Annotated in this window: 44 protein-coding genes, 4 pseudogenes and 2 riboswitches; of the genes and pseudogenes, 27 read left to right on the top strand and 21 right to left on the bottom strand. The window is 43.6% G+C overall.

What is annotated here, in order from left to right; genetic code table 11:
- Positions 1–437 precede the first annotated feature (437 nt).
- From P9J64_17075 to P9J64_17055, 5 genes are all read left to right on the top strand, one after another.
- The gene (locus P9J64_17075; GenBank protein MDG5470030.1) at positions 438–2,066 is read left to right on the top strand and encodes a P-loop NTPase fold protein; all 1,629 of its coding nucleotides are present in this window, start codon (positions 438–440) and stop codon (positions 2,064–2,066) included.
- A 51-nt stretch (positions 2,067–2,117) separates the two neighbouring features.
- Positions 2,118–2,405 (top strand): hypothetical protein, encoded by a 288-nt coding sequence (locus P9J64_17070; GenBank protein ID MDG5470029.1) that lies wholly within the window; start codon positions 2,118–2,120, stop codon positions 2,403–2,405.
- Between the two features lie 222 nt (positions 2,406–2,627).
- Positions 2,628–3,095, top strand: coding sequence for a hypothetical protein (locus P9J64_17065; GenBank protein ID MDG5470028.1), 468 nt, complete (start codon positions 2,628–2,630; stop codon positions 3,093–3,095).
- Positions 3,096–3,228: 133 nt separating this feature from the next.
- Positions 3,229–3,585: a hypothetical protein gene (locus P9J64_17060; GenBank protein ID MDG5470027.1), complete on the top strand. Its 357-nt coding sequence runs from the start codon at positions 3,229–3,231 to the stop codon at positions 3,583–3,585.
- A 688-nt stretch (positions 3,586–4,273) separates the two neighbouring features.
- Positions 4,274–5,356: a MopE-related protein gene (locus tag P9J64_17055; protein MDG5470026.1), complete on the top strand. Its 1,083-nt coding sequence runs from the start codon at positions 4,274–4,276 to the stop codon at positions 5,354–5,356.
- A gap of 123 nt (positions 5,357–5,479) precedes the next feature.
- Here P9J64_17055 and P9J64_17050 read toward each other — a convergent pair.
- Positions 5,480–6,051: pseudogene (locus P9J64_17050) on the bottom strand (recombinase family protein).
- A gap of 305 nt (positions 6,052–6,356) precedes the next feature.
- Here P9J64_17050 and P9J64_17045 point away from each other — a divergent pair.
- Positions 6,357–6,608: a hypothetical protein gene (locus P9J64_17045; GenBank protein ID MDG5470025.1), complete on the top strand. Its 252-nt coding sequence runs from the start codon at positions 6,357–6,359 to the stop codon at positions 6,606–6,608.
- A 360-nt stretch (positions 6,609–6,968) separates the two neighbouring features.
- Here P9J64_17045 and P9J64_17040 read toward each other — a convergent pair whose 3' ends face one another.
- From P9J64_17040 to P9J64_17025, 4 genes and pseudogenes are all read right to left on the bottom strand, one after another.
- A complete protein-coding gene (locus P9J64_17040; GenBank protein MDG5470024.1) occupies positions 6,969–7,886 on the bottom strand; it encodes a fibronectin type III domain-containing protein in 918 nt (305 codons plus the stop codon).
- Positions 7,887–8,568: 682 nt separating this feature from the next.
- A complete protein-coding gene (locus P9J64_17035; GenBank protein ID MDG5470023.1) occupies positions 8,569–8,982 on the bottom strand; it encodes a hypothetical protein in 414 nt (137 codons plus the stop codon).
- A 759-nt stretch (positions 8,983–9,741) separates the two neighbouring features.
- Positions 9,742–10,843, bottom strand: a pseudogene (locus P9J64_17030) (transposase).
- 219 nt (positions 10,844–11,062) lie between these two features.
- Positions 11,063–12,109, bottom strand: a complete 1,047-nt coding sequence (locus tag P9J64_17025; protein ID MDG5470022.1) for a TIGR00341 family protein — start codon at positions 12,107–12,109, stop codon at positions 11,063–11,065.
- 636 nt (positions 12,110–12,745) lie between these two features.
- Between P9J64_17025 and P9J64_17020 the strand changes: the two genes are divergently transcribed.
- Together P9J64_17020 and P9J64_17015 are read left to right on the top strand one after the other, a co-directional pair.
- Positions 12,746–13,201 (top strand): hypothetical protein, encoded by a 456-nt coding sequence (locus P9J64_17020; GenBank protein MDG5470021.1) that lies wholly within the window; start codon positions 12,746–12,748, stop codon positions 13,199–13,201.
- A 54-nt stretch (positions 13,202–13,255) separates the two neighbouring features.
- A complete protein-coding gene (locus P9J64_17015; GenBank protein MDG5470020.1) occupies positions 13,256–13,921 on the top strand; it encodes a hypothetical protein in 666 nt (221 codons plus the stop codon).
- Between the two features lie 328 nt (positions 13,922–14,249).
- Here the strand turns inward: P9J64_17015 and P9J64_17010 are convergent, their stop codons facing one another.
- Complete coding sequence (locus P9J64_17010; GenBank protein ID MDG5470019.1) at positions 14,250–14,753, bottom strand: lactoylglutathione lyase family protein; 504 nt, start codon at positions 14,751–14,753, stop codon at positions 14,250–14,252.
- Between the two features lie 128 nt (positions 14,754–14,881).
- On the opposite strand from P9J64_17010, the gene P9J64_17005 reads away from it, so the two are divergent.
- A complete protein-coding gene (locus tag P9J64_17005; protein MDG5470018.1) occupies positions 14,882–15,766 on the top strand; it encodes a LysR family transcriptional regulator in 885 nt (294 codons plus the stop codon).
- Between the two features lie 500 nt (positions 15,767–16,266).
- Here P9J64_17005 and P9J64_17000 read toward each other — a convergent pair whose 3' ends face one another.
- The 4 genes and pseudogenes from P9J64_17000 to P9J64_16985 all read right to left on the bottom strand — a co-directional run bounded on the left by P9J64_17000 (position 16,267) and on the right by P9J64_16985 (position 21,203).
- Positions 16,267–16,644, bottom strand: a complete 378-nt coding sequence (locus P9J64_17000) for a hypothetical protein (GenBank protein MDG5470017.1) — start codon at positions 16,642–16,644, stop codon at positions 16,267–16,269.
- Between the two features lie 1,262 nt (positions 16,645–17,906).
- A riboswitch (cyclic di-GMP riboswitch) is annotated at positions 17,907–17,997 on the bottom strand.
- Positions 17,998–18,874: 877 nt separating this feature from the next.
- Complete coding sequence (locus tag P9J64_16995; GenBank protein MDG5470016.1) at positions 18,875–19,081, bottom strand: hypothetical protein; 207 nt, start codon at positions 19,079–19,081, stop codon at positions 18,875–18,877.
- A 463-nt stretch (positions 19,082–19,544) separates the two neighbouring features.
- The gene (locus tag P9J64_16990) at positions 19,545–19,733 is read right to left on the bottom strand and encodes a hypothetical protein (protein ID MDG5470015.1); all 189 of its coding nucleotides are present in this window, start codon (positions 19,731–19,733) and stop codon (positions 19,545–19,547) included.
- Positions 19,734–20,101: 368 nt separating this feature from the next.
- Positions 20,102–21,203: pseudogene (locus tag P9J64_16985) on the bottom strand (transposase).
- A gap of 734 nt (positions 21,204–21,937) precedes the next feature.
- Between P9J64_16985 and P9J64_16980 the strand changes: the two are divergent.
- From P9J64_16980 to P9J64_16970, 3 genes are all read left to right on the top strand, one after another.
- Positions 21,938–22,339 (top strand): hypothetical protein, encoded by a 402-nt coding sequence (locus P9J64_16980; protein MDG5470014.1) that lies wholly within the window; start codon positions 21,938–21,940, stop codon positions 22,337–22,339.
- A 568-nt stretch (positions 22,340–22,907) separates the two neighbouring features.
- On the top strand, positions 22,908–23,237 hold the full coding sequence (locus P9J64_16975) for a hypothetical protein (GenBank protein MDG5470013.1): 330 nt from the start codon (positions 22,908–22,910) through the stop codon (positions 23,235–23,237).
- Positions 23,238–24,000: 763 nt separating this feature from the next.
- Entirely contained in the window at positions 24,001–24,435 is a 435-nt protein-coding gene (locus P9J64_16970; protein ID MDG5470012.1) for a CBS domain-containing protein, read from the top strand.
- Positions 24,436–24,664: 229 nt separating this feature from the next.
- Here the strand turns inward: P9J64_16970 and P9J64_16965 are convergent.
- A pseudogene (locus P9J64_16965) lies at positions 24,665–25,213 on the bottom strand (recombinase family protein).
- A gap of 358 nt (positions 25,214–25,571) precedes the next feature.
- Between P9J64_16965 and P9J64_16960 the strand changes: the two are divergent.
- On the top strand, positions 25,572–26,258 hold the full coding sequence (locus tag P9J64_16960) for a hypothetical protein (protein ID MDG5470011.1): 687 nt from the start codon (positions 25,572–25,574) through the stop codon (positions 26,256–26,258).
- A 390-nt stretch (positions 26,259–26,648) separates the two neighbouring features.
- The gene (locus P9J64_16955) at positions 26,649–26,831 is read left to right on the top strand and encodes a hypothetical protein (protein ID MDG5470010.1); all 183 of its coding nucleotides are present in this window, start codon (positions 26,649–26,651) and stop codon (positions 26,829–26,831) included.
- A gap of 165 nt (positions 26,832–26,996) precedes the next feature.
- Here the strand turns inward: P9J64_16955 and P9J64_16950 are convergent, their stop codons facing one another.
- Genes P9J64_16950 through P9J64_16940 form a run of 3 tightly spaced genes read right to left on the bottom strand, consistent with a single transcriptional unit; the run spans position 26,997 to position 28,563 of the window.
- Positions 26,997–27,599: an SCO family protein gene (locus tag P9J64_16950; GenBank protein MDG5470009.1), complete on the bottom strand. Its 603-nt coding sequence runs from the start codon at positions 27,597–27,599 to the stop codon at positions 26,997–26,999.
- 29 nt (positions 27,600–27,628) lie between these two features.
- Positions 27,629–28,090, bottom strand: a complete 462-nt coding sequence (locus tag P9J64_16945) for a copper chaperone PCu(A)C (protein ID MDG5470008.1) — start codon at positions 28,088–28,090, stop codon at positions 27,629–27,631.
- Between the two features lie 38 nt (positions 28,091–28,128).
- Complete coding sequence (locus P9J64_16940; protein ID MDG5470007.1) at positions 28,129–28,563, bottom strand: DsrE family protein; 435 nt, start codon at positions 28,561–28,563, stop codon at positions 28,129–28,131.
- A gap of 665 nt (positions 28,564–29,228) precedes the next feature.
- Positions 29,229–29,314, top strand: a riboswitch (cyclic di-GMP riboswitch).
- 87 nt (positions 29,315–29,401) lie between these two features.
- Here P9J64_16940 and P9J64_16935 point away from each other — a divergent pair.
- The 3 genes from P9J64_16935 to P9J64_16925 all read left to right on the top strand — a co-directional run bounded on the left by P9J64_16935 (position 29,402) and on the right by P9J64_16925 (position 32,057).
- The gene (locus P9J64_16935) at positions 29,402–30,535 is read left to right on the top strand and encodes a hypothetical protein (GenBank protein ID MDG5470006.1); all 1,134 of its coding nucleotides are present in this window, start codon (positions 29,402–29,404) and stop codon (positions 30,533–30,535) included.
- A gap of 26 nt (positions 30,536–30,561) precedes the next feature.
- Entirely contained in the window at positions 30,562–31,131 is a 570-nt protein-coding gene (locus P9J64_16930; protein MDG5470005.1) for a cytochrome c3 family protein, read from the top strand.
- A 773-nt stretch (positions 31,132–31,904) separates the two neighbouring features.
- On the top strand, positions 31,905–32,057 hold the full coding sequence (locus P9J64_16925; protein MDG5470004.1) for a hypothetical protein: 153 nt from the start codon (positions 31,905–31,907) through the stop codon (positions 32,055–32,057).
- A 679-nt stretch (positions 32,058–32,736) separates the two neighbouring features.
- Here the strand turns inward: P9J64_16925 and P9J64_16920 are convergent.
- Positions 32,737–33,168, bottom strand: coding sequence for a response regulator (locus P9J64_16920; GenBank protein MDG5470003.1), 432 nt, complete (start codon positions 33,166–33,168; stop codon positions 32,737–32,739).
- A 363-nt stretch (positions 33,169–33,531) separates the two neighbouring features.
- Here P9J64_16920 and P9J64_16915 point away from each other — a divergent pair, with 363 nt between their 5' ends.
- From P9J64_16915 to P9J64_16905, 3 genes are all read left to right on the top strand, one after another.
- Positions 33,532–33,906, top strand: a complete 375-nt coding sequence (locus tag P9J64_16915) for a VOC family protein (GenBank protein MDG5470002.1) — start codon at positions 33,532–33,534, stop codon at positions 33,904–33,906.
- Between the two features lie 234 nt (positions 33,907–34,140).
- Positions 34,141–34,647, top strand: a complete 507-nt coding sequence (locus tag P9J64_16910) for a hypothetical protein (protein MDG5470001.1) — start codon at positions 34,141–34,143, stop codon at positions 34,645–34,647.
- Between the two features lie 367 nt (positions 34,648–35,014).
- Positions 35,015–36,202 carry a PAS domain-containing sensor histidine kinase gene (locus P9J64_16905; GenBank protein ID MDG5470000.1) on the top strand — a complete coding sequence of 396 codons (1,188 nt, stop codon included), beginning with the start codon at positions 35,015–35,017 and terminating at the stop codon, positions 36,200–36,202.
- Between the two features lie 192 nt (positions 36,203–36,394).
- On the opposite strand, the gene P9J64_16900 is transcribed toward P9J64_16905, so the two are convergent.
- A complete protein-coding gene (locus tag P9J64_16900) occupies positions 36,395–36,829 on the bottom strand; it encodes a VOC family protein (protein MDG5469999.1) in 435 nt (144 codons plus the stop codon).
- Positions 36,830–36,876: 47 nt separating this feature from the next.
- Entirely contained in the window at positions 36,877–37,458 is a 582-nt protein-coding gene (locus P9J64_16895) for a YceI family protein (GenBank protein MDG5469998.1), read from the bottom strand.
- A 140-nt stretch (positions 37,459–37,598) separates the two neighbouring features.
- On the opposite strand from P9J64_16895, the gene P9J64_16890 reads away from it, so the two are divergent.
- The gene (locus P9J64_16890) at positions 37,599–38,492 is read left to right on the top strand and encodes a LysR family transcriptional regulator (GenBank protein MDG5469997.1); all 894 of its coding nucleotides are present in this window, start codon (positions 37,599–37,601) and stop codon (positions 38,490–38,492) included.
- Between the two features lie 211 nt (positions 38,493–38,703).
- Here the strand turns inward: P9J64_16890 and P9J64_16885 are convergent, their stop codons facing one another.
- Positions 38,704–38,952 (bottom strand): cytochrome c3 family protein, encoded by a 249-nt coding sequence (locus P9J64_16885; protein MDG5469996.1) that lies wholly within the window; start codon positions 38,950–38,952, stop codon positions 38,704–38,706.
- Positions 38,953–39,907: 955 nt separating this feature from the next.
- Between P9J64_16885 and zupT the strand changes: the two genes are divergently transcribed.
- On the top strand, positions 39,908–40,810 hold the full coding sequence (gene zupT / locus P9J64_16880; GenBank protein MDG5469995.1) for a zinc transporter ZupT: 903 nt from the start codon (positions 39,908–39,910) through the stop codon (positions 40,808–40,810).
- 341 nt (positions 40,811–41,151) lie between these two features.
- On the opposite strand, the gene P9J64_16875 is transcribed toward zupT, so the two are convergent.
- Positions 41,152–41,403 carry a hypothetical protein gene (locus P9J64_16875; protein MDG5469994.1) on the bottom strand — a complete coding sequence of 84 codons (252 nt, stop codon included), beginning with the start codon at positions 41,401–41,403 and terminating at the stop codon, positions 41,152–41,154.
- Positions 41,404–41,965: 562 nt separating this feature from the next.
- On the opposite strand from P9J64_16875, the gene P9J64_16870 reads away from it, so the two are divergent.
- The 3 genes from P9J64_16870 to P9J64_16860 all read left to right on the top strand — a co-directional run bounded on the left by P9J64_16870 (position 41,966) and on the right by P9J64_16860 (position 45,257).
- A complete protein-coding gene (locus P9J64_16870; GenBank protein ID MDG5469993.1) occupies positions 41,966–43,036 on the top strand; it encodes an ATP-binding protein in 1,071 nt (356 codons plus the stop codon).
- A 908-nt stretch (positions 43,037–43,944) separates the two neighbouring features.
- Positions 43,945–44,505 (top strand): hypothetical protein, encoded by a 561-nt coding sequence (locus tag P9J64_16865; GenBank protein MDG5469992.1) that lies wholly within the window; start codon positions 43,945–43,947, stop codon positions 44,503–44,505.
- Between the two features lie 338 nt (positions 44,506–44,843).
- The gene (locus tag P9J64_16860) at positions 44,844–45,257 is read left to right on the top strand and encodes a hypothetical protein (GenBank protein MDG5469991.1); all 414 of its coding nucleotides are present in this window, start codon (positions 44,844–44,846) and stop codon (positions 45,255–45,257) included.
- Positions 45,258–45,708: 451 nt separating this feature from the next.
- Here P9J64_16860 and P9J64_16855 read toward each other — a convergent pair whose 3' ends face one another.
- A complete protein-coding gene (locus P9J64_16855; GenBank protein MDG5469990.1) occupies positions 45,709–47,166 on the bottom strand; it encodes a hypothetical protein in 1,458 nt (485 codons plus the stop codon).
- 472 nt (positions 47,167–47,638) lie between these two features.
- Here P9J64_16855 and P9J64_16850 point away from each other — a divergent pair, with 472 nt between their 5' ends.
- Together P9J64_16850 and P9J64_16845 are read left to right on the top strand one after the other, a co-directional pair.
- The gene (locus P9J64_16850; protein ID MDG5469989.1) at positions 47,639–48,763 is read left to right on the top strand and encodes a hypothetical protein; all 1,125 of its coding nucleotides are present in this window, start codon (positions 47,639–47,641) and stop codon (positions 48,761–48,763) included.
- 698 nt (positions 48,764–49,461) lie between these two features.
- Positions 49,462–49,833: a response regulator gene (locus P9J64_16845; GenBank protein ID MDG5469988.1), complete on the top strand. Its 372-nt coding sequence runs from the start codon at positions 49,462–49,464 to the stop codon at positions 49,831–49,833.
- Between the two features lie 550 nt (positions 49,834–50,383).
- Here the strand turns inward: P9J64_16845 and P9J64_16840 are convergent.
- On the bottom strand, positions 50,384–50,534 hold a 151-nt coding region (locus tag P9J64_16840), incomplete at its 5' end, for an IS1595 family transposase (GenBank protein ID MDG5469987.1).

Below are 50,534 nucleotides of genomic sequence, written 5' to 3'. Positions count from 1 at the left end.
ACGGAACTGGGAGCCAATCGAAGTTGTTCGGCTCAACCCTGATCGGAAAAGGCCCCCCGAAGAGGTCCTATGCTCCAAAGCTGCATAATGAGAAAAGGCGACAACTATCTTGACACCTACCGCAGGGGCTTTAGGAATTTCTCAATTTTGTCGATTTCACACGCGCGAATCAATGCAGTAGGATTTATAAGAACTCTGCTCTCTTTATCTGTAGTCACCACCTTTACCCAAAAATCATTCTTATATGTCAGAATCGGTAAGAATTTTATCTCTCTGTCAACGTTAAATCCGTCAACAAATGAATGCGTAATTATGAGAGGATGTTGAGATGTGTCTGATATCAATCCGCAGATATTTAGTCAGTCTTATTATCTTCATGCTTTACTTCTGTGAAGGCAGTCAGGCTACTTTCTTTTCATCCCTTTTAGGAGATACTCATGCAAGTGTATTCAATTACTGACAAGCCAATTACATCTATAGCAGAGAACCTCCTGGGGATTGAAAACTATGCAACCGCTTTGTCTCGTTTTATCCTCGGGGCGGCTACGCCTTTAACTATAGGCATGCAAGGTGAGTGGGGGACAGGGAAAACAAGCCTAATGCATATTGTTCGAGAAAACCTCGAAGAGCAAAAGGTTGCAACTTCTTGGGTGAATACCTGGGAATACTCAATGTTCAAAGAAGCCCATGAAATAACACCGGCGGTCCTTAAAGGCTTACTCGAAAACTTGATATCTCACTGTAAAGAGATGAACTATTGGCCCGATGAAAAGTCATGGCAAGAAAAAAAGGCTAGGTTTACAAAGGGCCTGAAAGTCGTTGGGGCCTTCGCCACAAAAGTTGCGGTCAACAAGACTACCGGTCAGAACATTGATATCAATCTGGATAATCCTCACTCTCTTCTCTCTGAAATAGCTGAAATTAAAAATGAGATTCGTGATATTGCGAAAATCATTGTTGATTCTCCACAAAACCCTTCCAGTCGAATTGTTTTTTTTGTAGACGACCTAGACCGAATTGAACCAGGCACTGCTGTAGAAATTTTAGAAGCACTTAAAAATATATTCGACATAGACAATTGTGTTTTTGTGTTAGCCATAGACTACGATATTGTCATCAAGGGCCTTGAGAAAAAGTTTGGCAAGAAGACGAATGAGAACGAAAGAGAGTTCAGGTCTTTCTTCGATAAAATAATACAAGTCCCTTTTTCTATGCCAACTGGGGCCTATAAAATAGAAAATCTATTAAAAGGAAAGTTTGATGAACTTGGCATTACGTTAAGCGACGCTGACTATAATGATTATGTGAATATTGTGAAGCTCACTGTAGGGTATGTGCCGAGAAGTATTAAACGTTTTATTAACTCATTCTCGCTTCTTAAAAACATTCGAGTAGAGGGTGAAAACTATAAAGAAAATGAACAGGAAGACTTCTGCCTATTTACTCTTTTGGGTGTGCAGATTTCATATCCACACATTTTCAGATTAATTAATCGTCGCAACGATTTTCTTAACTGGGACAAAAGTTTTGCAAGAGAAATTGGCGTTGAAGAAATTAACGTGCCTGATGAGGAGCATGAATACCTCGATGAGGAGTGGGAGCAGATAATTTGGTGTTATTGCCAGAAAGATGAATATCTAAAAGTTCGCGTAATGTCGATTATTGAAACATTAAATTATCTTAGAGATAAGCTCGGAGATCAAGTGACTGAGATAATGGAAAACTCTATGGAGTTTGCTTCCATGACCTCTGTTGACGACTGCATTGAAAGTAAACAGGTGAAAGCTCGATTTAAAGCTCCAGAAGGTAGAAGCGTTGCGGACTTGATTCACGAAGTTGCAACAGATCTCAAGTCTAATGAAATATTGAGTTTCAGCGGTTCATATATCCACAAGATTCTTGAGCAGAAATATCCAGGAGTCAGTAAGGGGGCAGTCAATGCTGCATTAATCGCGTACAGCACCAATCACCCATCTAAGAAACACAACCGCAGATCAAAGGATAAAGCTGACTGCGATTGGTTTGAATATCTGGGACGTGGACAAGGTTTTAATTTTTTAGACTAAGCATCTAAACTTTCAGGTAAACCATAACAATGACGAATGTTGCGAGGTGGCATGAGCAATAAATTCTTTAGAATAGTGAGAACACCGTCTTCAGAAGCCTATGGAATTATGGATGAGCATGAAGATGTTATAGGGCGTTTCGATTTGCACTATAGCGATGACGGAAAGATAGATGCTGTTGTCACAGTGCAGGCTCAAATGACTCAGTATCAGGAATTGGAATTGGTCCAAAAAATTGACCTGGACCTAATTGAAAATGCTGAAATCGGCGATGGGAACTTTAGTGTCACTTTCTTTATTGCGACTTCTTCTAGAATGTATGGGAAAGAGGCAAGTTAATGGGTTGGAGGTACTACGGCAATAAAAACTATAAAAAGGGTGGAGGCTTTAATTGGTCTGCGTCCAAAAAGGGCATAAATTCTAGTTGGACATTTGATCTTGGTTTCTTTAAGTGGAACATACCTTTTTTTTCATCACGTAAGAGAAAATCAAGAGTTACTCTTAAAGGGAGCGGGATCTTTAGACTAAAAGGTTGATGTGAACTCATCCTCAGGGGATAAAATGCCAAAGCATGAAATCATAGAAGAAGCCTTGCAGAAAATATTTAACGGCATTGATCAGCTTAAAAACGCTTTGCCCAGCAAAGAGTTTACAATCGACGGCCGATTGGTTGGCGACATTGGTGAGGCATTAGTGCAGCGAGATTATGAATTAGTTTTGTATGATGGGTTGGCTAAAGACTATGACGGAGAAACACCCTGTGGGAAAAGAGTCCAAATAAAGGCGACTTTCAAAGACTCTCTAACCTTTAAAAAAGTTCCAGATTATTATTTGGGTATAAAAATCTATGAGGATGGAACCTATGAGGAAATATTCAATGGGCCAGGGGGCATCATTGAGTCAGAGTTCAAACACCGTAAGGGCTTTTCGCAACAGTTATTATCCTTTCCAAACAAAAAGCTAAAAGAACTATCCAATAAAGTAGTCCCCTCACAAAGAATTGACAAAAGATATCAGGTTGACCGTTAATCTTCTTATTTGTCACCAGTTATAAAACACGACCTCAACAGCGCGAAATAACAAAATGCAGGACAGTGGTCTAGAAGTAAAGTTCTAGGAATTGTAGTGTGTGGATATATCTATTAATTAGAAAGGTCTACCTGTGTCAAAAAAATCAAAAAGTGGTGGTCTTCTTGGAGCAGTCCTGTTTATCTGCATTCTGTTAATTCTTTTTGTGGATGCGCCAGGGATGCTCGTGATCGGATTTATCAAGACGAAATACTTACCAACATTGGATGTGTCACAGATATGGGTCTTTTCTATCATTGTTAGTTTTGCATTCTTTGGATTGGTGACCTTAATCACCCGCGATTTGCGGCTAGGCTTCACCTGGTATATGGGCATGTGTACGTTATGCGTAGCCATTTGCGCGGTGCTTTACTTTGGCTTCAAAATTGGTTTCCCTGAGGTCTATCTTGAATATTTCTTTGATGGGAGTAGCTATATTCCAGTGAAGTGATTTTTATGCGATTAAATTATATCAGCTTCCAGCCACAACAGGCTTGATTGAATAGATTCCTATAATGCACGACTTCTGAAACGAAAAACGGCCTCTTATTGATAGAGGTATTCAGTAAGGTCTTTACTACACAAAGCTATGGCCACCGTGTTCGATCCTCGGTGGCCTTTTTATATGTCAGGGGCATTAAAAATTTAGCATATCGGTGAATCTAAGGACGTCAAAACAATGCAGTAGGATAAATTAGTAAATACCCACCTCAAGTGCCAAGCCCCCTACATACTAAAATTTCGTTCTTAAAGTTGAACCCTTGTAAGAAAACGTTAATTGTGCGCTAAGCAAGAACCATAAGAGTTATTATACTTCAAACCTTTATATTAAATCTTTGGGTTTAAATTTAGAATGTGTAAAAACGTAATGAAGCCCTGTGAAAAGACTTTATAAAATATCCGTTCCTAAGTTGAATATAAAAAATTGTAAAGATTAAAATCTAATTAAGAATTTTAATAATTTTTTAAATTATATGATTACAATAGATTGCAATTCTCATTGCAGCTTTCAAGCTTTAATCTAAATATTAGTCTGTTTTTTGGGTGCCTGTTTGCAAAATAAACTATGTGTATTCGTTTAATCCCTAATTTGTAACTTTATGAAAAACAAGCTGGATAAAAATATAAGGATAACTATAATGTCAACTAAATCGTTTTCCCACCTTTATATTAAGAAAATGGTATGTTCCAAACTCAGTCAAAAGTTGTCTGTTGTATTAATCGGGTTATTCTTTCTCCTGACAAGTGCTGCCAATATTTCACAAGCTAAGGACATCACCTTGGTATGGGATGCCAATCTGGAGTCGGACGTAGCAGGGTACAAGATTCATTATGGTACTGGTTCCGGAAATTACACTGGAGCAGAAGCAAACGTGGGGCCTTCACCTATTGATATAGCCAGCGCTACTAGCGCAAATCTTGTTGGTCTTGACGATACTAAAAAACACTTTTTTGCAGTAACCGCATATAACTTTAACGGTGAGGAGAGCAAGTACTCTAACGAAGTTTACTCTCCTGAATATTCATACAATGACTTAGATGGGGACGGTTACGATCTAACCGTCGATTGCAATGACTACGATGCTGCAATCAATTCTGGTGCAATCGAAATCAACAACAACGGGTTAGATGAGAACTGCAACGGTATGGCTGACGATGTCATAGACACAACACCATCAGGAGCCATTGAAGCGGAAAGTGGTAAGCTCGCTGCACCGATGGTCGTGGTTTCAGACCCTGCTGCATCCAATGGTTCATATATCCAGACCAACAACAGTGACAGTGGTATTGCAAGCCATAGCTTCAATGTGGCCGTTCCCGGTATTTACAAAATTGTCGCTCGTGTGTTTGCTGTCAGCCACGACTCTGACTCGTTTTTTGTCTCCATTGACAATGCTGCCGAAATCATTTGGGACCTCAATCCGACCGGCTCGGTAAATGAGTTCAATTTCTGGCGCGAGGACGACGTGACCGGCCGCGGCACTGGCCGTTTCGACAAACCTCAATACGACCCATATACTGTCGAACTCCAGGCTGGGAGCCACTACATTAGCTTCCGTGGTCGTGAAGCCAGTACCAAGCTTGACTACTTCTATCTTGTTAAGGTTGGTGAAGTTACCATCACTGATGCCGACTATTTAGTTTCTGATGAGAGCACAGACAAGCCATATAAATGTAAGGACTCTCCAAGCGACCCCGATTGCGGCATTGGTAATGACTGATTGGATCACCTTTTTTGTAGACACTTTATCACTAGTTGCGGCTTCTTATTGATAGAGGTATTCAGTAAAGTTTTAATCCATAGAATCAAGGCCACCGGATCAATGTCTGGTGGCCTTTTGTTTTCATGCTGATAATGCCTGCCTGTTTTCATAGTAGAGCCTATAAACAGATGATGTGCTTATCCCGTAAAGCTCCGCTATTTCCTTTTTGCTCAGACCAGGTGATTCATAATCTTTTAGTAGCGTCTGGATCTCATCAGAGGTCAGTTTTGGCTTAGCCCCAAACTTTACGCCCCTAGCTTTTGCTTTCTGATTGCCTTCGAGGGATCGCTCCCTGATCAAGCCTCTTTCAAATTCTCCAATAGCGGCAAGTATATTGAATTGAAGTCTGCCGTAGATGGTCGTATTGCGATCCCTTGGTCCATGACAACAAGATCAACATTCTTCTCTTCAAGACGCTGTACAACAATCGATAGATCAACAACGGATCGAGCCAGGCGATCAAGCTTGGTTACTACGAAAACGTCTTCCTCCCTAACAAAGTCGAGAGCATTTTTCAGTTCAGGACGATTCTTGGTAGAACTGGCTGAGGCTTTCTCTCGAAAGATACGGTCACAATCTGCCAAGTGATCCATCTGCACATCCAGTTTCTGGCCAACGGTGCTGACTCTTGCATAGCCGACTTTCATTCCCATGACAACCTCCCTTTCATAGCTGTCTCTTGTGATCCGCTGTGGTGGGGGTGGTCATGAAAGTTTAGCTTTAGAAGGGTAATTTTTTTTGAATTGCAGGCTATTCAGGGCTGTGGCCAAATCAGTAGTTTTTATGGTAATTGATTTGATGATAGAACATTTGAGACCTTCTGATTTTGACCTTTTAAGGAGATTGCTTTATACGCAAGTTTTTTATATTGTTTGGCAGGAATATGTGGGGCAAAAATGATGGCCACAATCCACCTTCCTGCTGCTACATCTGTAGCCAACGCTGAAAGAATCATACTATGAACGTTGAAGACCTACTGCAACAAGTGGTTAATTACGGCCAGAGCAACATGAACGTAGTCATCGCTGTCGTTGCGGTTCTGTTGCTTCTAACATTTTTTAAGCCCAAGAGCATGATGAAGCTTTACGGAGCCTGCGTTCTAGTATTCATTGGGTTCTACCTGCTTACGCTACTAGGTGGTATTCTCTTCAGCGGGGATAAGCAGAAGAATCAAATGATCTATAAGACTCGCGAAGCCACCGGTGAGTAGTCACCACACAGTTGGGCTCAGTATTCTATTGAAAATATTTCGAGCTGTTTCAGATTACACTGTTTGTATAACACGAAAGCCCTCAATCTTCGGATTGGGGGCTTTCTTACATTGCAGTGTCAGTGAGAATTTCGCATTCCAGCCAATCTGAGTACGCCCAAACAATGTAGGAAAACTTGCAAGAAAACATAATTAGGCTAGCAACACCCTCCGGGCTTTGGGTTTGACATGATCTTAGCCCTGAAGGAGAAGAAGTAAACAGTTAACTTGGGGTCGTTTGCTCTTTGGGAGAAGCTTTTTATGACGAGGTCAAATCAACTCACCCAAAGCAAATTTCTATCACTTTATTGTGACAACGTATCAGTTACTCAGGGTTTTGAAAGTCTTGGTGAGACTCTCGAAAGAATTGCCCCAGTTGTCGACGGCAACAATCTTCCAGTAGTACTGTGTGTCGGGTTTCAGCTCCGTAAGCTGGTACTCAGTGTCGTTGATGTCGGTGACGACATCTACGAACAGGGTCTCAGCCGGGGCAGGTGCATCGGTACCGGGTACTGATGTGCCCGGTATGTCAGTGCCAACTAAAACCGCGGTATCAACGCCGCCACCGCCTCCGCTGCCTCCACAACTTGCCTGCAGAACAAAGATTCCTATGCAAAATCCAACGCGGACAGGATGCCAAGCGTGTTTCGTGTGACCAGCTCGGGTTGCCATTAGCATTAGCAACAGAAGCGCCATTAGCAACGCAATGCTCAATTTGAATTGTGGCCAATTTGAATTTAACGTGCCGTGTCCAGTAACACTCATAGCGTTGGTATCTAAGTTCTTGTCCGTACCGTAAAAAAGGTTAAAAGAGATATTGTAGTTTTCCGGAGGCAGGTCCCACACAAAAGTAACTGCCGTGTCGGTGGCAGTATTGTTATTCGGGGCAAGCAGATAGGGGATCCATTCACTAGCGACAATGTTCGAGACACTACTTTCAATGCCTGCATCAGTAACGGCCGTAACTGTGAAATAGTAGACGTTACCGTCATCCGGCAGATCGATCGGCAGAGAGGTATTGGCTAAGTCGTCAACTGCAATCGGCGAAGCCCCTTCTGACAGGCTTGTACCGTTAAACGGGAAAGTAGGATTGTCGGTCCGGTAATAGATATTATAGCCGACAACCTCTGGTTCAATGTTTTGGTCCCAGGTCAAGGTAACATTTTGTGCAGAGGCCTGGCTGACTGTAGCGATGAACAAAAAAATGCACAGGGAAAGCAGTTTGATTGAGTTTTTCATTTTGGGTTTGGTTGTCCGATGTCACGGTGGGGAAGATCGTTGTCGGCGCCCTTTTCCTTTTTAATATTTGTTTCTTTTGGATTGTGATTGCGAAGTTAATGCCAAGGTTTGAGCTGGATTATTCAAACCCCTGAAATGACCTGCTGAAAAATCTTTGGCGGGACTATTCTAAAACTTTAGTAGGACTATTCTTAAACTTAGGCAGCTTCTCTTTTGTGTGTTTTTGACAACTTTTGACTAGGCTTATGGCAACTATGCCACAGAGGTGATGCTTCCGAACGCTACAGCGTCATGATCTTAAGCTTGCTGTCGGTAGGTGGTGCCGGCGGTGCCCAAAATCACTTTTCCTGCTGGCTATGCATTTAAGGAATGGGCCGTTTCAAACTTCTACAGAAGTCACTAGGCTATCTCAAACCCAAAACTAGGCAGAAGAAAACTGTAAGCGTCTGGGTTCTTAAAAGTCACGACTTCCAGGAAACTTTCAGCGCTACTGGATTGCTGAATAAATAGTAACCTCGGAGTTACATCCAACAATACCATCCCTCAACCACACAAAAGTTTCAAAGCACAATCAAAAAAGCTGCTTATCCACAAAAAAAAACCAACGAGGAGAACCCTGCTTCAAAAGGGTTCTCCTCGGAAAAGTTTATAGCCAGACAACAATCATAAATTGTCGGTATGATTAATTGAGTGGGCAAGTCTGGTCGTTATTTGTCTCGAAGTCATCTTTTTGAGTTTCAATTGACATAGCTGAGTCGAGCGACGAGCAATAATCCTCAACTGCGTCTAGCGGACTGCCACCATCAAAGCACGGAAAAGCTTCGCAATTTAAAAGTGAAGCAACCGCATGTCGGCGAAGTGCATAAATACCACCCCCACCTTTCTTAAGCGCTTCAAGAAGGGTTAACTCCCCCGTATCCTCACATGTGAATACATCATCAAATGCATCTCCCGTTGAGTGGTTAATCCAAGAATCCCAATGCTGAGCTTGCTTCCAATAACCAGGGGTACAGCCCTTGTTGCAAGCTATAGAGATGCTGCTAAAAGCAATCAACAACAAAAACGAAACCGTAAAAATAGAAACTAGTTTTTTCATGTTTTCCTCCAATCATCTCCCTGTTGCATTGTAAGAATAAAATGCCCATTAAACATTAAGTGCCTACAAGATTATTCATACAGCTTCACCTCCTTGGAATTTGCTGTTTTTGCCAAATCCAGCAAAGAAAAATTACATTAATTACCAATTCTTTAAGTCTTAGAAGACAGGCTTGGCCTGCAAAACTTTATTCCCTGCAACGTAATACCAAATGCGTAAGCTTGTGGATGTAAGCACCTGCTGCTATATGCACCAGCGGGCAATCAACGCCTATCCTAAAGGATGCCATAGGCCTAAGTCCGTGGTCGTTCATTATCAACAAATATTAGTTAGACTTATATCAATGTTAATTTTTTAATCAACGCTACAATTGGTGGTTTTTTTTGTGCAATAAGTAGCAATATGTGCTGCTACAAAAGCTCAACATAATTCAATCAAAAGGATGAACTTTCATGCCCTGGGGGAAAATTATTATCTTATGTTTTAGATTGATTCCGACTAGCATTTTTGTAGTAGAATTGAATTGTCGCAGAAGAGAGTTGCCATGATTTTTGCTCTCATAACTCACGACTTGTGGGACGAAAAACGGTTTCTTGTTGAGCCTTTTGCAAAAGTCCTGGGCTGAGGTACTTCAGAACAAGTTGAAGTCTTGATTCCCCGTTTCAACTAAAAAAACACGGCTGGAAACGATCTACTTGGCCGGCTTTCGGCTTTTGGAACAGACTTATCCCTGTAAACTCATCTTTTGCTCCGTGACAATCAGAAACCTGTGACTTTGAGCAACTGGTCGGCAAACAAGGTCACGATGCCGAACATGGCGTGCATCATGACCTTGTCTGGGCCACGGACCTGAACGCTCCGGCCTCCGAACTCGTCCTTGAATCGGCCATTACAGCGCTCCACCGAGGTGCGTTCATTATAGCGTGCGGCTTCATGCTGGGCCATTGGCGCGATCTTTTTACTCCGTGGGTTGCGGTCAATAACGGGTACATGGCCAAGCGCTTTGCTCTGCTCCCAAATCTGCGTCGCATCATAAGCGGCGTCCATCAGGTCGTAACAGGACGTCACTTTGACAGCACTCAGCTTCATCAACGGGATCGCCACTTGGCTGTCATGAAGTGGCGCCGACGTCAAGACCGCACTGATCGGCAACCCGCAATCATTCACGTCCAGATGCAGCTTGTAGCCGTGCCAGGTCTCCATATAGCCTTGGGCATTCTTCTTGACGCCTCGATCACAGACCTTTGGCAATTCCGCAAGCGCTTCTTGTGCCGTCTGGAGTCGCTGAAGATCGAGCCGTTTCAGTGGGCGAACCTCACCTTTGGTCGGACGCCCTCGCTTCTTCGCGACCTTGGGCAACTTAATCTTTTTTGCAGGTTTCTCTCGCCCTGGAAGAGCCGTCGAATCCCGGCTGATGTGCCCTCAACTCCGTTCCGAGGTGCTCTTTGACCAGTGCATCGTGGACGACCGTGCCCAAACCAGCCTTGGCATACTCGGCAAAGGCACGTGAAAAGGTCGATTCCGAGGGAACTTCCTGCCGTTTGCTGAACCCACAGATGATCCGTAGATTCGGGGTGCTCAGCAAAGCGTTCCGCAAAGGCCTGGTGTGCTGATAACGAAGCAACGCCTTAGCCACAAAGGCCCGAGCGATTAATTCACGTTCCTTGATCGGTCGTCCCAACCATTGCCGACGGCGACTGACTGGGACATGCTGTTCAATCTGAACCAATTCAAGGATCTTGACCAGGCGCTTCTCCGGATCAGTGAGCGGGTCGGGCAGGCTTTCGTCAAGATAGGGAAATAGACTTTGCTGTACTGTTCCCATCAACCATGATATTTTCGCGTTGAGCTTCATGGGCATCCTCCTGAGGATTATTTGGCCTAGTAACCTAATAATATCAGACAGTTGCCCTTGAGGCTCAACTTTTATATGCTTTTACTAAGTGTATTCATAAACGTGAATGTACTTTTGCAAAAGGCTCAATAAGAAGCCGGTTTTCTTCTTAGAAGTCGTGACTTGTATGAAATCTCTCTTGAGTCAATGCAACGTGATGTCAATTAATGCTCTCGAATAAATATGTTACTTAGTTGCAACTAGGTAGTCCTTGATTTTGCCTTTTAGTCTAATCACCCTCACCGGGGTGTCTTCTCCTACGACATTACTTATAATGCCAACAAGGTCTGACGAAAGTTTTTCGGGAATATTACTTGGGCTCACCAAAAAGGCGTGGATACCCATGTTCGGCTCAACTCCAATTCTGGCAACCATCATGACCTCGACGTCCTTTTCTGTGCCAATGCGCTCTTGGACTGCACTACGAACCTTCAAAGAGGCCGGATACGTAAGAGGGCGAGTTTGCCCTTCCCTCGCCTGCTTGAGGGCACGATCGCCGAGAGGAAAAATAAGCAAACCAACGGCTAGAACCAGCGACAGGAACATCCGACGCGCCCAGATTGGAAGCTGAGCACCTGCTAAAGAGCCCTGGACACCCAAAAACCGAAAAATCAACGCCGCGCCCAAAATGATCGCGATAAGGTTAGTGATCAACAGCACAGTTGCTGCTCCAGCCAACCAGTAGACACTAGCCGCTATTGCTATCCCGACAACAGCCAATGGCGGAACCAACGCGGCGGCTATGGCAACACCGGCAACTGTGGCAAATAAGTCTGGTCGGCCCATAGAGTAAGCGGCGGCCATTCCTGATAGCACTGCGACTCCGAGGTCAAGTAAATTGACATTGCCTCTAGCCATGATCTCCAAGGTTGGTTCATACTCCGGGGTAAGAAAACCAAGGATTAGCGAGATCAATAACCCGCCAGAAACTCCAAATGACATAGCTTTCATTGAGTCCCTGAACAGGCTAATATTTCCTTGAACTAAAGCGAAGCCAGCTCCGATCAGCGGAGACATTAAAGGTGCGACTAGCATCGCGCCAATCACTACCGGAATTGAATCCTGCATCAAGCCAAGAGCAGCGAGTGCTGTGGCTAAGCCCATCATTATAATAAAGTCGATGTTCCAGCACGCACTCTTCTCGAAATGCTGGACTAACTCAATACGGCCCCCGCGGTCGAGCGTAGGAAAGAGGGGAAACCTCTCTCGATCAGTTGAATTATTGATAGACATAAGCCCTCTCTCTTTAAATTATTGCTCGGATTAAAAAATTCCAAACGACAAGGGAGACCTTCTTTTATAATAAGCGACTTTCAATGCAAACCTTACATTGCTTTCAGGTAGTTACAACTTGAATGATAGGAAAAAGAGCGGCAAGCCTTAAACACGGAGGAACAACACGGCCAAAAAATAAGGCACCAGCCACGATTGCGTGCTGATACCTTTCTTTAAATAGCGCTTTCAAAAAAAGAACTCCCAAACTCTAAGCCGAAGAGGGGAGCTCGTGCCTTCTTTGTCCTCCTAAACTATTTGGAATGCTAGAATTTAGTAGAGGTGAGCGACTGATTTATAAGAATGAATTTTGAGTACAGCGGGGGTGCTAAAGTTGGAGGGGCAGAGTTTTTATAAATCCTACTGTATTGCTTGGTGCGTTTGAACTCGACAAAACTACTAAATTATTACGACCCCTGCAATCCAATAAAAAGGCCACCCGTTTCCAGGTGGCCATTTTTCATATTATAAGTCGTGATTTATAAGAAGCCAGTTATAGAGCAGGCATCCTGCAAAGGGCTGTCAGTTTGATATTATTACTTGTAGGTAGCAACCAACAGGAGACAAGAGTAACACGATTAACGCATGGAGTTTGTTATGGGCATGAACAGTTCATACAAGAAGCCCTTCACAGGTCTGCTCCCACTTTACGTTTCGGCCTTGATTGTCCTGACCCTGTCTTGGTGCATTGTCAGTCCAAGCTGGGCAGGTGAGAAGTCAAATCTTTTAGATGGCAGATCCTATGTAGGTAAGAATGGTGAAGTAGGCCAAGAACTTGCTGAGTACGAAGATGAAGAGATCATCTTCCAGGATGGTCTGTTTACTTCAGCTTCATGCGAACCCTACAATTTTGGCAGCAGTCCATATAATACAAAAATCATTGACGAAAAAATCCATTTCGACGCTGTAACGGAAAGTCCGACACATGGGAAGATCTCTTGGCAAGGTATCATCGATGGCGAACAAGTCGAGGTGAGCTTTGTTTGGACCAAGGAGCGTTGGTACTGGGACACCCGTAGAGAGTATTGGTTCCGGGGTAAATTAAAGGAATGACCTGTTCTCTTCCTAGAGTATTTGTGTAGGCATAATAATATCTGGAGTACAGGATTGGCCATTACGAGCCAGGACAACAAAATCCCTTCAAAGAAAAAACGCTTTTCCAGAATCGCCATTGTTGTGGGAATCATAATCCTGCTCAATGTTGCAGGGACTTGGATAGGACACCAGATCAACTTTCAGCTATTTCCTCGCCATGAATCTATGCTTCAAGTCGCACTACTAATTGCACTTTTGACCTACATTCTTTTGATGGCGACTCCATTCATGCCAGGGATTGAACTTGGGCTGGCATTCATGCTGCTGCTCGGCAGTAAAAGTGCCTTACTGATTTATCTCTGCACACTAATTGCTTTGTCAATCAGCTACACAATAGGGCGATTTTTTCCCCTACGTATAGTGCGCCGGTTTCTCAAATGGCTTTACTTAGAAAAAGCAAGTGAGCTAATTAGCCAACTGGAACCCCTTGATCAACAAAAAAGACTGGAATTTTTGAACAGGAAAACACCAAAGAAAATCACCCCTTTTCTACTCAAGCATCGTTTTATAACTTTAGCTGTGGTTCTGAACCTACCGGGAAATGCCTTGATTGGCGGTGGTGGAGGTATTGGTCTTGTGGTAGGAATGAGCAAGCTAGTCTCGTTCTATAAATACTTTTTCATCATGGCTTTCGCCATTTTACCCGTCCCATTATGTGTCTACATTCAAGGTCTATGATGCAACCTGAAACACGGCGAATATTATTAGTTGTCTTGATATTTAGGAATGGCATTGACGGAGACATGTTAATCGATTGATATGAAGACAGGATTACTGTAATTCCTCCTACATTGATTTCAGCCTTCTAGATTGTCCGAAATACGAAATTACTACTGACCCTGATAAAACAGTAAAGGCCACCTGGAGATGATCCAAGTGGCCATAGTTTCGTGTATTAAACAGCTTACTGAATACCTCTATCAATAAGAAGCCGTTTTTCCTCTCATATGTCGTGAATTTCAGGAAAATTAGGGGCCGCATTCAGCGACCCCTAATAATATGTTTGTTATTTATATGCACCACTCGCGTAATGTAACTCATAACTGTGACTATAGATTTCAATGATATTGCCGAACGGATCTTCCATATAAATCATCCGATAAGGCTTTTCTCCTGGATAATAATAGCGTGGTTCTTTCATACGCTTCTTCCCACCTGCCGCAACAATCTTTTCAGTCAATTCTTCCACATTGGGGTCTTGCACACAAAAGTGGAAAATACCTGTTTTCCAGTATTCAAAATTGTTTTCAGGGTTTGTTTGGTTTTTGAATTCAAACAGTTCGACCCCAATGCGATCTCCTGTTGACAAATGGGCTATACGAAAGCGCTCCCAGTTAGCCCCGAAAACATCAGTACACATTTCTCCAATAGCACTATCGTCTTCAACGACGTCAGTAGGTTCCATAATCAGATACCAACCCATTACCTCTGTATAGAACTTTACCGCTGCATCTAAGTCTGGCACCGAAATGCCAATATGTGAAAATGTACGTGGATAAGAACTGGACATGATCGACTCCTTATTTTTTGTGGTTTGTTGCTCTTTGTTGAGGCCACTATAGGACAAGGCGTTGAAAAACAAAAATTATCATATATTATCTACTTAATAATATTTCGTAATGGATGGCGGCTGCTTCTATGATTAACCAACAATGGCTACACACCTTTCTTACACTGGTCGAAGTCGGTCACTTTACGTTGACTGGTGACAAGCTACATATGACTCAACCGGGGGTTAGCCAGCACATTAAGAAGCTGGAAGAACAACTGGAAGTTCTATTGTTGAACCGGATTGGAAAGCGGTTTGAGGTGACCAGAGAGGGCGAGGCATTGTACCAGTTTGGATGCAAAAGAAGGCAAGAGGAAGAACAACTCTACAGGGAGTTACAGTTTGATGACCCCCATAAGGGTGAATGTCGCTTTGCTTGTTCGGGAGCAATGGCGAGCTTTTTGTATCCACATCTACTGAAAAGGCAGAAAAAGCATTCCGGACTTATTGTCTCCGTTGAAGGTGCACCTAACGAGCGAATCATCGAGAGCATATTAAAAAATGCAATTGACCTGGGTATTGTCACCCAGTCTTCCCCTTCGACTGAATTGGTGTATGAAGCGATCGGTTTTGAACCCTTGTGTCTTTTTCTGCCAAGCACCTATGCTTCTCAGCCTCTGAGTTTTGACAGCCTAAAAGAGTTAGGCTTCATTGACCACCCAGATGGCGCTCACTACGCCGACCGTCTTTTGAGTGCCAACTTTGGTGAACAATTCCATAGCGTCGAAAAACTTAATAAAACTGGTTATATCAATCAGATAAATCAGATCTTGATACCTGTGTCTGACGGCCTCGGCTTTACGGTGTTGCCGGAAAAGGCCGTTCGTCACTTTCCGCAGCAGTCATTGCTTTATGTCGCCCCTTTAAAAGTACCAATCCAAGACGAATTATTTCTGGCCAGAAAAAAACATCGGGTACTGCCGAAGCGTTATGATTGGTTTGAGCGAAAAATCAAAGAATTGGTCAGAATGTAACTGGTGGGCAAGACAGCTAGGAGCAAGAGTAAAATTATACGTGTCACAGTGAATTTGGGGCAGGAGGTTCTGGTTCAAATTCAGAAATCACGATTACTATTTATTCTCTCGCATTGAGTGGAGTGTCTGAAATTGTCCGAAATGCGAAATTACCACTGATCCTGACAAACAAGAAAACGCCCCAGAGTTTCCTGGGGCGTTTTATGTTCATCTATATCTTCGAGTGTTCCCTTCGTGGGAACCTTTGATGGATCACGAGACCTCAGCAATCCAAGTATTTTTGTTTTTCAACTTTATGAGATTTTCCCTAAACGGTCAGGTGGATCAGAGACTAGCATAACGTCTTCATCCTTTGCCTTCGAGAGACCTCATGACAGATTTGAGGTAACTCAAATATAACACAAACAGGAGGATTAAAACTAAGCTCAGAAATCTCTATCAACAAGAAGCCTACGCAAAACACTAAAGCATCACCCCTTCCGCTTTAGTGATTGTCTAGCTCATGAAGCTAGTAACCATTTTTCTGCTTCACCTATATCTTTAAAAATTTTCCCGAACAAACCCCGATTAACAGCCACATCTTCACCAAATAAGTTGAGATCATGGTCCCCTGCTTGTCGGTCGATAAACGCCAGTTTGATTCCTATAAAGCCTATTTCTGGGAGTTTTGCAGCGAATTGGAACATCTCGATAGTGGAAAATTGACTTCCTATGTCCTCTTCAATCACTAATTTCCAATATCCCCTGTTTCTACATTCCTTAGCAATACGTGTCCAAACGCTTAAAGCTTCATGGCGCTCCTCATGCAGAGAACGGATAAAAGCATATAGATACTCTGGTTTTTCCTTGTATGTAACTTCGTAAATTGGTTCGTCCACCTCAGGGCCCTCCTTATGTATACGTGCTAACGGACCAAGCTAAGAGAGCGGGCGTTGGTCTTTTTATCTCTATCAATAGCACGCCGGTTTTGCCTCAGAAGTCGTGATAAGCAATAAAGACCCACCATTACAAGGAACCGTTTATAATTATGCGTCTGCACCTGACACTAAAGCATTCAGAAGGCAGATCGTCTATCAGGGCCGTTAAAGAGGCAAGAGGCCTCACGTCTGTCCTTTTCTCGAATAGAGTCAAAACCAACAGTTACCCAACCACTCGATCGTTTAAACTGCATTACGTTATTCTTTTCTAGCAGTACATCGAGAACTGGAGGAGTCAGATGTTGATAAGTCCCATCTCTTGCGATGATATGAATAAGTTGTTGTCCTTGTCTTCGTAGGACTCTGCGATCTGGCATCGCTTCTCTCCTAACAAAAATGTTGTACCAGTTCATATTATAGCTTATTTGAGAAATACAAATCCTGATAAATAAAAACGGCCACCAAGGATCGTCCCCTGGTGGCCATAGTTTTGTGTATTAAACAGCTTACTGAATACCTCTATCAATAAGAAGCCGAATTTCGTCTCATAAGTCGTGACTTTTTGTAATAATTATCTTTCGTGACAATAACGGCATAATGAAAAAGTCCTATTGGATGCTGTCGCTCTATAGTCATTATGTGAGCCACTTCCGTGGCAGTTTTCACATAATATCTCTGTTTCAAAGCGAACTCTTTTTGACTTTAGACTACTACCGAGCAGTACCCCCTCATTTCGCGCTTTTTTGTCCTTAAATTTGATACTAATCATGTGGCTACTACATTTTCCTTCGTCGAATAAAAGGCAGAAGCTTGGATGCTTAGAGTTGGTTCCAACATGACAGGAAATGCAATTAGAAGAGTTTTTTTCAAGCTCTGACTCAACGTCTTGAAGGGCGAAGACTACGGAACAAAACAACAGGCATAAGAGGAGATAAAGCAGAGCCTGAGAAATAACTAGGCTGTTTATACTAAAAAGAAACATAACGTTCTCCTTAATATCTCATCACGGTAATATTCGATAAACCAGAAGGAAGACAGAAACCTCATTCAATGTTACATGCCATACATCCCATCTCCTCCTGTAGCTGCACACCTTTCACAAGTATCAATGGTATGCTTTTTGTTCGTAAAAAAAGATGCTGTATAAATATAATTATCAATAACACTCCACCAAGTTTGTCCGTTAAAACTGAAAAACCGAGCATACTTAAGGATCAGTATCCTTAGGCAGCTCGGCCATCTTCGTGTAGTTTTATCAAGTAAAGATCCGCCGCTTTCCGTCCTCACCTTACGATGAGTATGGCGTTTCTCGGGATCATTGTTTACTAATTAATTTCAACCTATCCCAGGCATGATTATTGTCAAGTCATGACAAACCAAAACGCAACTAATGGATGAACAAAATCACACGAATGACTATGCTACGAGACCACTACTTAACGTTAAAAATATTCTCGTTTGTTTTATTATAAATCCTGCTGGATTGCTCGGCGCATGCTAAATAAAAAAACTTGAGAAATTCTTACTACCCCTGACAAATAAGAAAAGGCCACCAAGGATCGTCCCCTGGTGGCCATAGTTTTGTGTATTAAACAGCTTACTGAATACCTCTATCAATAAGAAGCTCGTTTTCGTCTTATATGTCGTGATGTTTAAAAGGATTCTTGAAGCATTACGGTGTCAATATCCCTTTAAGTGTTATAACACAATCACATTTGCAACTATCACAGGCAGTAAGAACAGGCTTTCCACATTCATAATCAGTATGTATAAAATCGTCCAAAGGGGTTTCGTTCAACGAGTTACATTTGTTACAAGGCCAAGTAATAAAGCTCGATTTGATCATCCGCCCCCTCCAGATTGATATTTTTACTGGTATTTAAGAACTCACATCAACGATCACCAACCTAGCACACGACTACTCACAATCGTCTCATAAATATTACTGCATTGATTTCATGGCCTCAGATTGACCGAAATGCGAAATCCTTAAAGACCCTGACTTATAGAAAAGGCCACCAAGGAGCGAACCCTGGTGGCCATAGTTTTGTGGATTAAAGTGCTTACTGAATACCTCTATCAATAATAAGCCGTTTTTCTTCTAGGAAGTCGTGACAAACAAGAAATGCCACCAAGGATTGAACCCTGGTGGCCATGATAAAACAGTGAAGGTTAGGAATGTTTGTGCAGATCAAGGCTCCAAAGCAAAAAATACGCGTTGTCGTCGTTCTTCACCATCGTATGGTGCTCTTTGATTTCGCATTTTATCTCGGCCAAGAACAGCCCATCCATCAGAACGTTTAAAAAACATAATCTTTTCTGTCAACAGAAGAAATTGTAACTCGTCATTGTTAACCAACTCTTCATGACCATCTTTAAGTACCACAGGGATAAGCACAGAATGAGCCTCCTTTCTAGCCGGCAACTATCTCCTAAGCTATCGCGAAGAGTGGTTCTGTCAAGAACGTAGATAAATAAATTAATTTTGGGAACTTCTTGGAAACACACTAGAGGGTTGATTGTTTCATAAATCATCTCACATTGTTTCGGAATGTTCAGATTGGCATAAATGCGAGATTCTCGCTGACCCTGACATATAAAAAGGCCACCAAGGATCGGACCCTGGTGGCCATAGTTTTGTGTAGTAAACACCTTACTGAATACCTCTATCAATAAGAGGCCGTTTTTCGTTTCAGAAGTCGTGACTTATGAGACAAATTCTCTGCATTTCGAGTAGGCACCTCTACGTATCGCAGAGTGAGAGACTTGACGTTGTTTTACAAACTCTACAGCAACCATTTATTGCAACACAAAAAACTGATTACAGAAGAGTCAAAAGATTTTTGTAGATAAACTCTTAATCAGTCAATGCTGCGTTCTTCACAGTCTTCGCAAGCCCAGACTTCAGAAGTCTGGTCTACGAGAACAGTAAGGGCATTCCCCTCCACATTGATCACGCTCCCCTGTTTGTTGGACTTGAGATTTCTAACCTGGCGTAAGTTGCCGTGTGTAACTGCCTGACTGACGTTAATCAACCCTTCAGCATTCATTCAATTCAGAGCCTCCTCTGGTGGTTAGATTCCCGCACTTTATTACATGAGGCAGTTACTATTTTCTAGCTTGATAAAAAAGAATTTGTCGTGTCTAATGTTTAGCTCAGTCATAAACTCCTACCTATAAGAAAAGGCCACCAAGGATCGAACCCTGGTGGCCATAATTTTGTGTGTTAAAGAGCTTCCTGATTACCGCTATCAATAGGGCCTTTTGCAAAAGTCCTGGGCTGAGGTACTTCAGAACAAGTTGAAGTCTTGATTCCCCGTTTCAACTAAAAAAACACGGCTGGAAACGATCTACTTGGCCGGCTTTCGGCTTTTGGAACAGACTTATCCCTGTAAACTCATCTTTTGCTCCGTGACAATCAGAAACCTGTGACTTTGAGCAACTGGTCGGCAAACAAGGTCACGATGCCGAACATGGCGTGCATCATGACCTTGTCCGGGCCACGGACCTGAACGCTCCGGCCTCCGAACTCGTCCTTGAATCGGCCATTACAGCGCTCCACCGAGGTGCGTTCATTATAGCGTGCGGCTTCATGCTGGGCCATTGGCGCGATCTTTTTACTCCGTGGGTTGCGGTCAATAACGGGTACATGGCCAAGCGCTTTACTCTGCTCCCAAATCTGCGTCGCATCATAAGCGGCGTCCATCAGGTCGTAACAGGACGTCACTTTGACAGCACTCAGCTTCATCAACGGGATCGCCACTTGGCTGTCATGAAGTGGCGCCGACGTCAAGACCGCACTGATCGGCAACCCGCAATCATTCACGTCCAGATGCAGCTTGTAGCCGTGCCAGGTCTCCATATAGCCTTGGGCATTCTTCTTGACGCCTCGATCACAGACCTTTGGCAATTCCGCAAGCGCTTCTTGTGCCGTCTGGAGTCGCTGAAGATCGAGCCGTTTCAGTGGGCGAACCTCAACTTTGGTCGGACGCCCTCGCTTCTTCGCGACCTTGGGCAACTTAATCTTTTTTGCAGGTTTCTCTCGCCCTGGAAGAGCCGTCGAATCCCGGCTGATGTGCCCTCAACTCCGTTCCGAGGTGCTCTTTGACCAGTGCATCGTGGACGACCGTGCCCAAACCAGCCTTGGCATACTCGGCAAAGGCACGTGAAAAGGTCGATTCCGAGGGAACTTCCTGCCGTTTGCTGAACCCACAGATGATCCGTAGATTCGGGGTGCTCAGCAAAGCGTTCCGCAAAGGCCTGGTGTGCTGATAACGAAGCAACGCCTTAGCCACAAAGGCCCGAGCGATTGATTCACGTTCCTTGATCGGTCGTCCCAACCATTGCCGACGGCGACTGACTGGGACATGCTGTTCAATCTGAACCAATTCAAGGATCTTGACCAGGCGCTTCTCCGGATCAGTGAGCGGGTCGGGCAGGCTTTCGTCAAGATAGGGAAATAGACTTTGCTGTACTGTTCCCATCAACCATGATATTTTCGCGTTGAGCTTCATGGGCATCCTCCTGAGGATTATTTGGCCTAGTAACCTAATAATATCAAACAGTTGCCCTTGAGGCTCAACTTTTATATGCTTTTACTAAGTGTATTCATAAACGTGAATGTACTTTTGCAAAAGGCTCTATTGATAGACATAATTCAGTAAGTTAAAAACATAGCCACCAGGGACCGATCCTTGGTGGCTTTTTATTGGATTGCAGGAACAGTAAGAATTTTGCGTTTTAGCCAAGGCTCCTAGTACCAGACAATGCAGGAGGATAAATAGTAAATCGGATGACTGGATTCGAGCCAGCACCCTTGCTCCCGAAATCATCGTAGCAATTTTTGGGGTGCCCACAAATATCAGACGTGGGGAGTTGCAGGAAACTTGTCTTTTTAAAGGTCACTTCACCCCTCAAAAAAGTTGCTTCCCCTCAACATGCTAGATCTGCGCTACTTACGATCAAGCTTTTCACACGAGGCATAGTTGTTGAAATTTAACAAGATAGTAGTAATGTTTAGATGGTATGAGGGGTCATATGGCAGAGGTTAGTAATTGGTATTTGCTTAGTTTTCCCTTTAAGGCAGTTTTAGCTCAAATTGTTCGCTGTGAATATGGGGAAGTAAAGTCTCGTCAAGAACCAAACATTCAGGGTGGAAATGAGCTGTTTTTTGAACTATCCAATGCAGCCGTGAGGCCAAAGGCTTCTTTATCTTATGGCCCCGAAGAACGACTTAAGAAGAAAGGAAGTTGCCATGAATCCATTTACAAGATGTTTTTTAGGAACACTCATCATGACCATACTTGTCGCATGTGCCTATCATGATGTAACTGTCTCGTGGGATGAGACAACACAACTGGCTGACGGTACGGCTTTAAACGAGGAGAATCAGGAAGTACGGTATAACGTCTACATTGACTACAATATAGATCCCAATCATAAATCGATGCTACTTTTGACCAAGGATGGGCCCATTAAAGAAACAAGTTATACAATGCATCATGCTAAAGCCAAAGGGCATTATCTCGTCGGCATTGAAGCCGTTCTTTATGAAAACGGAGCCCCCGTTGTAAATTCAGATTTGAGTTCTTTTGCATGGTCAAACAGCAAAAAAGACACCAATGAAAAACCTTTTGATGTGGATATTGCAAGATAGTCAAACACTAAGGCCAATGGCCTACTCGAAACGTCGGGTTGGCTATTTTGTTTTCAAGATAATGATGGACCAGAGAGGGTTGAGTGTCTCCGAGAGGCCCATTGCACAAAGGAATTTCACAAACGGACCAGACAAGGACCGGTGCCTAAAAAATGAGCGACCCCGAGAAGATCGCATTCATGTAAATACTGGTCGGGATGACTGGATTCAACCAGCGCCCCCGCACCAGAGGCAGGTGCGCTACCAGACTTTGGCTACATTCTTATAAATCACGACATATGAGAGAAAAACCGGCTTCTTATTGATAGAGGTATTCAGTAAACCAAAACTATGGCCACCAGGGTTCGATCCTTGGTGGTCATTTATTATTTATCAGGGGTAGTAAGAATTAAATGCATTTCTGTAAGTTTGACCGAACCAAAACAATGTGAGAGGATTTCTAAGAAGTTTTAAGTGTGTCATCCGGAAGGTGCTAACACACCCTTATGACAACGGATCACCAGTTGGGTAGTTGACGGCAATGTGTCAATCTCTTGGTGTTGGGACGTTAAGTCAGAGAAAAGATCAAATGAAGGTATTTGCTTTTATTTTACTTCTGCTGGCACCATTTAGCTCTCCTGCTGAAGAATGTGAGATCAGTGGAAAAGCAATTTTGTGGGGCTACGACGTTTGTTTTTGGGAGTACGAGACAGATGATTCAATTCATCCGAGTGTGATTGATTGCGTAGAAGAAGGACAGGAGTTGATAGAAAGAGTTGGTTCTTGTGAGGCGAAGCATACATTTAAATCGCGCATCTGCGATATGGCAAGAGAATGGAAAACAGAAGGTATAGACCCAGAAACATGCATTTCGTCTGACATGCCTCTCGGCCCATCAGTTAGAGAGGGAGGTATTTAGAAGACAATAGACAACATAGAAAAAGCTGCTACAAGTTTACATACTACTCTGTCTTATGATCCCTTCATAAGGCAGGGACCTTTTCCCTGCTCCCACCCCCCTCCGGTGAGCGGGTTTTTTATTTTTTAGCACAACGAAAGGAGGTGTTTTGTAGCGTGAACTCCAACAGGAAGAAGGTCGTCTGACATTGCAAAGTCACCTTCATTAAACATCATGCGTCTAACACATTCTTGCTTTCCGTCCTTGCAGTAATCATCGACCATGGCTCTCCAAACTAAATGTTCTCTGATATGAAACTTGTGGAAGAAACCGCAGCAATAAATGTTTCTGCAATACATGGTCCTCTCCTTACGCTCTACCGTAAGTGGTAGAATCTCACATGGAGCATAAATTAAAGCACACTAATTGTATTTATCAAGACGTTTCTGGAAATTTTTACATGTCACGACATAAGAGAAGAAAACGAGCTTCTTATTGATAGAGGTATTAGAGAGACTCTGTTTAACCAATAGTTGGGTCAAATTCCCCGCAGTTTGCTGCGATTGGATGTAAATGATTCATACTATTGCTACCCCGTGGATTGCTGCGGAATAGCTCATTCCACTTAATCATGGCCACCAGAGCTCTTTCTTCGGTGGCCTTTTTTTCGTGTGCATTTATAAAACACGAAAGCCGTTAGCGATTCATCGGCGTTTGACATCCCTGTGCTCTCAGATAAAGTTAAGATCAGTTTTCAGTTCGTGACTTTGGAAAGGAGGGCGCCATGTCCAAATCTATTCGTGATGTGTTGAAGAACAAGGGAGCTTCAATTGTTAGTGTCAGCGCCGATGAGACTGTTTACAAAGCCTTGGAATTGATGGCGAAGGAGGATGTTGGCGCATTGCTTGTCATGAATGAGGAAAACGTGGTCGGTATAATGTCCGAACGCGACTATGCACGAAAGGTGATTTTGGAAGGACGTTCATCACTCAAAACGTCAGTTGAGAAGATCATGACTAACAAAGTACTTTATATCTCTCCGGACAAAAGTGTGGAAGAAGGTTTGGCGCTGATGTCCGACAAGCGCTGTCGTCATCTTCCTGTGTTTGAAGATGGCACGCTGATCGGCATGGTTTCGATTGGCGATCTTGTTCAGGCCAATGTCGCCGACAAGGAATTTATGATCAGCCAGCTTGAGAATTACATTCTCAGTGGGTAAGTGACCTCTATAAGTACTATTCGTTTTTATCCGGGAACACACCACTTATAAACCACGAAAGCCCTCAATCTTCGGATCAGGGGCTTTTCTTATTTGTCACGACTTACGAGAAGAAAAACGGTTTCTTGTTGATAGAGGTATTCAGTAAGCTCTTTAATCTGCAGAATCAAGGCCACCGGATCATCGTCGGGTGGCCTTTTGTGTTCATGCAGACAATGCCTGTCTGTTCTCATATATATAGTCGATATACAGAGGATGTGCTGATGCCATAATGTTCGGCAATCTCACGTTTACTACACCCTGGCGTTTCGTAATCATTTAGAAGTTCGACTATCTCTTGAGGTGTAAGTTTTGGTTTCGCCCCGAAGACAACACCGCGAGCTTTGGCTTTCTCACGGCCCTCCAGTGAGCGTTCCCTGATCAATCCTCGCTCAAATTCACCAATAGCTGCGAGAATGTTGAATTGAAGTTTGCCGTAGATGGTTGTGGTGTCGATCCCCTGGTCCATGACAACGAGATCCACATTCTTCTCTTAAAGTCGCTGAACAATTTTTGATAAATCAACTACGGATCGAGCAAGGCGATCAAGCTTTGTGACCACGAAAACATCTTCCTCCCTAACAAAGTCGAGAGCATTTTTTAGTTCAGGACGATTTTTGGTCGAACTGGCCGAGGCTTTCTCTCGAAAGATGCGTTCACAATCTGCCAAGTGGTCCATTTGCACATCCAGTTTCTGGCCAACGGTACTAACCCTTGCATAACCTACTCTCATGCCCATGATAGTCTCCCTTTAATAGCTGTCTTTGCCCATCCGCTGCTGTGGGAGTGGTCATGAAAGTTTATCTGGGATCGGAAGGTTTTACTGAATTGCAGGGTTTCTAGTAAACAGCTCAAGCACCCAACTTCTTATCATCAAAACAATGCGAGAGGAATTTTAGTAAATAGCCCTTCCATTTTTACTTCGCACTATTGGACACAAGGTTTCCTGTTCGATTTATGGTGAAAAACGACTATAAAACAGAATGTTATGCATTTTTGTCCTTGAAAATACGTTTTGATAGTGAATAATTTAAAAACAAGTTAATAATTGTTGTGTTTGAAAGAAGCTTAAGGATTCTTAAGCGGGAGGTTGCATTGTGAACTTTCCAAATTTGCTCGAGAAAACATCCTTTTTCGATCGTTGGCTACTCGTCAAGCATTCAAAAGATTTTGTTCAGTCTGACCCTCCAATCATCTTATTAAAACTCTATATTCTACGCCTTGCAGCAATCCTTTTAGTGGCAGCGATTTGGGTCACTTTTACCTTGTTGTCCGGTTTCTTTACAGTAGGAGTTGTAATACTGATAGGGGGAGCAACCGGAATTGCACATTTTTTTACTAAGATAAAACCTCATCGATTTCATATTCTAAGTGCACTGCTTCTTACGTTTGCGTGTGGAGTGATTTGTAACGTTTTGGCTGGCTTAGCATTTTTTAGCTCTAAAATGGGTGTCAGCTATTGGCAAGTATTGATTACAAATCTTTCTCCGGAAAACATGCAAATGCTTAGTTGGGTTTTTGTGCAATCCGTACTACCTGAAGATCTAATCTATTACCTGATTTCAATAACAATTGTATTCTTTTTTGCACAACATAGTTATTTCTACGGGATGCGTGGTTCACAAAGCATTGATGTGCAGTTAATAAATGGCAACGTTTATCATATGGGGACAATGGCTCTAACAGTACTCCTTGAATTGAACAGGGTTGTTCAATTCAAACGTTCTCAAGGTTGGGCTGTGGTTGGTAGAGATCCGTTACGAAAATCAATAAGGCATGGATAATTTTGCTACCCCAATCGCAAGACATTAATAAATCGTCCCCCGATTCTCTAGTGAACGCCAGCGTTATTCGAGACACTTGATAGAAACATTAAGGAAGCTGTTTATTTCACAAAACTATGGCCACAAGTGTTCAATCCTTGGTGGCCTTTTCTTACATTGCAGGGTTACTAAGAAACTCGTAAATTTGCCAAACTGGAGATTCTGAAACAATGTAGGAGGATAAATAACAAGCCAATATCTTTGACCTAAACTCACGACTAGCAGACTGTCGGACTTTTATTCGCTTTGCAGATTGTTAGTTTGCCTTTTAGACGCTTTCCCAAATATTGCTTTTCTGTAAGCCTTTATTTGTATATCATTGTCTCATCAATATAAAACTAGGAGGGAATAGTGAGAAAATGGGAGTACATGGTTACGAGGATCAATGGAGCGATTGCAGCGCTGCCAAACTCTAGCCATAGTAAGAAGCTCGCCGAATACGGCAACGAAGGATGGGAACTGGTATCCATGTGCAATGAAGTTGATGCCGAAAACAACATAACTTATGCTTACTTCAAGAGGCCAATAGAATAAAAAAAATAAAAAAAACCGCCCCATTTCTGAGGCGGCCATAAAGTCAATTGGCCATCTGGAAACGGGTGGCCTTTCTTAATTGTCAGGATTTATGGCAACATTAAGAAGCAACGTGTAGCCTAATAAAACGTTTGCCCTTGTATGCACGATCGCAACCAGCAATTTTTAGAGATATTTCCGGATCGCCTCCGCCAACTGTTCCGGGGTTTCCTCGTAGATGAACCGGTAGCGGACTTTGCCCTGTTTGTCGTGGAGAAAGACGGTGGTCGTGTGATTGATCGAGTACCAGTTACTGGTTTGGCCCGGAATGATCATGTAATGAGCATGATAGGCTTTCACGACGTTGTCAATTTCCGCTTTGGCCCCGGTCAGGCCGATTGCATTGACACCGAAATATTCAACATATTCCTTCAATAATTTGGGTTTGTCTCGCTCGGGATCGACGGAAATAAATATTGTTCGCACCTGCTCAACCTGCTCCTTGTTCAGAAGGTTGAATGCGCGCTGGAGTTTGGCCAGGGTGCTCGGACAGGCGTCAGGGCAGGAGGTGTATCCGAAAAACAGCAGGACGATGTTCCCTCTGAGATCCTGTAGTTGGAAAGGCTCGCCGCTGGTCCCGGTGAGGGTGAAGTTGCCGCTAGAGTTGAAAAACTGTGCGGGATCGGGCTCTGTCATTTTCGGTGGATCAGTAAGAAAAGATCCCACGATAACAAGCGAGCAGATGCCGATCCCGGCTAACGTCAGTTTTATCAACAGGTTTCTCTTCATTCATAGCCCTCCAGCACGCCCATGCCGAATCAATGGTGGGACATGGGGGACATCGATCCCCATTTTTTGACGACGGCATCGACCACTACCGTTGCCCTGTCGGTAAAGTTCAGCGAGAGCGGGATCGTTTCTCCCTCTTTAATCGGCCTGATAAGGCCGATCAGCATAATATGATAGCCTTTCGGAGCGAGGATCGCCTGCCCGTTGGCAGGGATACGGAGCTCGCTCATCTCCTTCATTTTCATGATTTCACCGACCTGTTCCATAGTGTGGATTTGGACAGTCACTGCGACGTCACAGTCCGCTGATTTTATGACGGCATCGTCAGATCCGGTATTGTGGATTGTCATAAAAGCGGCTGTGGTTGTTGCAGACGGGGGAATGCCGCGAATCCAGGCGTCCTGGACGGTGATCCCCTGCGCCCCGGCGTTAGCAATATACAGCAGCAAAAAGACTTTTAAAAAACAGAGGCTTCGAGAGAGCAATTTCACAGGAATTTCCTTTCAAAGAAATGGTTGCTGTCTGACACTCAATAATCGAGGGTCAGGATTCTCCCCTTGGTGAAATTGAAAAAGGCTTTCTTGTCAGCGATCTGTATCCCGTCGGCAACATCCTCCTTGGATTTCCCCGCCGCCTTTAGGCATCCCGGACAGACCATCATTGTCGCCCCCTGCTTGAGCAGCGCGCTGAACTGTGTCCGTGAGGACGGGAAGTGGGAGTAGGTAATGTCGGGAGAATCCTTGAGAACCGCATCCACGCCCTTGATGTCAATATATACAAGGACATCGTGATCGTCCGACATGATTTTGGCCATGTTGAGGGCCATTAGCAGCCGGTGCGGATCGTCGCTGCCATGGCTGATATGGATGAAAACACCATCCTTGACATTGTTTTCCGCCTGTACCGAGGGTGCCAAGACTGCAGCTAAACAGAACACGCTGAACAAGACCAGAGCTCTTTTCATTGGATCTCTCCTTTCCTTGTCGCAAGATACTTTTTGTGACATAGGTGGCGAGGTGACGTCGCTTGCCACCATGTTAATTATGGGCTTAATTCCCCGGTGATTCACGTGGGATTGTCAACATTTATAGCAGCTCATATAACACTGTCAATCGAGGGCCAGCAGCTTAGTTCAAAGGAAGTGACAGGAATTTTTTTTCGCGGTTTGCTCCGACAGACTTCGAGCGCAGGTTGGAAGGGTTACACAACTCATCGAAGGCCTCTCAAAAGTTACGACTTCTGAGACGAAAAAAGGCTCATTGATACAGGTATTCAGTAACCTTTTTAGTACACAAAACTATGGCCACCAGGGTTCGATCCTTGGTGGCCTTTCCTATGTTGCCGAACTTAACGAAAGGATATATGAGGAGTTGGGAAAAGTGATAAAATATAAGTGGGTAAACAAATAATTGTTTGCCTCCTGAATGACATTTCCCCGTAGACCTCTTCCCCCATCCTTTGGCTGCGGGGAATTTTTTATAATGCAGGGGTAGTAAGAATTTTGCATTTCAGCCAATGTGGTATGCCTCGGACAATGTGGGAGGTAAATAATATTTCCACATTTGTTCAAAATGCCGGAAACAAAACAGAGTTGTGAGATATTTTTAAGATCCTTGTGCTACTATGCACACGACATGACGCCAAACCTTCCGTGAGGAAGGGACGGAAAGCAACGGGTCTTACCTTCTTCTTCAAAAGATAGCCGAGCTGCCAAAGCATTTGATGCCTTGGCAGCTTTTTGTTTTATATGATCTATGACACCGCTCTACAAAGTTTCTATTTGCTTGGGTATGAGGGGGAACATGATAGCTATCAAGCGTATAGCGATGGGTCACGTCGTCAGATGGGCTTTCATAGGTTGTCAGCTCTTGGCAGTGACAGCGTGCTCTGCGCCAGGACCGGAGCGTTCAGACCTGCGCATATTCTGGCCGTTGGATGATAGTGGGCCCAAACTGGAATTTATGGGTGGCGTCCACAGTGACCTCGACCTTGTTCCGTTTGCGGAGCGCAATCAACTGCTTGATGCTTTTACCGGCCGGGTTCCTAATGTCACCCTAAAACAGCCGTTTGGCATCGTGGCACTCGCGCCTGGCAGGGTTCTGGTCACCGATGCCGCACTGAACTGCATCTTACTGTTCGACATCCCGGGGCGTACTGTCAAGCCCTTTTCTTCTTTTTTTTCAGGGGAACCTCTGGGGATCGATACCGACATGGCTGGCAATGTCTATGTCACCAATGCAAGTCTGAAAGCTATTAACGTCTTCAACCGCGACGGTCAGCCTCTTGCCACCATCGCCGGAGGGACTGGACTGGTAAGGCCTTCCTATCTTGCCCTGCACAAAGGTCTTCAACGGGTTTATTTGGCTGATGCGGCCCGCCACAAAATCGTGGTTTATGACACCAAGGGGAACCATCTGTTCGACATCGGATCGCCGGGGAATGATCCTGGCGAATTTGCAGTGCCGCAAGGGATGGCGTTTGACGACCAAGGAAAGCTATTTGTCGCCGACATGCTGAACTGTCGCATCCAAGTGTTCGATGCTGATGGCCACTTCCTTTACACGTTCGGGCATCAAGGCACCAAACCTTGGGGCTTTGAGTACCCCCGCGACCTCGCCTTTGCCAGTGACGGTACTCTGTATATCGTCGATCACCGCAAGGGGATGTTACTCGCATACCAGCCTGAGGGGAAGTTCCTTTTTGCAGTTGGAAAAGGCAAACCGACGTCACATCCCTTGGGCTTTTCGACACCAACTTCGCTTGAAATTAGTAGCGATGGTGCTCTTTATGTGACGGAGCCGACAAACGGCCGCTTTTCAATGTGGCAGGTACTTAACGATAACTATTTGGATGCACACCCTCTCAGTATACAGGATCAGATCGATATTGAGAGTTTCAGCAAAAAATACAGCAAATTAACCAAGAGGCTTTATTGACGCCCACTCTTCAGGGGAAACTTACGATGAAGGTCATACGGTTTATGGTTCTCGGGTTGTTGCTGGGGCATTGTTTGACAGCCAAAGTTCAGGCCTTAGATGGGGCTCACGATTTCGGCGGTCTGATTGCAGATCCTTGCGGGGCCTGCCATAGTGTTCATAACGCGGTTGGTGGCAGCTCGTTATCTAGCAATGATGTCCCTGCAATCACGTCAGTTTACAATAGCCCGACCATGGATCATTCCATTCTTGTAGACACTGTAAATAATTGTGATGCGCCGCTGTGCCTTGCCTGTCACGATGGTGCCTTTGCGCGTGCCAACGTTAGCGTGGACATTGCGGATATAATCGAGGGTAATGTTTCTGACATCACTACCGACCTATCCAACGACCACCCGGTTGGATTTATCTATGACGCATCTTTAGACGACGAGATTAAAGAACCAACAGATGAACACGTTCATGTAACCTTCGGCCCGGGATATAACGAAATGTGGTGTTCAACATGTCATAATGTACACAACAATACGTACCCTCCTTTTCTTAATATGCCAAATGATGGATCTGCTCTTTGTTTTGAGTGTCACATTAAATAGTCCTCTTGTTCTTCAACTCAAATGGAAACAGTTAAAGGTCGAACCTGTGTGCAGCCCCTTATGCTTTTCAACATCGGGGGCATTTCTTTCTTACAATTTTAGAGAGCTTCTAAAAAAATGCTCATTCTCTTTTTCTCAAAAATCACCACTGCCGAGAAGAAAATCGGCTTCTTATTGATAGAGACATTTAAGACGACAAATTGAAGGCCACCTGGAGACGATCCAAGTGGCCTTTTCTATAATGCAGGGTTTTCAGTAATTTAGAATTTCTGACCAATATCCCCATCCAAAACAATGCGAGAGGATTTTTAGTAAATATTTCCTCTTTACCGCTGAACGCTATATCTCCCTTAAGCCCATTCTCAAATATCGGGCTATCTGAAAACCTCGAAGAGCCTGTGTGATATTACTTCTGTTGCTACAGTGAAATACCGTACCACATTGCCTCTCCAGTCAATCTTTCCTGAAACCAAACCATTGTTAGGCCCAGCCAATCATAAAAAAGCCCAACAGACAGAACTATTTTTCAGTGATTTTAGGTGTTTGCAAAACTTGAAACGATGCAAGCAAGTCCTCCTCACAAAAAACAATTATAACCGCTTAAGATTGCCTACTTATGGCCCTTAAGTTGCACTTCGCCTGAGCTAAATAATAATAATTAAAAACCGCTGTTAACTATATTTTATAAATTTACCCTCGGAGCTTTATTTATGTGTAACCGTTCTAAAGCATGTGCGTTTAATCGCACATATAACAAGAATCCTAATAATAACATGCTGCATCAACTTCTCATTGAGACCTACTGCGAAGGCGACCTCCATGAAGTCTGCCGACGCAAGGGTTATGAGGAGGACATGGGAGCTACCCCGCTTGCTGACCTTGGCCCAAATGGTTATAACATGGGCAGCAACCAGAGAATCTACTGACTGCTCCTCCCAAACTTTTATTTCAGGAGAGTTAAAAGGGTTTATATCTAGAGTGCTTGTTTGCGTCCCCCCCTCCTAAGAAACTAATTATTCACATGATTATGGCCACCTAGTAACAGGTGGCCATTTTCTATTTTTCAGGATCAGTAATAATTTTGCATTTCGGGCAATCTGAGCGCGCCGAAACAATGCAGTAGGATAAATAAGACACATTGCCGTCAGTTGTGTGTTGCTTCGACCTTCTAATACGTTTCCGAAAAATTCCTAAAGTTATTATATCTATGGCCTTGACAGAACCTCTCTTCGCGGTAACTTTGGATAAATTTGTCGGTTAAACGGGAGGCTCATTCTATGCTTATTCCTGTGGTACTTAAAGACGGTCACGAAGAGCTGGTTAGCTGTAACGAGTTGCATTTTCTCATATCTAATAAGCAGGTCATGTTTTTTAAACGTTCTGACGGATGGGTTGTTCTTGGTCGAGATAAAATACGTGAACTGAAAGTTCCATACAATGGGGTGGAGCGACGACAACACAATGCGTTTTCGCTGGACCACTGATTGTACAAACCCTTTCGATGATTATGTTGTTTTCAAGATGAATCTCAGAGGCCACTTCGATTACAAAGTCGGGCCAGGACCGAGGTCTTGGTGCAGTGAATATACCTAGCTACAAAACAGACTAATTCACAACATATGACAAGTCCATTAATGTTCGATCAGGCAGAATAGTCTTTTGTATCTTCTCAATTAACTCATCAATCTCTTCCACGGTTATCGGCTTGAAGAGAATGTGACACCCTAGCTCATTTGCCTTTTCCATTTCGCTTTTTGAGAATAAACCAGACATTACAATCTTGTTCTTGCTTAGTCCTTTACATCCCCTATTTCTCATATGCTCAATGAATTCCAGTCCCGTCATATCTGGCATCTTATTATCAGTTAAGAGAATGTCACCACACGGATAATTATGGTCACATACATTACCTTGAAAAGCCTGGCAGGCAGTTGGTTCGTTTGCACAAATTACTTCGTGGCCTTGAAACTCTAGGTGACGTTTCAGCACTATAAGAATGTTTTCTTTATCATCGAAAACAAAAACTCGTAACTTCACAACTGACTCACAATTAAATGCTGAAAACAAACCAGCTACAAATGTAGTGTTTAATCTTATATCGATTTCACTTAATCTCAGGTATCGAGGCTGCTGGTGTGTCAGTAGCACCACGACTTATGAGGGAAAAAGCGGCTTCTTGTTGATAGAGACATTTAAGACGACAAAATTATGGCCACCAGGGTTTCGATCCTTGGTGGCTGTTTTTATTTTGTCAAAGTGTAACTGCCTTCACGTTCTTAGTGCGTCATTCTTAAATTTGACCAGTGCCCTGAGTGAACATGACACAAGTCCAATAAGTGATAAGATAATTAGCAGACACATAAACATCTAAAATAAAAAACAAAATAAAGGGATTCCAACATGACAGAGTTCAGCCAAAAAAGGATGGCGTTTCTAGGTGTCAAGGCAGTTGCTCTGCCAGTAATTGACGTAGCAAGAGCAGACAACTTTTACGGAAAGGTGCTCGGCCTGTCTGCCGCCAACCACCCTGGAGAACCCTACGGATACCTGCTCGGAGAGACGATCTTATTGCTCAAGCAGGATTGGTATGCTGAGCCGAGTTCGGAGCCTAGTCCACGGATTACCTTACAAGTGGATGATGCTCGCAGTCTTGTAAAGACGCTCAAAGAGCGAGGTGTAACAATTCCCGATGATGTGGAACCAACCAAAACTGGATTTGTCGGAAGTTTCCTGGACAGTGAAGGTAACAAGCTTTGGTTTTGTTCCTATAACTAAATGACTTGTGAGAGGAAAAACGGCTTCTTATTGATAGAGGTATTCAGGAATCTAAAACTATGGCCACCTGGCAACGGGTGGTCACTTGTTTTTATGCATTATTGTCATACAATTATTTTAGATATTACTAACTAGCCCTAGTTTAAGGAATGAAGTGACGAATATATTTACGAGATAATTTAATTCAAGTGAACCTTATAAGTGCCCCGCAAAAACATTTTGGTAGAAGTATTTATGAAAATAAGTGTCACTATTATTCTGTTGTTAATCTTCCCCAGCATCTCAATTTGCGGACAGCTTGAGACTAAGTTCGGTCCAATCCTATTTGAAACAAATGAGCAAGTCGTTGATTATGGACGGAGCCTTGTGCCCAAGGGGAACCCTGAACTCCATCTCCGTTCCTTAACATTTGAGGCGATTATTTATCGCCACGAGAAAGTTTTCGCAGAGGTCTGCGCAAAACTTGACATCCATCTCAATGGTATTAAAACGAAGATTCGTATCGTCGATTCTCTTAAACAATTACATATAGAGTATAAACGTTACGTTCCTAACAGTTTGAAGACAGTGACCTCTTTTTACAGCCATCTGGACAAAACTATTTGGTACACACCTGAGCGATTGAGCTATGGCATCATATTGCACGAAACAGCACACGCCGTTATGGATCATTATTTTATTAGACCAATCCCATCCGGCGTCGATGAATTAGTTTCTGAAATGCTTGAGCAGTCCAATTGAGATTTCATATTAATGACGACTTGTGAGACGAAAACCGGCTTATTATTGATAGAGATATTCAGTAAACTGTTCAATGCACAAAACTATGGCCACCAGGGTTCGATTCTTGGTGGCCTTTTATTGTTTATCAGGGGCAGTAAGAATTTCTCATTTCTGCCAATCTGAGCTAGCCAAGACAATGTAGTAGGATAAATAGTAATCTCAGGCTTTCTTCTGTCCATCCCCCTATTAGGGGAAACAGACTTCCGACTCACTCAACCCCAAAAAAAGCGTTTCATAAAACCAAACTTCTGTTACAATCCTGACCAAAATTGTCTTAATTGGTCGGGAGTGTGATGTCTTGCGCCTCTCCTGGAAGAGATAACATATGAAAATAAACAAAGCTGGTAAGTCTACACCAGACAACATCGAGGGTCTGGAATTTAGCAACGAAATATCCTGCACTAAAAGTGCTCTAAATGCTCAGAGACAAGTTGCCTTTGCGGCAGATCTCTTCCTGGGTGATGCAACCATAAGGTTATTGTTGGAGTCTCTTGCCGAGGGGGTTGTGATCATTGATGACACAGCAACAATTGTTCTGGTTAACAAGCAAGTTGAAAGCTTATTCGGATATGCAAAAGGTGAAATAGTTGGGCGCCCCCTAAACATCCTTCTCCCCGAAAGGTTTCACTCAGGCCACCCAAAACATGTGACAGAGTATTTTGAAAAGCCCAAGATCAGACCCATGGGGCTAGAAATGGAGCTTGCTGCACGCCATAAGAACGGTCATGACTTTCCTGTTGAAATCAGCCTCAGCCACCTTGAAACGACCAGCGGCAACCTGGCTATGGCCTTCATAACAGACATTTCCCTGCGTAAAGAAGCCATTAATAAGCTTGAGTCCAGAAATCAGGAACTCGATGCTTTTGCCCATACTGTAGCCCACGATCTTAGAGGTTCTCTTTCCGTGTTGATCGGTTACGGAGAACTACTGACTGATCATGAGGTTAACCTCAACGAAGGACAGATCCAGGAGTCTCTCAACATGATCTGTCGTATAGGTCGAAAGATGTCTGACGTTGTTGATGAATTGCTCCTTCTCTCCAGTGTTAGAAAAGAGGATGTCATTGTCACCCCCATAGATATGATGTCGATCATCAACGAAGTAACTTTTCGACTGAGTCAAAAAATTGAGGAATACGGAGCAGAAATCACTTTGTCGAAGGACTTCCCCAGGGCAATTGGCTATGCACCTTGGTTGGAAGAGGTCTGGTATAACTACATCAGCAATGCTGTCAAGTATGGTGGAACTCCCCCGAAAATAGTATTAGGGGGGGAATTAACCGAAGATGGTTATGCTAGGTATTGGGTCAAGGACAACGGGCCGGGTTTGTCTCCAGACGATCAAAAACAACTTTTCGTTGCCTATTCATCACGTACAAACTATTCAAAAGGCAATGGTCTAGGCCTCTCGATTGTGAAGCGCATAGTGGAAAAACTCCACGGTCATGTTGGCTTAGAGAGCGAGGTTAACAAAGGCAGCGTTTTTAGCTTTACCCTTCCTGTTGTAAAATAACTACCATTGGCAGCTTATCTTGAGAAAGGACTGGAAATTCTTATAAATAAGGGTTCGTAAGATTTGTGTGTTTTGGCCAATTTCACGCACTCAAAAAAATTCGAGAGGATAAACAGTAAACTGGATTACTCGATTGAAACCAGCGGCCCCCTTCTCCTGACAACCCAAAACATTCAGGAGGAGGGGGTTCATCTAGTTAAGTTGTGAATCAGTGAGAGGGCGGTCTATCCCTTCCCAAACTTCAATGCCGTGCTCTGTGTCTCTGGTGTCCCAGTAAACTTCAATACCGTTTCCGTCTGGGTCGCTGAAGTAGAGGGCCCAACTGATGCGATGGTCTACTGGATAAACGGCCACACCATCTTTTTTGAGCTTTTGGTATGTATCGGCCAGAGTTTGTTTGTTCGGTACTTCAAAAGCGACATGATACAAACCGACATCATCTTTTTTTGGTAACAGGGCCTTTTCCCCAACCTCCTGTAGGGCCAGTTCATGATGCATCTGACCCGCAGACATAAAAACAAACGTATCTGCAAACTTCTCGGTAATCTCCATATTGAGATAATTATGGTAAAAAGAGATCGATCTTTTCAAGTTGCGAATCTTAAGATGAACATGACCGATTTTCATATGACACCTCAAATCCTTTCTTTCTAACTTGTCTCTTTAGTAAATGACTATTTGCGCACGCCCTGAATTTCTAGATTGATAGCTACTTCATCGCCAACAACAAAACCACCTGTTTCCAGGGCTTTGTTCCAACTAAGCCCGTAATCATGACGATTGATCACGGTACTTGCTGAAAAACCCGCGCGAACATTGCCCCAAGGATCTGTATTTTCGCCACGGAAACTGCCTTTCAGAACCACTTCTTTAGTTGTCCCGCGAATAGTCAGATCACCATAGACCGTTATATCTTTGCCTTGGCCTTCGATCCTCTTGCTGGCAAAGGTCATCGCCGGGTAATTTTCTGCATCGAAAAAATCTGCGCTGCGCAGATGGTCATCACGCTTGGCCTCTCGGGTGTTAATTGAGGCAACTTTAATCTCTGTTGTTGCTGATTTAAGCGAATTGGACGCTGAGTCGACCTCAATCTCTCCCTGGTACTCGTTGAAGGAACCGCTGACCTTGAATACCATAAGATGGTCAACGGTAAACTGTACTTGAGAATGAACCGGGTCGACCTGATAGATAGCGGCAGAGACAAACTGTGCTGTAAAGATCAGGATAGTAGTGAGGGTGGCAACTTTGTTTTTCATGATGAGTCTCCTTAAGTTATGTGTCTGAGTCGACTAATGTCTGATTTCTTGATTGCAAACTATCATAGTTATATATAGAGTAATAATATTAATTATTGATATTAATCATAGTCTTTATCTATGGAAAAAATGGAGCGCATATGACCCTCGAACAACTGAGGATGCTGGTCAAGATTGCCGATTCCGGCGGCATTCTTGCTGCGGCTGAAGCCTTGCATAAAACCCAACCGACAGTCAGTGTTGGCATCAAGAAATTGGAAGAAGAGCTGGGTTTGCAGATCCTGTCTCGTGACGGGTACCGTGCCAGCCTGACCCCTGCTGGCGAAGCTCTATGTCAACAGGCTCGTGTCATTCTCAAGCAGAGCGAGAAATTGTCTGACATAGCAGAGCATCTTGCCCAAGGCAATGAGCCTGAGGTGCGCATCGCTATCGAGGCGAGTTGTCCACTTTCTCTGGTATTAGAAATACTTGCCGTTTGTGAGAAAAAATATCCCGGAACTCAATTCAACCTTATGGGCGACACTTTGTGGGGGGCTTTGGAGCGATTGCAGTTAGGTGAAGCGGACTTGGCTATCAGCCCCTGGTTCGATGAAAACCTGGACTTTGAATCTTTACCGTTGACCTCTGTCACGCTTGTTTCCGTGGCTTCTCCGCAATTTATAGACAACTTGGGTAAAAGTAAGTTGATGCTTGATGACTTGAGAGATTCTGTTCAAGTTGTCGTCAGAGATAGTAGTCGCAATCCGCCCCAACATAGTTTTGGATATTTAACAGAGCGCCGTCATTGGTTTGTCACTGATCACTTTACCAAGAAAGAGATTCTACTTGCCGGAATGGGCTGGGGGCGATTGCAAGAACATTTCATCACTGATGAGTTAGCCTCTGGCAGGTTAGTTCCCTTAGCAATCGAAAATTATCAATCCACGATGGAGGTCAAAATCTGTGTTGCACGCATGAGAGGTAAGCCGGTTGGCCCGGTTGCAAAAACTCTTTGGAAGGCTTTTTTTGAACATTCTGAACAAATGAATAAGTAGCAAAGCTAAGCTATATATTTAAATATCACGACTTCTGAGAAGAAAAACGGTTTCTTATTGATAGAGGGTTTCAGGAAGCTCTTTAATCCAAAAACTGTGGCCACCTTAGTTCAACACTTGTTGGTTATTTAATTTTCTCTGTATTTGATTCCCATAATAAAAAAAGGGCACCGGAATATCGGCGCCCTTTGAACTTACATCAACTTAATATTTATTTTACGTGACATTCGTTACACTTGGTCGGACCGTTCATCTCTTTGTGACAAGACTTGCAAGACTTGTGACCGTAGACCTTGTTGACTTCGATTTTTACAGGCTCACCCTCATGGCACTTGGCGCAATCGTCCAGTTTCTCTTGGTGAGCCTTGTGGTTAAAGGTAACTGTACCCTTCTTGTTCTCATAGGTCACAACGTCAGCATGTTCACCTGACTTATGAGCCTGCTCTTTGACGTGCTCCATTGTCTCAGCATGCGCCTCTGACTTATGAGCCTGCTCTTTGACGTGCTCCATTGTCTCAGCATGCGCCTCTGACTTATGAGCCTGCTCTTTGACGTGCTCCATTGTCTCAGCATGTTCACCTGACTTATGAGCCTGCTCTTTGACGTGCTCCATCGTCTCAGCATGCGCACCTGACTTGTGAGCCTGCTCTTTGACGTGCTCCATTGTCTCAGCATGCGCCTCTGACTTATGAGCCTGCTCTTTGACGTGCTCCATTGTCTCAGCATGTTCACCTGACTTATGTGCCTGCTCTTTGACGTGCTCCATCGTCTCAGCATGCGCACCTGACTTGTGAGCCTGCTCTTTGGCATGCTCCATTGTATCAGCATGCGCATCTGACTTATGAGCCTGCTCTTTGGCGTGCTCCATTTTTTGAGGGAGTTTCTTGACGCTAGGATGGAGTATTCGTTTAGTAGGGGCAGACTCCTCTTGGCAACCACTGGTCAGTAACACCATCAGGAACAAAGCAATCAGTGTCGAAAAAAATCGCATTAGCATTCTCCTCTAGCAGTTTTAGCAATGGTGTCGGCGGTAGAAGGAAACATGCTGGATACATTTTCCCAAGCCTCAATAAATGATTACAATCATTATGAGTATACTTCCAGAAACCCTTTCTTCAATAGTCTAGGAGGTTAGGAAGCTCTTTAATGCACAAAATGATGGCCACCAGGGTTCGATCCTCGGTGGTCATTTATTGTTTATCAGGGTTTCTAAGGATTGGCAGTTTCTCACTGAATCCAGACAGCTAAAGCCAATAACACAACTTATGGGACTCATGTACGAGTCAAGAAAATAGGTAACCTATGTTTATGAACCATACCATCACTGATAACACTGTTGACAATTTCCATGATTTAACATCAAAAAAATCATGTACAATTGACAGCCACAAACTACTCATCAGGAGCTTTTCAATATGGAGAATGTCTGGATCGCGTTTGGACTCACCATCTTTGCAGGTTTAGCAACCGGCATAGGTAGCGCTATCGCTTTTCTTGCTAAACGATCAAACTACCGATTCCTCTCCATCTCCACCGGATTTTCTGCGGGGGTAATGCTCTACGTCTCCTTTGTTGAAATCTTCGTCAAAGGGACCGACGCACTTGTGGAGGCCTACGGTAACAACTGGGGACACTGGATAAATGCCGGATCGTTCTTTTCTGGCATATTACTGATCGCCTTGATTGATAACCTTATCCCTTCTGCTGACAATCCTCATGAAACTCACACTGAAGAGGAGCAGGCCCCACTGAAAAACTCCGATGCACCTCTACCCGACTTTGAGTCCATCCACAATACCCCCAAAAAAGACCTGGAGTTCGGTGCCCACGACCACGGATCACAACGTAAATTGATGAGGATGGGGCTCTTCACCGCCCTCGCTATAGGTATACACAACTTCCCAGAGGGTTTAGCGACCTTCCTTGCTGCACTGCAAGACCCTACCCTAGGTGTAGCCATCGCCATCGCCGTTGCTCTGCACAATATCCCTGAAGGCGTCTGTGTATCCGTACCAATCTTTTACGCCACCGGTGATCGCAAAAAAGCTTTTTTCTACTCCTTCCTCTCCGGCGTTGCCGAACCTATCGGGGCTGGACTTGCCTACATAGGACTACTCTTCTTCTTTGGCGGCGATTCCGGTGTTATCCCACCACAGGTAATGGGGATACTTTTTGGCGGTGTCGCAGGCATTATGGTCTATATCAGTCTTGATGAACTTCTACCAACCAGCCGCGCTTATGGCAAAGGGCACGATAGTCTCTTCGGTTTGATCGCAGGGATGCTAGTTATGGCGCTGAGCCTGTTGCTTATGCGTTAAGCAGGATCCTTTAAAGGGTTTGTAGTGCCTTGACAAAAGCTGTGACCGAACGTGAAGGTGGACTGTAGAAAAAACCGTTCCTATAAGTCACGACTTACGAGAAGAAAAACGGCTTCTTATTGATAGAGGTATTCAGTAAGCTGTTTAATACACAAAACTATGGCCACCAGGGGACAATCCTTGGTGGCCGTTTTTATTTATCAGGGGTAGTAAGAATTTCCTAAATTTGTCGATTTCACAAGCGCCAAGCAATTCAGTAGGATTTATAATAACTTTGCGTCCGTCATCTTTAATCACCCGCTGCACCCAATAATCAAGCTTATTAATCAGGGTTATGACACTTACTTGGTGTCTTGATGATCAACCATCTCGCATGCGAGGAGGCTCACATGGTCGATGACTTTATAGGGAGGATATGTGGCTAAGGGATAAATGAATAGCCATAGTGCTTGCCATGTATAGATAAGGATCGACGGACGCCCTTCTCCCGAGAAATAATCTCCAATAAATACACAGACAGCAAACCAGCCGAGCATCCAAGAGACACCACTAACCAATCGCACAGCTTCCATGTACCATGCAACTATCAGCACTGATCGTTTGGGTATCAGCTGATGTTGGCGGAGAAAGCTTTTAGCCAGCCACCTTGACAAAAAGATAAAAATGATCAGGAGCGTGATTACAATTGCTTCGTTGTGAATGAAAGTCGCTGACATGTTGTGTGCCCGCTCGGACCCCTATAAAAGTATACAGACTATTATTCTCCTGCTTCTATAAACTTAATCATATCGGTGGAGTTTTAATATGCCAGTAAAAGTTCACCCAATTATTTTGTGTGGCCTTTCTCTTTACCTGTGCTTCAATTGCCTAAAAACGAAAACAGAGATTCGCAGATAATGTTGTTGTGAGCGGTACGGCAATAATATGTTTCAGTTTCACCATCCATAAGACAGGAAATTGGCCTGCCCTCCCTAGTTGGGCCATTCTTACGTTGCAGGGGCAATAAGATTTTCGCATTTCGGCCAACTTCACACCTTCCAATACATCAAAGAGGATTTACAATAAACTCCCCACTTTGACCTCAAGGCACTACTGCTGTAGATTGTTGATGTGTGATTTGCGTAGGTTTCTAAGATTGAACGGGAAGGCCAAGACATGGGCAGAGAGACAATCCATATCCTTTTGGTCGAAGACTCTGAGACTCATGCGGCCCTCATTCGAGAGGCCTTGGAGGCGGGGCACATCCCAGTTAAATTGACTGTCGTACAAAGCCTTGCTGAAGCTCAAGTTTATCTGGACAAGGCTACTCCCCATCTAGCTATTATTGATTTGATGCTACCTGACGGTAGTGGCACGGATCTTTTACAGGGCCAAGAGGGAATGACATCCTACCCCGCTGTGGTAATGAGCGGCCAAGGAGACGAAGCAGCCGCAGTTGCAGCAATGAAGGCCGGAGCGCTGGATTACTTGGTCAAATCATCAGCAACCCTAGCTGAAATGCCACGCATAGTAGAAAGAGTCCTACGAGAATGGAGACATATCACGGAACGCAAGTTGGTGGAGAAGGAACTGGAAGCATTTGTCTATACCGTCTCTCACGACCTACGAACCCCCCTTTCCGCAATCATCGGCTATGCCGATTTACTTTACGATCAGTGCCAGAACAGCCTGGATGAACAAGCTCTTAATTGCCTTGCTAAAATCAGTTCCTCGGGTGAAATGATGGCTATGCTGATGGATGATTTGCTTGGCCTTTCCACTATTGGTAAGACCCAGGACCCTATTGAGGCTCAAGACACCAGTAAGGTCGTTAACGAGGTGGTCTACAGCCTGTCAGATCAAATCTTTAGGGCTGAAGTGGGAGTAGAAATTGGCGATCTTCCGGTCGTTCAGGTCTCGAAAAATCTTCTTTTTCAGGTGTTCGATAATCTCATTGGCAATGCCATAAGATATGGATGCAAACCTGGAGATGTTATCGAAGTGGGCGGCGAACGTAGAGGAGATAAGGTGTGCCTTTATGTTCGCGATCACGGCCTCGGAATCCCAATTGATGAACGAGACTGCATTTTTGAAGCCTTTTGTCGGGGCACAACCGGAGAAGACAAGCAAGGGACAGGAATCGGCTTGGCCACGGTGAAGAAGATCGCCAGGCGCTTTAGCGGAGATGCCTGGGTAGAAGAAACCCCGGGCGGTGGGGCAACCTTCTGTGTTGAGATGAAAGTTTGAAAACCCTTCTTTTGGTGGGTGTCTTACAAATCACGACTTCTGAGACGGAAACCAGCGTCTTATTGATAAAGGTATTTAGGGAGCTCATTCATTCATAAAACGATGGCCACCTGGTTAATGTTGGGTGGCCTTTTTCGTTGATTCCATAGATCAAAAAACTATCGGCTTTTTTCACAAAAGCTACATCTAAAAGGGTTGGCAAAAAATTAATGGAGTGGCTTAGTCCTCTTGAACAAATCTTTCCAGAAATTCTGCAAAGCACCACATGATTTTTGGGAAAAGTTTGAATTTGAGTTTGCAAGCATTGATGCAAGTAACTGCAGGCGAATTGCTTCTTTTATAGGCTGTGAAATTATCTTATCGTTAGACATTACATCCTCCAAGCTGCCTGCTAGTGCTTATGGCGTGTCCAGTAATCAAACCATAAAATTCTACAATTTCAATTAACCTTCTGATAATTGCGACTCCTTAGTCGAATGCGTGCACAACCAAGAACCAAGCTAACCCTGCTTTGAGGTAATATTGTTCAGCTGTAGATTATTGTACTCCTGAGCAAACAAAAGTCCCAGTAAGATGGTAAAGTATATACAAGGCATGCAATCAACTGTTTGCCTCCTGAATAGAATTGCCCCGTAGACCTCCCCCTCCATCTTTTGGCTGCGGGGCTTTTTTTGTTATTAGTCACGACTTCTTACGAAGAAAGAAGCTTATTTTTGATAGAGGCTTTTAGGAAGTTTTTTAATATAAATGAAAATGGCCACCTTGAAGCGGGTGGCCTTTTCTGATTTGTCAGGGCAAACTTGTCAACATTAAAAGAGCTGTTAATGTGTTTGACAAGAGTCCTGACAAAGCATCAACGTGTTGTTGCTACAGGCGAACACAAACCAACCTGATAATGGAGACCCCCAATGAAAAGTCTGAAAATCATCCTTGTCGTTCTTTTGAGTATATTTTTGATTTCATGCGCTAAAGAAGCAACGCCGGACGCACAGAGGAAAGAGCTGTTAAGTGAAAGCCAAGCGACCCTCTCAATGCTGTACAAGACACACCCAGAGTCAAAAGCCAAAATTGCCGGAGCCTATGGCTACGCAACCTTTCAGAATTTTGGCCTCAACCTCTTTCTGATCTCTACGGAAAGGGGTAGCGGCGTCGCCCACAACAATCAAACCGGTCAGAATATTTACATGAATATGTTCTCTGGCGGTGTAGGGGTTGGTCTCGGTGCAAAGGATTTCAGGGCGATCTTTATTTTTGACAACCAACAAGTGTTTAATTCGTTCGTAGAAGACGGCTGGGAAGCGAACGCCCAGGCAGATGCAGCGGCGAAATCCGGAGAAGACGGTGGCGCTTATGATGGCGCAATCACTGTTCAGCCGGGGATAACACTATACAAGTTAACCCAAAACGGCTTAGCACTTCAGGCCACGGTACAGGGAACTAAGTACTGGAAAGACGACGATCTCAATTAAGCCTTGTTGCTGCACCTGTTCTTGGGAACGCCACTCTGAGTTGGGGTCTCCATGCCCCCCGGCTTTCGACTACCACAGGGAACTCCCTGCTGTATGTCTTGTCGGTGATTATGTTATAGGTAAAGGGCATCGTGGATACGTCATATGTAAACTTTTGCAGAAGATGATGAGTAGAAGAGGTTGTCCCAAATGGGCTAGCCTCTTCATTTTTTGTCACGACTGGCGAAGTGCTTTTGCCGTTCTTAAGGTGCAGGATAGAAAACAAAAGCGACTTCTTTGACTTAAACCTTTACCAAAGTACAATTTACGGACTATTACCACTGTTGCAGCAGGTACTTATGAAGACCGAAATCAAAATCTACAAAATTAAAGATTTTGTAAGAAAGACAGTCTCTGGTGAGATTGACATGAATAAGTCGATGGCCTTTGTTAAGCAATTTGCCGACATCGCCTACGTTCACCCAGACCATAATATCTTACTCGATATGAGGGATACCGAAGTAACGAACGCAAACATCACCGATATGATGAAAATCTCCCTTGAATTTACCAACTCTCTCCCTGATTTTAAAAATAAAATTGCCAATGTGATTCCTGACAACGAAGAACGTCTGCGCACTGCAAGGCAGTTTCATTCATGTATGGTTCTCAAGGGTTTCTCTTACCAGATATTTACCGACTTTGAAAAAGCTATTGATTGGTTGTCTGACTCGACCTTGACCAATCGAACGCTACCACTCGATACTAATTAAATCTAAAAAGTATGGAACTGAAACATATTGTTGAGTGACTGTTTTTATTAATCACGACTTGTGAGAGGGAAACCGGCTTCTTATAGATAGAGACATTTAAGACGACAAAATGATGGCCACCTGGAGCAATTCCAAGTGGCCATTTATTATTTGTCAGCCAATCTAAGAATCTCACAGAACCATCCTACCCAGAGGGGCAAAATCCAGGAGGAGGATTTATAGTAGATTTGTCCAGTCCCAAAATCTATGCAAACATTCTGGGGTTTAGCCCTCTCATATCAACTTTGCACACACAAGGTTTTAACAATAGCCTTTTAGGACAGGTTACTTCCCTTTTTCAAGAGTAACCACTCAATCTGTTTAATTTGTATCTTTTTATAACCAGATAAGAAAAAAAGACGGCCTCGATAAATATTCAAGAGCCGTCTTTCTCTTTTAATCAACTAACTTGTTATCTTACTAAAATAATGTATGAAGCGCCCTCGCTATTAAGTTCTCCTGATTCAACACTGAAATATAATTCATTTACATTTTCGACGATACAATCCTCAGGATAGTCCAGGACATCTCCTGCCTTAATTAAAGAACAATCCAGTTCAGATGAATACGTTCCATCATTGTACACTCCTAAATCGGCATCATTACTTAAGCCAGAAATGCTTACTGTGTAATTTCCATAAGTAAGATCTGTCGAGGTATAAAAGCTTATTCCTCTCGAGCCGACTTGGCCTTCGGTGGGAATACTATCTTGTATTACAATTGGATTTAGTGTTTTCCCTTCATTGACTGGAAAAGTAAAGTCTGGAGTCTGGGCAATCGAAAGAATGTATTCCGAACTCTCCAACCCATTCACAGCAAAAATGACGCGATACGGCGCTGTTGCTAGTTGACAATCTTCAGGATTTGTATCAGGCAGAGACGTATGTCCCTGGGTGCAAATATTTGGCAGTATCGGGAGGAGATCTGCTTCGTCAGTCAAACCTGTCAGTGAAACAGTCTGGTCAGTGTTGGGGACAACTTCAAACCAGTAATAGATATCATTTCCAAGAGGAGCTCCACTTTCCACTATTACAGAATCTGTCACTCGATTAAGACCAGCAGATTGGCCGTTTACAACATAAACAGCTAATTGCTCAAGCGCTCTTTCAGTTGAACCGTCTACCGTGATTGATAAAGACCTTTCGATAAAGCCAACGTTTGACGCAAAATAAGAATCCTCTTCAACGGTTGCAGGAATTACGTCAGGCTCAAAGGACAAGATATAATCAAGATTTATTTTTCTTCTGATGTGAACAACATTATTGAATGTTCCAACGGGAACCGTTTTACTCGTAAAGTCTACGACAGTAACAATAGAGCGGATATCAAACGAATCATTTATACCATCACCATCCAAGTCCTCCCCAAGAGTCAATCCTGTTCTATCAAGCTGTACAAAACTTTCCCCGCTTACTACAGGGAATCGACCTTCCCAATATCTTGAAAGCTGAACACCTAAAGCGCCTTCATTGCTGCTTCCAAGGTTAGCGATTCCATTAAGATCTTTGAAAATATAACTTTCAGAAGACCCCTCTGCATACGAATTTGTTTCTTCTACGACTAAAGCATCAAACCCATCGACGATTTTAGTTTTGTTGATACTAATTGTGTTGTGGTAATCAAAAGATTCGCTCGCCGAAAACATTGTCCCTTCAAAAACCCAGACGTTACCAATTTCCAGGGGAAAATAGTCCCCAGCATCCCCAGGTCCATCTAAGCCAAGTTCAAAAGATAACTCTTCACTTTGTGAGGATGATTCACTGTCGCCACCACCTCCGCCGCCACCACAGGCGAAAAGAAGAAAAATAATTCCAACGGGCATGATGAGTTTTAAAAAGAGCTTATTTATTAAAATGTAAATTTTAAACATAAGAACCTCCCTTCAACCCTTATTTATGAACCCATTTAATAGAATTAAACCCCATAAAAACCTTTTTTCAAGCGTTTATAATCACCTTAAATTTTGAGTAACTATGGAGGTCACTAAATATAACTCGAATCGCCCTTATTTTTTTAGACACACCTTTCTTACAAGTTACCACTGGCGAGAAGAAAACTGGCTTATTATTGATAGAGGTATTCAGGAAGCTCTTTAATACACAAAACTATGACCACCAGGGTTCGATCCTTGGTGGCCTTTTTATATGTCTGGATATTTAGGTATGGTGAAATTGAGGTTCCGGTTGCTGAAAGTGGAAGAGTAGCGATATTTATTTATTCTGTTACAAATACAAGAAAGAGGATCATATACTTTTTTAAACAAAAACGGCCATCAATCAGATTGGTGAAGGGCATAACAGGTTCACACTAACCTGATCACCGCATTCAGTTCTGGTGCCATCATGAAATTTTGTAAGATGTGCTTTACAGCAGGACTGATATTATTTTTTCTAACTATCAGCACGCTGAGTTATTCCGGCACACAACCCGGCGACGCGTTACGAATGATCCCGAAACCCACTGATGGACCGGTCGAAGTTCGCATAGGTTTTCACTTGATCGACATCACGGATATCAACGAGCCAAACGAAGAAATCGAATTCGAAGGGGCGATCGTACTCAAATGGTCAGATCCAAGACAAGCTTATGATCCGTTTGAGCTTGCCCTTGCCGATATAAACCAGGCAGAAATTCTTGCACGGATACCTTTACGAGTTTACCAAGGCGATTTTGCCGTAAAGGAAATCTACCAGGGCTGGCGACCACACATCAAAATCTCCAATGGTATTGGCGACCGCAATACTAACCACATGGCAATCGGCGTTTATCCTGACGGCACAATGGTCTACGCAGAGTACTTCCAGGCGCGAGCCGAGACGCCGATGGATCTCCGGACATTCCCTTTCGACAACCAGAGGCTAGAAGTGTATTTGCATCCATACAATTATCAGAACAATGAGGTCGTACTGGTCTACGAACCCGAGATGACGGGCACCTGGGTACAGGATAAAGGTATTGCCGAATGGACGAAACAAGGGATCAACATCAGAGAAAAAACTGCAGAATATGTCCGTGCGGGAGGGAGCAAACAATATTATTCTGAGTTGGTAGTCGATATCAATATTGGTCGACGACCGGGGCACATCATTTTCAGTATTATTCTGCCGTTGCTGATCTTGGTGTCACTCTCGTGGTGCGTTTTCTGGATGGATGAAGAATCAATTGCCAGTCGTGTCAATATCTCTCTGGTCGGTATCCTCAGTGTCGTCGCCTACTATTTTGTCGTGCTTGATAATGTTCCGGCCATCCCATATCTCACGATGATGGATGCATTTATGATTTCAACTTTCCTAATGCTTGCAGCCACCGTTGTCATTAGTTTCGCTGTCGAAAAGCAGAATCGGTCGGGTCGAAAGGGTATTGGCGATCAGATCGACTTTGTATGTCGATGGGCATTTCCGTTAGGCTACACATTAATCACCGGCTTGATAGTGTTGGTATACATGAACGTGGATCGAATTCAGTAGCTTCCATCTAAGTGACAATTTGAGTGTTCAGGAATATAGTGTTGGTGTGTTCCGGGGCAGGGTTTCGACTGCGGTACATCTCGATGTTCCCATAAGTCACGACATATGAGAGGAAAACCGGCTTATTATTGATAAAGGTATTCAGTGAGCTCGTTTATACACAAAACTATGGCCACCAGGGTTGCTGCCTTGGTGGCCTTTTCTTGTAATGCTGAATGATGTTTTTGAAATAAAAAGAGACTTTCGCTATAAATAAAACAAAGTTATAAAGTTTTTAAGAGCGAACTTCTTCACGCTCTACCTCCCAAATTTAAACCTGATGTCCCACAGTTCACCTCCGAGCTGTGGGACATCAATTTGTATCCTAGTATTTGTGAGCACGAAAGCCTTCAGTCTTTGAATCGGGGGCTTTTTAAATATAACGACTTCTGAGAGGAAAACCGGCTTCTTGTTGATAGAGGTATTCAGGAAGCTCTTTAATATACAAAACTATGGCCACCAGGGGACGATCCTTGGTGGCCGTTTTTGTCTCTGGAGAACACAATTTCCTTCTGAGACAACGGAGGCAGTGGCAGGTATATATTGTGACGTAACTAACTAATAAACATATTAATGTTTTGAAATTAATGTAATTTGTATTGACGTATTTGCATCCAACCCCTAGCTTTAGTGGAACGTTGTTTTACTGGGAGAATTTTATGCATAAGCATATTTTGATTATTGATGATGATCGTCTTGTCCTTTCTATGGCTGAAGACTTTTTAAGTGAAGCTGGTTTTATGGTTTCAACGGCCGAATGTGGCATCTATTCAAACCATATAATTTATAGTAGGACCCCACCCGATCTCATTCTGATGGATGTTATGATGCCATTTATGTCGGGAGTCAAGAAAACACAGCTCCTTAAACAGCGTGAGAAAAGCCAACAAATCCCTATCGTGTTGATCTCGTCTCAAGGTGAGCTAGAGCTTAAAGGTCTGGCTGATGAAGCCAATGCAGATGGCTACCTGCCGAAGCCTTTTACGGAGAACTCTTTGGTCGATAAAGCCAAACAGTTTATTGCTGCTTAACCCTTTGATCTCAAGTGCCTTACGACTAAACAAAGGCCTAATAGTCACGTCTTATGAGTCCAAAATTCGAGTCATATTGAACGACATATTTAAGAACTCCATTCTACAAACATATTATCACCATCACATTTGACCTCGCCTCATGACTAGATATAATTGGCAGCGTCCTATTTTATTTAACGTCTAAGACGAAATTGCCGACACTAAATCTATACTTCGGTGATGGAGGCTCAAAATGCTAGAGAGGCGGATGATCACTTCAAGGTGTAGTGAATGTCAAAAAGTGAATAGTGTCCCGTTAAGCTATTTTGTTGGCTTTGACTCTAAGTTTGAAAGATCTCTTATTGCTAAGTGCCAGACATGCAACAAGGGTTTTATTGTCACGTTCGATGAATCAATGATTCTGTGATCATTTCTTAAAACTCACGACTTGTAAGAGAAAAACTGGCTTCTTGTTGATAGAGGTATTCAGTAAGCTGTTTAATACACAAACTATGGCCACCAGGGGACAATCCTTGGTGGCCATTTTTATTGGGGCTGTCCTAGATAACTAGCCCATATTCTCTTTAACTATTTGTTTTAACAATAACAATTGAGTTTTTGGGTCAGGGGTGTTGAAACGCCACTCACATTCCTTCAAAAAGAGCCCAAAATGCTCTCTGGGAATGCCGTTGAATCTGCGCAAATGACGCTTGGCCTGA

The organism is Deltaproteobacteria bacterium IMCC39524 (assembly GCA_029667085.1).
Taxonomy (GTDB): domain Bacteria; phylum Desulfobacterota; class Desulfuromonadia; order Desulfuromonadales; family BM103; genus M0040.
This window is presented reverse-complemented; position numbering and strand designations above follow the sequence as displayed.

What these genes read in the sequence shown, in the direction of transcription:
- P9J64_17075 (MDG5470030.1), top strand. Translation starts at nt 438, where the DNA reads ATGCAAGTGTATTCAATTACTGACAAGCCAATTACATCTATAGCAGAG.
- P9J64_17070 (MDG5470029.1), top strand. Translation starts at nt 2,118, where the DNA reads ATGAGCAATAAATTCTTTAGAATAGTGAGAACACCGTCTTCAGAAGCC.
- P9J64_17065 (MDG5470028.1), top strand. Translation starts at nt 2,628, where the DNA reads ATGCCAAAGCATGAAATCATAGAAGAAGCCTTGCAGAAAATATTTAAC.
- P9J64_17055 (MDG5470026.1), top strand. Translation starts at nt 4,274, where the DNA reads ATGTCAACTAAATCGTTTTCCCACCTTTATATTAAGAAAATGGTATGT.
- P9J64_17045 (MDG5470025.1), top strand. Translation starts at nt 6,357, where the DNA reads ATGAACGTTGAAGACCTACTGCAACAAGTGGTTAATTACGGCCAGAGC.
- P9J64_17040 (MDG5470024.1), bottom strand. Translation starts at nt 7,886, where the DNA reads ATGAAAAACTCAATCAAACTGCTTTCCCTGTGCATTTTTTTGTTCATC.
- P9J64_17035 (MDG5470023.1), bottom strand. Translation starts at nt 8,982, where the DNA reads ATGAAAAAACTAGTTTCTATTTTTACGGTTTCGTTTTTGTTGTTGATT.
- P9J64_17025 (MDG5470022.1), bottom strand. Translation starts at nt 12,109, where the DNA reads ATGTCTATCAATAATTCAACTGATCGAGAGAGGTTTCCCCTCTTTCCT.
- P9J64_17020 (MDG5470021.1), top strand. Translation starts at nt 12,746, where the DNA reads ATGGGCATGAACAGTTCATACAAGAAGCCCTTCACAGGTCTGCTCCCA.
- P9J64_17010 (MDG5470019.1), bottom strand. Translation starts at nt 14,753, where the DNA reads ATGTCCAGTTCTTATCCACGTACATTTTCACATATTGGCATTTCGGTG.
- P9J64_17005 (MDG5470018.1), top strand. Translation starts at nt 14,882, where the DNA reads ATGATTAACCAACAATGGCTACACACCTTTCTTACACTGGTCGAAGTC.
- P9J64_16990 (MDG5470015.1), bottom strand. Translation starts at nt 19,733, where the DNA reads ATGAATGCTGAAGGGTTGATTAACGTCAGTCAGGCAGTTACACACGGC.
- P9J64_16980 (MDG5470014.1), top strand. Translation starts at nt 21,938, where the DNA reads ATGAATCCATTTACAAGATGTTTTTTAGGAACACTCATCATGACCATA.
- P9J64_16975 (MDG5470013.1), top strand. Translation starts at nt 22,908, where the DNA reads ATGAAGGTATTTGCTTTTATTTTACTTCTGCTGGCACCATTTAGCTCT.
- P9J64_16970 (MDG5470012.1), top strand. Translation starts at nt 24,001, where the DNA reads ATGTCCAAATCTATTCGTGATGTGTTGAAGAACAAGGGAGCTTCAATT.
- P9J64_16950 (MDG5470009.1), bottom strand. Translation starts at nt 27,599, where the DNA reads ATGAAGAGAAACCTGTTGATAAAACTGACGTTAGCCGGGATCGGCATC.
- P9J64_16940 (MDG5470007.1), bottom strand. Translation starts at nt 28,563, where the DNA reads ATGAAAAGAGCTCTGGTCTTGTTCAGCGTGTTCTGTTTAGCTGCAGTC.
- P9J64_16935 (MDG5470006.1), top strand. Translation starts at nt 29,402, where the DNA reads ATGATAGCTATCAAGCGTATAGCGATGGGTCACGTCGTCAGATGGGCT.
- P9J64_16930 (MDG5470005.1), top strand. Translation starts at nt 30,562, where the DNA reads ATGAAGGTCATACGGTTTATGGTTCTCGGGTTGTTGCTGGGGCATTGT.
- P9J64_16925 (MDG5470004.1), top strand. Translation starts at nt 31,905, where the DNA reads ATGCTGCATCAACTTCTCATTGAGACCTACTGCGAAGGCGACCTCCAT.
- P9J64_16915 (MDG5470002.1), top strand. Translation starts at nt 33,532, where the DNA reads ATGACAGAGTTCAGCCAAAAAAGGATGGCGTTTCTAGGTGTCAAGGCA.
- P9J64_16910 (MDG5470001.1), top strand. Translation starts at nt 34,141, where the DNA reads ATGAAAATAAGTGTCACTATTATTCTGTTGTTAATCTTCCCCAGCATC.
- P9J64_16905 (MDG5470000.1), top strand. Translation starts at nt 35,015, where the DNA reads ATGAAAATAAACAAAGCTGGTAAGTCTACACCAGACAACATCGAGGGT.
- P9J64_16900 (MDG5469999.1), bottom strand. Translation starts at nt 36,829, where the DNA reads ATGAAAATCGGTCATGTTCATCTTAAGATTCGCAACTTGAAAAGATCG.
- P9J64_16895 (MDG5469998.1), bottom strand. Translation starts at nt 37,458, where the DNA reads ATGAAAAACAAAGTTGCCACCCTCACTACTATCCTGATCTTTACAGCA.
- P9J64_16890 (MDG5469997.1), top strand. Translation starts at nt 37,599, where the DNA reads ATGACCCTCGAACAACTGAGGATGCTGGTCAAGATTGCCGATTCCGGC.
- P9J64_16885 (MDG5469996.1), bottom strand. Translation starts at nt 38,952, where the DNA reads ATGGAGCACGTCAAAGAGCAGGCTCATAAGTCAGGTGAACATGCTGAC.
- zupT (MDG5469995.1), top strand. Translation starts at nt 39,908, where the DNA reads ATGGAGAATGTCTGGATCGCGTTTGGACTCACCATCTTTGCAGGTTTA.
- P9J64_16870 (MDG5469993.1), top strand. Translation starts at nt 41,966, where the DNA reads ATGGGCAGAGAGACAATCCATATCCTTTTGGTCGAAGACTCTGAGACT.
- P9J64_16865 (MDG5469992.1), top strand. Translation starts at nt 43,945, where the DNA reads ATGAAAAGTCTGAAAATCATCCTTGTCGTTCTTTTGAGTATATTTTTG.
- P9J64_16860 (MDG5469991.1), top strand. Translation starts at nt 44,844, where the DNA reads ATGAAGACCGAAATCAAAATCTACAAAATTAAAGATTTTGTAAGAAAG.
- P9J64_16855 (MDG5469990.1), bottom strand. Translation starts at nt 47,166, where the DNA reads ATGTTTAAAATTTACATTTTAATAAATAAGCTCTTTTTAAAACTCATC.
- P9J64_16850 (MDG5469989.1), top strand. Translation starts at nt 47,639, where the DNA reads ATGAAATTTTGTAAGATGTGCTTTACAGCAGGACTGATATTATTTTTT.
- P9J64_16845 (MDG5469988.1), top strand. Translation starts at nt 49,462, where the DNA reads ATGCATAAGCATATTTTGATTATTGATGATGATCGTCTTGTCCTTTCT.